This window comes from Comamonas sp. Tr-654, from assembly GCF_011752915.1.
Lineage (GTDB): Bacteria > Pseudomonadota > Gammaproteobacteria > Burkholderiales > Burkholderiaceae_C > Comamonas.
In genome coordinates this window covers 631,926-689,419 of record NZ_VWWQ01000001.1, presented here as the reverse complement: position 1 = coordinate 689,419, position 57,494 = coordinate 631,926, and the positions used below count along the sequence as shown (strand labels likewise).

The 57,494-nt window shown below is 57.9% G+C and carries 53 protein-coding genes and 1 tRNA gene (2 of these 54 cut by a window edge); 34 read left to right on the top strand and 20 right to left on the bottom strand.

From position 1 onward, the window contains the following. Positions 1-235 carry the 3' portion of a membrane-bound PQQ-dependent dehydrogenase, glucose/quinate/shikimate family gene (locus tag F3J24_RS03035; protein ID WP_167002602.1) on the top strand. It extends 2,153 nt beyond the left edge of the window, so 235 of the gene's 2,388 nt are visible here — the last part of the coding sequence; the start codon falls outside the window, past its left edge; it ends in the stop codon at positions 233-235. A 154-nt stretch (positions 236-389) separates the two neighbouring features. Here the strand turns inward: F3J24_RS03035 and F3J24_RS03030 are convergent, their stop codons facing one another. Further along, positions 390-1,160 (bottom strand): DsbA family protein, encoded by a 771-nt coding sequence (locus tag F3J24_RS03030; RefSeq protein WP_167002600.1) that lies wholly within the window; start codon positions 1,158-1,160, stop codon positions 390-392. A gap of 146 nt (positions 1,161-1,306) precedes the next feature. Here F3J24_RS03030 and F3J24_RS03025 point away from each other — a divergent pair, with 146 nt between their 5' ends. Both F3J24_RS03025 and mnmH read left to right on the top strand, forming a co-directional pair. After that, positions 1,307-1,849, top strand: a complete 543-nt coding sequence (locus tag F3J24_RS03025; protein WP_043003794.1) for a TIGR02281 family clan AA aspartic protease — start codon at positions 1,307-1,309, stop codon at positions 1,847-1,849. Between the two features lie 328 nt (positions 1,850-2,177). Continuing rightward, a complete protein-coding gene (gene mnmH / locus F3J24_RS03020; protein ID WP_167002598.1) occupies positions 2,178-3,224 on the top strand; it encodes a tRNA 2-selenouridine(34) synthase MnmH in 1,047 nt (348 codons plus the stop codon). 61 nt (positions 3,225-3,285) lie between these two features. Here the strand turns inward: mnmH and F3J24_RS03015 are convergent, their stop codons facing one another. Both F3J24_RS03015 and F3J24_RS03010 read right to left on the bottom strand, forming a co-directional pair. Continuing rightward, on the bottom strand, positions 3,286-3,795 hold the full coding sequence (locus F3J24_RS03015) for a GNAT family N-acetyltransferase (protein ID WP_167002596.1): 510 nt from the start codon (positions 3,793-3,795) through the stop codon (positions 3,286-3,288). A 9-nt stretch (positions 3,796-3,804) separates the two neighbouring features. After that, positions 3,805-4,422, bottom strand: coding sequence for a LysE family translocator (locus tag F3J24_RS03010; RefSeq protein WP_167002594.1), 618 nt, complete (start codon positions 4,420-4,422; stop codon positions 3,805-3,807). Between the two features lie 133 nt (positions 4,423-4,555). Between F3J24_RS03010 and F3J24_RS03005 the strand changes: the two genes are divergently transcribed. Together F3J24_RS03005 and F3J24_RS03000 are read left to right on the top strand one after the other, a co-directional pair. Next, positions 4,556-6,043 carry a PLP-dependent aminotransferase family protein gene (locus F3J24_RS03005; protein WP_167002592.1) on the top strand — a complete coding sequence of 496 codons (1,488 nt, stop codon included), beginning with the start codon at positions 4,556-4,558 and terminating at the stop codon, positions 6,041-6,043. 101 nt (positions 6,044-6,144) lie between these two features. Next, positions 6,145-6,936, top strand: coding sequence for a hypothetical protein (locus F3J24_RS03000; RefSeq protein WP_167002590.1), 792 nt, complete (start codon positions 6,145-6,147; stop codon positions 6,934-6,936). Between the two features lie 7 nt (positions 6,937-6,943). Here the strand turns inward: F3J24_RS03000 and F3J24_RS02995 are convergent, their stop codons facing one another. Beyond that, positions 6,944-7,279, bottom strand: a complete 336-nt coding sequence (locus tag F3J24_RS02995) for a cupin domain-containing protein (RefSeq protein ID WP_029158280.1) — start codon at positions 7,277-7,279, stop codon at positions 6,944-6,946. A 461-nt stretch (positions 7,280-7,740) separates the two neighbouring features. Here F3J24_RS02995 and F3J24_RS02990 point away from each other — a divergent pair, with 461 nt between their 5' ends. The 5 genes from F3J24_RS02990 (at position 7,741) to F3J24_RS02970 (ending at position 13,566) form a co-directional block, all read left to right on the top strand. Then, on the top strand, positions 7,741-8,727 hold the full coding sequence (locus F3J24_RS02990) for a tripartite tricarboxylate transporter substrate binding protein (RefSeq protein WP_167002586.1): 987 nt from the start codon (positions 7,741-7,743) through the stop codon (positions 8,725-8,727). 1 nt (position 8,728) lies between these two features. Continuing rightward, a complete protein-coding gene (locus tag F3J24_RS02985; RefSeq protein WP_167002584.1) occupies positions 8,729-10,015 on the top strand; it encodes a CaiB/BaiF CoA-transferase family protein in 1,287 nt (428 codons plus the stop codon). Beyond that, positions 10,000-10,392, top strand: a complete 393-nt coding sequence (locus F3J24_RS02980) for a cupin domain-containing protein (RefSeq protein WP_167002582.1) — start codon at positions 10,000-10,002, stop codon at positions 10,390-10,392. Before F3J24_RS02985 ends, F3J24_RS02980 begins: the two co-directional genes overlap by 16 nt. Before the next feature lie 82 nt (positions 10,393-10,474). Further along, entirely contained in the window at positions 10,475-11,638 is a 1,164-nt protein-coding gene (locus F3J24_RS02975) for an acyl-CoA dehydrogenase family protein (RefSeq protein ID WP_167002580.1), read from the top strand. A 1,010-nt stretch (positions 11,639-12,648) separates the two neighbouring features. Continuing rightward, positions 12,649-13,566, top strand: a complete 918-nt coding sequence (locus tag F3J24_RS02970) for a LysR substrate-binding domain-containing protein (protein WP_167002577.1) — start codon at positions 12,649-12,651, stop codon at positions 13,564-13,566. Positions 13,567-13,623: 57 nt separating this feature from the next. On the opposite strand, the gene F3J24_RS02965 is transcribed toward F3J24_RS02970, so the two are convergent. The 15 genes from F3J24_RS02965 to F3J24_RS02895 all read right to left on the bottom strand — a co-directional run bounded on the left by F3J24_RS02965 (position 13,624) and on the right by F3J24_RS02895 (position 27,684). Next, a complete protein-coding gene (locus tag F3J24_RS02965; protein ID WP_167002575.1) occupies positions 13,624-15,144 on the bottom strand; it encodes an aldehyde dehydrogenase family protein in 1,521 nt (506 codons plus the stop codon). A 34-nt stretch (positions 15,145-15,178) separates the two neighbouring features. Beyond that, positions 15,179-16,267 carry a saccharopine dehydrogenase family protein gene (locus tag F3J24_RS02960; protein WP_167002573.1) on the bottom strand — a complete coding sequence of 363 codons (1,089 nt, stop codon included), beginning with the start codon at positions 16,265-16,267 and terminating at the stop codon, positions 15,179-15,181. A gap of 270 nt (positions 16,268-16,537) precedes the next feature. Continuing rightward, a complete protein-coding gene (locus F3J24_RS02955; RefSeq protein WP_167002571.1) occupies positions 16,538-16,870 on the bottom strand; it encodes a cupin domain-containing protein in 333 nt (110 codons plus the stop codon). Positions 16,871-16,874: 4 nt separating this feature from the next. Beyond that, positions 16,875-17,771, bottom strand: coding sequence for a 3-hydroxyisobutyrate dehydrogenase (gene mmsB, locus F3J24_RS02950; RefSeq protein ID WP_167002569.1), 897 nt, complete (start codon positions 17,769-17,771; stop codon positions 16,875-16,877). A 72-nt stretch (positions 17,772-17,843) separates the two neighbouring features. After that, the gene (locus F3J24_RS02945) at positions 17,844-18,263 is read right to left on the bottom strand and encodes a DUF488 domain-containing protein (protein ID WP_167002567.1); all 420 of its coding nucleotides are present in this window, start codon (positions 18,261-18,263) and stop codon (positions 17,844-17,846) included. An 18-nt stretch (positions 18,264-18,281) separates the two neighbouring features. Next, entirely contained in the window at positions 18,282-18,797 is a 516-nt protein-coding gene (locus F3J24_RS02940) for a TfoX/Sxy family protein (RefSeq protein WP_167002565.1), read from the bottom strand. 31 nt (positions 18,798-18,828) lie between these two features. Continuing rightward, positions 18,829-19,995, bottom strand: coding sequence for an acyl-CoA dehydrogenase family protein (locus F3J24_RS02935; RefSeq protein ID WP_167002563.1), 1,167 nt, complete (start codon positions 19,993-19,995; stop codon positions 18,829-18,831). Between the two features lie 56 nt (positions 19,996-20,051). Further along, on the bottom strand, positions 20,052-20,546 hold the full coding sequence (locus F3J24_RS02930) for a lysozyme inhibitor LprI family protein (RefSeq protein WP_167002561.1): 495 nt from the start codon (positions 20,544-20,546) through the stop codon (positions 20,052-20,054). Next, complete coding sequence (locus F3J24_RS02925; RefSeq protein WP_240154223.1) at positions 20,543-21,001, bottom strand: lysozyme inhibitor LprI family protein; 459 nt, start codon at positions 20,999-21,001, stop codon at positions 20,543-20,545. Before F3J24_RS02925 ends, F3J24_RS02930 begins: the two co-directional genes overlap by 4 nt. Before the next feature lie 97 nt (positions 21,002-21,098). After that, positions 21,099-22,622: a CoA-acylating methylmalonate-semialdehyde dehydrogenase gene (locus tag F3J24_RS02920; protein WP_167002557.1), complete on the bottom strand. Its 1,524-nt coding sequence runs from the start codon at positions 22,620-22,622 to the stop codon at positions 21,099-21,101. A gap of 264 nt (positions 22,623-22,886) precedes the next feature. After that, positions 22,887-23,555, bottom strand: a complete 669-nt coding sequence (locus F3J24_RS02915; RefSeq protein WP_167002555.1) for a hypothetical protein — start codon at positions 23,553-23,555, stop codon at positions 22,887-22,889. Between the two features lie 384 nt (positions 23,556-23,939). Continuing rightward, positions 23,940-24,968: a Bug family tripartite tricarboxylate transporter substrate binding protein gene (locus F3J24_RS02910; RefSeq protein ID WP_370527707.1), complete on the bottom strand. Its 1,029-nt coding sequence runs from the start codon at positions 24,966-24,968 to the stop codon at positions 23,940-23,942. Between the two features lie 82 nt (positions 24,969-25,050). Beyond that, positions 25,051-25,695: a maleylacetoacetate isomerase gene (gene maiA, locus F3J24_RS02905; protein ID WP_167002553.1), complete on the bottom strand. Its 645-nt coding sequence runs from the start codon at positions 25,693-25,695 to the stop codon at positions 25,051-25,053. 12 nt (positions 25,696-25,707) lie between these two features. Further along, a complete protein-coding gene (locus tag F3J24_RS02900; RefSeq protein ID WP_167002551.1) occupies positions 25,708-26,415 on the bottom strand; it encodes a fumarylacetoacetate hydrolase family protein in 708 nt (235 codons plus the stop codon). A gap of 141 nt (positions 26,416-26,556) precedes the next feature. Then, positions 26,557-27,684: a cupin domain-containing protein gene (locus F3J24_RS02895; RefSeq protein ID WP_167002549.1), complete on the bottom strand. Its 1,128-nt coding sequence runs from the start codon at positions 27,682-27,684 to the stop codon at positions 26,557-26,559. Between the two features lie 271 nt (positions 27,685-27,955). Between F3J24_RS02895 and F3J24_RS02890 the strand changes: the two genes are divergently transcribed. The 5 genes from F3J24_RS02890 to F3J24_RS02870 all read left to right on the top strand — a co-directional run bounded on the left by F3J24_RS02890 (position 27,956) and on the right by F3J24_RS02870 (position 31,459). Then, positions 27,956-28,504, top strand: coding sequence for a MarR family winged helix-turn-helix transcriptional regulator (locus F3J24_RS02890; RefSeq protein ID WP_167002547.1), 549 nt, complete (start codon positions 27,956-27,958; stop codon positions 28,502-28,504). 23 nt (positions 28,505-28,527) lie between these two features. Beyond that, complete coding sequence (locus tag F3J24_RS02885) at positions 28,528-29,430, top strand: LysR family transcriptional regulator (RefSeq protein ID WP_043003771.1); 903 nt, start codon at positions 28,528-28,530, stop codon at positions 29,428-29,430. A 268-nt stretch (positions 29,431-29,698) separates the two neighbouring features. Further along, positions 29,699-30,019, top strand: coding sequence for a heavy metal-binding domain-containing protein (locus F3J24_RS02880; RefSeq protein WP_167002545.1), 321 nt, complete (start codon positions 29,699-29,701; stop codon positions 30,017-30,019). Positions 30,020-30,142: 123 nt separating this feature from the next. Further along, positions 30,143-30,219: transfer RNA gene (locus tag F3J24_RS02875), tRNA-Gln, on the top strand. A 763-nt stretch (positions 30,220-30,982) separates the two neighbouring features. After that, on the top strand, positions 30,983-31,459 hold the full coding sequence (locus tag F3J24_RS02870) for an Lrp/AsnC family transcriptional regulator (protein WP_167002543.1): 477 nt from the start codon (positions 30,983-30,985) through the stop codon (positions 31,457-31,459). A gap of 119 nt (positions 31,460-31,578) precedes the next feature. On the opposite strand, the gene selD is transcribed toward F3J24_RS02870, so the two are convergent. Beyond that, positions 31,579-32,649, bottom strand: coding sequence for a selenide, water dikinase SelD (gene selD, locus F3J24_RS02865; protein WP_167002541.1), 1,071 nt, complete (start codon positions 32,647-32,649; stop codon positions 31,579-31,581). Between the two features lie 526 nt (positions 32,650-33,175). Between selD and F3J24_RS02860 the strand changes: the two genes are divergently transcribed. From F3J24_RS02860 to F3J24_RS02770, 19 genes are all read left to right on the top strand, one after another. After that, positions 33,176-33,988: an ABC transporter permease gene (locus F3J24_RS02860; protein WP_205244579.1), complete on the top strand. Its 813-nt coding sequence runs from the start codon at positions 33,176-33,178 to the stop codon at positions 33,986-33,988. Further along, a complete protein-coding gene (locus tag F3J24_RS02855) occupies positions 33,985-34,656 on the top strand; it encodes an ABC transporter ATP-binding protein (protein ID WP_167002539.1) in 672 nt (223 codons plus the stop codon). The genes F3J24_RS02860 and F3J24_RS02855 overlap by 4 nt, the downstream gene beginning before the upstream one ends. A 239-nt stretch (positions 34,657-34,895) precedes the next feature. Then, entirely contained in the window at positions 34,896-35,783 is an 888-nt protein-coding gene (locus F3J24_RS02850; RefSeq protein ID WP_240154222.1) for a chain-length determining protein, read from the top strand. Positions 35,784-35,807: 24 nt separating this feature from the next. Beyond that, positions 35,808-37,583 (top strand): SLBB domain-containing protein, encoded by a 1,776-nt coding sequence (locus tag F3J24_RS02845; RefSeq protein WP_205244578.1) that lies wholly within the window; start codon positions 35,808-35,810, stop codon positions 37,581-37,583. Positions 37,584-37,606: 23 nt separating this feature from the next. Next, complete coding sequence (locus F3J24_RS02840) at positions 37,607-39,394, top strand: chromosome partitioning protein ParA (protein WP_167002535.1); 1,788 nt, start codon at positions 37,607-37,609, stop codon at positions 39,392-39,394. A 66-nt stretch (positions 39,395-39,460) separates the two neighbouring features. Continuing rightward, positions 39,461-41,638, top strand: a complete 2,178-nt coding sequence (locus tag F3J24_RS02835) for a hypothetical protein (RefSeq protein ID WP_167002533.1) — start codon at positions 39,461-39,463, stop codon at positions 41,636-41,638. Positions 41,639-41,650: 12 nt separating this feature from the next. Continuing rightward, positions 41,651-43,714 carry a glycosyltransferase gene (locus F3J24_RS02830; protein WP_167002531.1) on the top strand — a complete coding sequence of 688 codons (2,064 nt, stop codon included), beginning with the start codon at positions 41,651-41,653 and terminating at the stop codon, positions 43,712-43,714. Next, positions 43,715-44,596, top strand: coding sequence for a glycosyltransferase family 2 protein (locus tag F3J24_RS02825; RefSeq protein WP_167002529.1), 882 nt, complete (start codon positions 43,715-43,717; stop codon positions 44,594-44,596). It abuts the gene before it with no gap. A 16-nt stretch (positions 44,597-44,612) separates the two neighbouring features. Next, positions 44,613-45,323 (top strand): glycosyltransferase family 2 protein, encoded by a 711-nt coding sequence (locus F3J24_RS02820; RefSeq protein ID WP_167002528.1) that lies wholly within the window; start codon positions 44,613-44,615, stop codon positions 45,321-45,323. Between the two features lie 7 nt (positions 45,324-45,330). Continuing rightward, complete coding sequence (locus tag F3J24_RS02815; protein ID WP_167002526.1) at positions 45,331-45,702, top strand: HAD-IIIC family phosphatase; 372 nt, start codon at positions 45,331-45,333, stop codon at positions 45,700-45,702. Further along, entirely contained in the window at positions 45,699-47,261 is a 1,563-nt protein-coding gene (locus F3J24_RS02810; RefSeq protein WP_167002524.1) for a hypothetical protein, read from the top strand. The genes F3J24_RS02815 and F3J24_RS02810 overlap by 4 nt, the downstream gene beginning before the upstream one ends. A 4-nt stretch (positions 47,262-47,265) precedes the next feature. Then, entirely contained in the window at positions 47,266-47,994 is a 729-nt protein-coding gene (locus F3J24_RS02805; RefSeq protein ID WP_167002522.1) for a CatB-related O-acetyltransferase, read from the top strand. 178 nt (positions 47,995-48,172) lie between these two features. After that, complete coding sequence (locus F3J24_RS02800; RefSeq protein ID WP_167002519.1) at positions 48,173-49,312, top strand: DUF2264 domain-containing protein; 1,140 nt, start codon at positions 48,173-48,175, stop codon at positions 49,310-49,312. Between the two features lie 14 nt (positions 49,313-49,326). Then, positions 49,327-50,496: a nucleotide sugar dehydrogenase gene (locus tag F3J24_RS02795; protein WP_167002517.1), complete on the top strand. Its 1,170-nt coding sequence runs from the start codon at positions 49,327-49,329 to the stop codon at positions 50,494-50,496. 31 nt (positions 50,497-50,527) lie between these two features. Then, a complete protein-coding gene (galU, locus tag F3J24_RS02790) occupies positions 50,528-51,394 on the top strand; it encodes a UTP--glucose-1-phosphate uridylyltransferase GalU (RefSeq protein ID WP_167002515.1) in 867 nt (288 codons plus the stop codon). Between the two features lie 163 nt (positions 51,395-51,557). Then, positions 51,558-53,105 carry a glucose-6-phosphate isomerase gene (gene pgi / locus F3J24_RS02785; protein WP_167002513.1) on the top strand — a complete coding sequence of 516 codons (1,548 nt, stop codon included), beginning with the start codon at positions 51,558-51,560 and terminating at the stop codon, positions 53,103-53,105. Positions 53,106-53,389: 284 nt separating this feature from the next. After that, complete coding sequence (locus tag F3J24_RS02780; protein WP_240154220.1) at positions 53,390-54,607, top strand: glycosyltransferase family A protein; 1,218 nt, start codon at positions 53,390-53,392, stop codon at positions 54,605-54,607. 85 nt (positions 54,608-54,692) lie between these two features. Further along, on the top strand, positions 54,693-56,714 hold the full coding sequence (locus tag F3J24_RS02775) for a capsular polysaccharide biosynthesis protein (protein ID WP_370527706.1): 2,022 nt from the start codon (positions 54,693-54,695) through the stop codon (positions 56,712-56,714). Between the two features lie 158 nt (positions 56,715-56,872). Beyond that, positions 56,873-57,494, top strand: the beginning of a protein-coding gene (locus F3J24_RS02770) for a capsule biosynthesis protein (protein WP_240154219.1). 815 nt of this gene lie beyond the right edge of the window; 622 of the gene's 1,437 nt are visible here — the first part of the coding sequence; it begins with the start codon at positions 56,873-56,875; its stop codon lies beyond the right edge, outside the window.

The following is a 57,494-nucleotide window of genomic DNA, read 5'->3' as shown; positions in this document are numbered from 1 at the left end:
CACCAAGTCGGGGCTGGTGTTCTTCGCGGGCACGCAGGACTTCTATCTGCGTGCCTTCGATAGCGCCAACGGCAAGGAGATCTGGCGCTCGCGCCTGCCCGTGGGCAGCCAGGGCGGGCCGATGAGCTATGTTTCTCCCAGAACCGGCAGGCAGTATGTGGTGATCACAGCCGGTGGCGCACGCCAGTCGTCCAAGCGCGGTGACTATGTGATCGCCTATGCCCTGCCGCAGTAGCGACAGGGTGTGGACTCGTTGGCAGAGGGATTAAAAAGGATAGCTTTTTGCGATTGATATATAAGGAATTCAGGTTGAATAATGTCTGAAATCTTTAAATAGTAAGCGCTATAAGCTATGAATAAGAGAGTATCTGCCGCGCAGGCTACGCTGCTCAGCGCGGTGGCAGCTCGCAGCCGTCAGGGCCGCAGCTGGGGTCGCCACTGGTGTCAGTGTCGCCGGCCTGTTGCTGATTAAGCTCGGCAATCTGCTCGGCCCAGGCGGCCAGTTGTTGCTTCCAGCCATCGACATCACCCAGCCATTCGCCGATCTCGATGCGCTGCACGGCGCGCTGGCCAGCCTGCTCGGGGTGGTCGAACTCCAGCGCCAGGGTGGGGAAGCCCTGGCCCTGCACCATGCCCAGCCATTCGCGGCTTTCGGCAATATGCTTTTGCGTGGCCGCGCCGCTTTGCTCGGCGTAGGCCGCGTCATAGGCTGCGCTGTCCAGACCGATGCCGGCAGCCAGTTCGCGCAGCACGGTGGGCTCGCTGATGCGGCGGCCCTCCACGTAATGGGCTTTCTGCTCGGCGGCCAGCATCTCCAGGCCCTTGCCGGCCAGCGCTTCGGCGGCCAGCAGGGCCGTGGTCGGGGGCTCGGAGTCCAGCGGCGCGCCAATGTCATTGAGCAGGCCGTTGAGATAGGCGTCGCCAAAAGGCTGGCCCGTCATTTCGGCAATGCGCTGGTCGCTGGGCATGACTTTGTCACGCCAGTCCGCGGTGATGGTGCGCGTGTGGGCGCCGGTCAGCATGCCGCCGGCATGCCATTGCACGGCGATGCCGGGCACTTCGCGCGCGGCCTTGACCAGCGGGGCGGCGGCATAGCACCAGCCGCACAGAGGGTCAAAAATATAGTGCAGCACCAGAGCGGGCAGCTGGGATGTGTTCATGGTTGGGCGACCTGCAAGGCCGGTAGATTTTGCAAACAAGCTTCAATGTAAGCGCTGCCGGGGCAGCCGCGCCGCGATTCGGGGGGATGACCTTGGCGCCGGTCTTGGCAAAATGGCTGCATTGTCCTCAGCTTCTTTGCCTGCCCATGCGCCTGAATGTCACGCCGCCGCCCCAGTCCTCGCCAGAGTCCGAGCCTTCCCCGCAATCCGTGGCACGGCGCAGCACCATGCTGTTTCTGCTGTTCTGGCTGGTGGTCATGGCCGCGATGTATCTGGCCATGCAGCATTTCCTCAAGCCGGCCCAGGCCAAGGTCCTGGCCGATGGCACGGTGCGCATAGAGCGCGGCATGGACGGGCACTTCCGCGCCAAGGGCTATGTCAACGATCAGCCAGTCACCTTTCTGGTCGATACCGGGGCCACCTCGGTCAGCGTGACCGATGCGCTGGCCGAGCGCGCCGGGCTGGAAGGCGGCGAGAAAGTGCGTTTTCGCACGGCCAACGGCGAACGTGACGGCCGCATCGTCACGGCCGACGAGGTGCGCATTGCCAGCCTGCGTGTGCGCGATGTGCGCGTGGGCACGGGCTATACCGGCGACGACAGCGAAGACGCCTTGCTGGGCCAGAACTTTCTGCGCTTCTTCGATGTGCAGATGAGCGGCGACGAAATGCTGCTGCGCCCGCGCAAGTGAGCAGTGCCAGAGCCTGATTCGGTCTCTGCCCAGGTGCGCCGGGTTTTGCTTGCCGGCGCTGAAGCAGGCCGCCACATCTGCGAAAATGCAGTACATAGGGAATGACCGCTGCGGGCAATCTTGCCGCAGCGGTTGTGCGTATCGAGGCTCGATCCACGCCCATGCTTCGTGGCCTGCCGGCTCCATCGTTGGATGAGGCTGCAGGTTTTTCATGTTGCCGAGCCTCAAGTCGAATCGCAGCCCATCGCGATTGCCGCTTCACGCCCGAGCACACGCCATTTGCCCGGCGGCCATGCATGCCGTCAGGCGCAGCCATGGATAGTCTGCCGTGTCCCACCGCCAGCCCGTTCGCGTTCCTGAACGCCACCAGTTCGATGCCCTGATCGATGCCCGCTCGCCCGCCGAGTTCGCGCTCGACCATATTCCGGGCTCCATCAATTGCCCCGTGCTGAGCAATGCCGAGCGCGCCGAGATCGGCACCATCTACAAGCAGGTCAGCCCCTTCGAGGCCAAGCGTCTGGGCGCTGCCTATGTGTCGGCCAATCTCGCACGCCATCTGCGTGAAACCTTTGCCGACAAGCCCGCCAACTGGAAGCCCCTGGTCTATTGCTGGCGCGGCGGCCTGCGCAGCGGCTCCATGGTGACCTGGCTGCGTCTGGTCGGCTGGGATGCCCAGCAGTTGGCCGGCGGCTACAAGGCGTTTCGCGGCCATGTGATCGCGCAGCTCGAAAGCCTGGTGCCGCAGCTGCAGATGCGGGTGCTGTGCGGTGCCACCGGCTCGGCCAAGACGCGCGTGCTGCATGCGCTGGCCCAGAGCGGCGAGCAAGTGCTGGACCTGGAGGGCTATGCCAGCCACAAGGGCTCCTTGCTAGGCGGTCTGCCTGGCATCGAACAGCCCAGCCAGAAGCGTTTCGAGACCCTGATTGCCGAGCAGCTGGAGACCTTCGATCTCTCCCGCCCCGTCTATGTGGAAGGCGAGAGCGCCAAGATCGGCCGTGTCGGCTTGCCGTTGGTGTTGGTGCAGCATCTGCACAAGGCTCCGGTCATCGAAGTGCGTGCAACGGCTGCCGCACGTCTGTCCTACCTGCTGCGCGACTATGCCTACCTGGGCGACGATCCCGAAATGCTGGCCACCAAGCTGGGCTGGCTCAAGGAGCTGCAGGGCAAGGAGACCGTGGGCCGTTGGCAGCAATGGGCGCGGGGCGGGGAGCTGCCTGCGCTTTTCGAAGAGCTGATGCTGCGCCACTACGACCCGCACTACGAGCGCTCCCAGTCGAATCACTTCGAGCAATGGCCCAAACGCCAGGTGCTGGAGACCGACCAGCTCTCGGACGAGGCCATTGCCGGTCTGGCGCAGCAGATCATTGCGATGTAGGCGCGCTGAGCTGAGCTGCTTGTTCAAACCTTCCAGCTGAAATGGGCCGGTGCGCTGCGGACTAGTCCAGCCTCATCACCATCAGCACCTCGTCGAAATACTCGCCGTCCACATACAGGGCCGCAGGCTCCATCCCATATTCGCGAAAGCCTGCCTGCTCATACAAGCGTAGTGCGTTGCCGTTGCCGGCGTTGCAGCCCAGCATCAGCTGTCGCAAGTTCAGCGCTCTGCCGTGCGCAACAGCAGTCTTCAGCAGGCGGCAGGCCAGGCCCTGGCCCCGGGCCGGTGCAGCCACATACATGGCAAAGAGATGGCCTTTGTGCGCGGTCTTCTCTCCCTGATCGCGATACAGGCCCAGGCTGGCGCAGAGTCTGCCGTCTGCATCAAAGCCTCCCCACATGGCTTGGCCCAGGGCGCCGTTGAAACGGCTCAGCAGCTGCACATCGCCGAGTGCCTGCTCGGTCGCGGGCGTGGCGCCGAAGGCTGCGGGGCATTCTGTCAGAGCCTGCATGCGCAGGGCGCGATAACTGCAAAGGTCGGACTTGGTCAGCTGGCGTGTGTCATATTGCATGGGCCGAGTTTAGACATGCTCGGCAAAAATGGGCACCAGCGACAGCAGCAGCAGGCCGGCCATCACGCCGTTGAACATGCGCAGGGCTTGTGGCGTGCGAAGTGCGCGCCCTACGGTGCTGCCGAACAGTGTCCAGACGCTGATGCTGGGGTAGTTGACCAGGCCCAGCACCAGGGCCGACAACACCAGGTTGACAAAAAAGCCTTCGCGCGGCGTGTAGGTTGCCACCACACCCACGGTCATGATCCAGGCCTTGGGGTTGACCCACTGGAAGGCAGCTGCCTGCCAGAAGCCGAACGGACGGTTGCCCAACTGTCCCTGGTCCACGCCGCCGGCACGGGCGATCTTCCAGGCCAGCCAGATCAGATAGGCTGCGCCCACATACTTGAGCAGGGTGTAGATGCGCGGCTCGGCCTCGAACAGCTTGCCCAGGCCCGCGCCGATCAGCAGCACCATGATCACCACGCCCAGGCAGATGCCCAGCATATGCGGCACGCTGCGGCGGTAGCCGAAAGTGGCTCCCGAGGCCGTCAGCATCACATTGTTGGGGCCGGGCGTCACGGAGCTGACAAAGGCAAACATGGCCAGTGGCAGGATGAAGGCTGAGGATTCAGGCAGGAATGACATGGTGAACCTTGGGGCGACATAAGCGTTGTGCCTCTATGCTAAGCTCGGATATCAGTACACTATCAGTACACTTTTGCAGGCCAGTTTATGAGCTGGCCTGCTCTAATTGACCTGACACTTGAGAAAGAGCCCGATGCTGGATGCACAGATCGACGGCGGGGCAGTGGCCCCGCAAGCCTCGCCCGTGGCCGGGACGGGATCCATGGGCTGGCAACCCATGCGTTCCAGTGCGGTGGGACTGGTGGATCAGCTGGTCGAGCATTTCGGCGGCCTGATCCGCAACCATGGCCTGCGTGTGGGCGTACGCCTGCCTTCGGTGCGGGCGCTGGCGGAAAACGCTGGTGTCAGCCGCGACACGGTGGTCCAGGCCTATGACAAGCTGGCGGCCCAGGGGCTGCTGCAGTCGCGGCGCGGCAGCGGCTTTTATGTGGCGGCCCAGCGCCGCGTGATGGAGCCTGCGGCAGCCGCTGCAGCCTCGGCGCAGCCGGCGGACTTTGACACCGCCTATCTGCTGCGCGGTATTTTTCGCGACGACAGTGCGGGAACCGGAGGCGCGGGCTGCCTGCCTTCGAGCTGGATGGACCAGGGTCTGATCACCGGCGCCATGCGCGCCATCACCCGCAACAATGCGCGCGCCGAGCAGAGCTTTCTCAGCTATGGCCATCCTCAGGGCTTTTTGCCGCTGCGCCAGCAGATCGCCTCGAATCTGCAAGCCCATGAGGTGCCGGCCCATCCCGAAGCCAATCTCATGACGGTGGGCGGGGTGACCCATGGCCTGGATCTGGTCGTGCGCTGTTTTCTCAAGCCCGGCGATACGGTGCTGGTCGAAGACCCGGCCTGGTTCCTGATCTTCGGGCGGCTCAAGTACATGGGCGTGAATGTGGTCGGCGTGCCGCGCCTGCCCGGTGGGCCCGATGTGGCGGCCCTGGCATCGCTGGCCCAGAGCCACAAGCCAAAGCTCTTCATCCTCAACACGGCGGTGCACAACCCCACGGGGCTGAGCCTGTCTGCCGGTGTCGCCCACGAGGTGCTGCGCATTGCCGAGCGCCATGATTTCCTGCTCGTCGAGGATGATACCTATGCCGAGTTTTTGGGCGCCATGCCGCTGCGGCTGGCGGCCATGGACAGATTGCAGCGCGTGATTCTGGTGGGCGGCTATTCCAAGACTTTGTCGGGCGGCTTGCGCGTGGGCTATATCGCGACCAAGCCCGAGTATGTGCACCGGCTCACCGACATGAAGCTGCTGGCGGGCCTGACCTCTTCGCTGCCGGCGGAGCAGATCGTCCACCATATTCTGGCCGACGGTTCCTTTCGCAAGCATGTGGACCGGCTGCGCGAGCGGGTGGACAGGGCGCGCGGGCGCTGTCTGCGCAAGCTCGAAGCGCTGGGCTGCCATGCGGAGTACGAACCCGTGGCCGGCACCTTTGCCTGGGTGGACTGTGGCGTGGATACCGAGGTGCTGGCGCGTCAGGCGGCGCTGAGCAATCTGCTGCTGGCACCGGGCCTGCTGTTTTCGCCGCAGCAGGCAACGAGCAGCAAGCTGCGCGTGCCCGTGGCGATGGCCGACCAGACCGAGCCATGGAAGGTGCTGGAGCAGATCCTCAGGCAGCTGCGCAAATAGCGTCCTGGCCGGTGAGCGGGCCCGGGCCTTGTTCACGATTGATAACAATCGCGCGCCTTTGGCGTGACTGACCCAGCAGCATCTGCTGTTATGTTTGTAGCATGACAGCAGCACGAGCTTTGCCCCATGCCGCCATAGGCCACTGCACGCATGATCCTCTGCGCGGCGGCCCGCGCCTGGGGCGGTGGCTGCTGTCAGGGCTGGTGCTGTGCGGACTGGCCGCTTGTTCCAGTGCCCCTACGAATCATGGCGAGGTAAAGGGCGAGAACTTTCACTCGCGCGAGCTGCTGCAGTCCGACAGCAACCGCATGGCGACGCTGGCCATGAAGGAGAACCTGGAGAGCCTGTTTCTCATCATGGACAAGCTCTACCGCCGCAATCCCGCCGAATGGAAAAAGACTGCCTCCAGCCGGGAAGCGGCCATGACCTATGTGCGCATTGCCGTCATGGAGCGCCAGCCCTGGCATGAGCTGCAGGACAAACGCGACGTGGCAGCGCTGTCCCTGGCCTTGCAGCCCGAGTTCGCCGGAGACCGGGTTGCGGCCTTCGTTCATGCCGCCGCCGATATGCTGATCACCGCGCATGGCGGGCGAACCAGCTTCACGCTGATCGACGGGCTGGACCCGCAGCATGTCTTCAATGCGGCGCGCAATCTGGAGATTGCCAACTGGATTCTCAACTCGCGCAAGGCACCCGGCGGAAAGCCCTTGCTGCTATCGAACCAGATAGCAGAAGAGGGGCGCAATCTGAGCTTCGAGCGCGAGATGGGCAAGATCATCGGCCGGCTGGATCTGGTGGCGGACTACACCACCGAGCGCTACCGGCGCTCCGTCATCGGCTATGCCCAGGGCCTGCTTGCCGGCCCTTTCATGCAGTTTTTGCCTGTTCGATAGAAATTCTTCAGGCCTCACAGAGCACGATGGTGGCAATCGCAGACGAGTCTTCCATGGCACGTACGGCGTGGGGCATATTGGCTGGCAGATGCATGAGTTGCTTGGGGCCCAGTTCATGCACGGTCTGGCCGATGAGAACTTCGAGTCGACCTTCCAGGCATTGCAGGCTGACGCTGCCAGGCACGCGATGCGGCGGCAGCGACTGGCCCGAGCGCAGCACGACGCGAATGACTTCCAGATCTTCCGCCTTGAAGAGCACGCTCGAGTGAGCGGCAGGAAGCCTGGCTCCGTAAGGAGCGACATCCAGAGCTTGGTGGGTGGGCGTGGAGTGGATATGGTCCATGACAGCACCTGAGCGAAAGCGGTAATAACGCATTTTCCCCCGAGTGTGGCCCAAGTTCAATCACCGTTTTGTGACAGCGCTGTAGGGCATCAGGCCTTATCGCCTCGCTTCGTTGCTCATCAGCGCTGGTCAGTGCGTATCACTCTGGTCCGGGGGCGCTGGCTGCGATCATGCAAGCTGCCGTAGATTCTCAGCGGGCAGGGGCTCAAGCCCGCTGTAGCGAATGCTCCATCCCAGCGTTCCAGCAAGATCGAATGATGTTGGTACAGATCCGGCTCATTTGGCCTCAGAGGGTGGAGGTGAGGTGCCGTGCGCAGCGGCTGCGAATGTCTGGCTGGATTTAATGATTGGAAAATCGAATCGTTCACTCTTCTTAAACAATTGGACTTGAATGCTTGAACGCCTCAGCATGCAGTGCAGGCACCGGTTACAGGTGCCGCAGCCTGAACAAGGAGACAAGCATGAACAAGCGATTCTTATTGCACGCCTGTGCGAGCGCAGGCCTGGCAGCCACCATGGGCATTGGCCTTGCGGGGACGGCACTGGCGCAGGAGGGCTATCCAGCGGCCCCCATCACGCTGGTGGTGCCGTTTGCTGCGGGCAGTGGCACCGATGCGGTGGCCCGCGTAGTGGCCAACAAGCTGGGCGAGCGGCTCAAGCAGCCCGTGGTGGTGGACAACCGGGCCGGGGCCAATGCCCAGATTGCGGCCGCGCATGTGGTCAAGGCCAAGCCGGACGGCTATACGCTGTTCATGACCACCAACACCTCGCATTCGGCCAACCCCTGGCTGGTCAAGGGCCTCAAGTACGACCCCATCAAGGACTTCACGCCTGTGGCGCGCGTGGGCGAGCTGCCATTTGCGCTGGTGGTCCATCCCTCGGTGCCTGCAAAGACTGTGGCAGAGCTGATTGCCTATGCCAAGTCGCATCCGGACAAGCTCTCCTACGGCACGCCCAACAGCACCTCGCTGGTGGCTTCGGAAACCTTCAAATACATCACGGGTACGCAGATCACCGGCGTGCCCTACAAATCCAGCCCGCAGGCATTGACCGATGTGATGGGCAACCAGATCCAGATGTATGTGGCCGACCTGGGTTCGGCATGGGGCACGCTCAAGACCGAGCGCGTGCGCACGCTGGCCGTGACGGCGGCCAAGGGATCGCAGCTGCTGCCCACTGTGCCGGCCATCGGCAAGACGCTGCCGGGCTTCGACATCACCTCATGGAATGGCATCTTCGGCCCGGCTGGCATGCCCAAGGCCATAGCCGAGCGCATCAACGGCGAGCTGCAGCTCATCCTCAAGGACAAGGCCGTGCAGGAGCAACTGGCCCAGGTCGGCTTCGAGGTCTGGCCCACGGCCACGCCCGACGAGTTCGCGCTCTATGTGAAGGAGCAGCTCGCCAAATGGGGGCAGTTGGTCAAGCAGGCCGGCATCGAGGCGCAGTGATATGACGAGCATGCATAGCGATAGCCGCCAGGCTGTGGGTACTTCAGCCGGGCCATTGGCAGGCGTCAGGATCGTGGACATGACCTCGGTGATCATGGGACCGTTTGCCACGCAGATTCTGGCTGCCCTGGGTGCCGATGTGATCAAGGTGGAGTCACCCGAGGGTGACAACATGCGCCATGTAGGCCCCATGCGCAACCCCGGCATGGGCCCCATTTTTCTGCAGGCCAACCAGGGCAAGCGCTCCGTGGTGCTGGATCTCAAGCAGGCCGCAGCGCGCCAGGCGCTGCTGCAGCTGCTGGCCGAGGCCGATGTCTTCATCAGCAACGTGCGGCCCCAGGCCATGGCCCGGCTGGGCCTGGACTGGCAGACGCTGGAGCAGAGCCATCCGCGGCTGATCCATGTGAGCTGCTGCGGCTTCGATCAGGTCGGCCCCTATGCGGCCAAGCCGGCTTACGACGACCTGATACAGGGGGCGACCGGCGTGCCCTGGCTGGCTCAGCAGTACGGCGGGGGCGAGCCGTCCTATGCGCCCATGACGCTGGGCGACCGGGTCACGGGCCTGCATGCGGTCTATGCGGTCACCGCCGCGCTGTATGCGCGCGAGAAGAACGGCCGGGGCCAGGCGGTGGTCGTGCCCATGTTCGAGGCCATGACGCAGTTCATCCTCGGCGATCACATGGCCGGGCAGAGCTTCGAGCCGCCTCTGGGCGATGCCGGCTATGCGCGGTTGCTGACGCGCCATCGCAAGCCCTACCGCACCAGCGACGGCCATCTCTGCGTGCTGATCTACAACGACAAGCATTGGCACAGCTTCTTCAACGCCATAGGGCAGGGCGAGCGCATGCGTGAGCCCATATTCGCCACCCACGGCCAGCGCGCCGCGAATATCGATGCCGTCTATGCCGAGGTGGCAAGCCTGATGCGCGAGCGCAGCACGGCCGAGTGGCGCGCGCTGCTCGATGCGGCCGACGTGCCGAATATGCCCATGGCCTCTCCCGAGGACTTGCTGGCCGACCCTCACCATGCGGCCACGGGCTTTGTGCGCGAGATCGAGCACCCCAGCGAGGGGCGGCTGCGCACCACGGCCAATCCCACGCAGTGGAGCGCAACGCCCCCGGGCCGCGAGGCTAGCGCGGCGCCGCAGCTGGGCCAGCACACGCTGCAGGTGCTGTGCGAGGCGGGCCTTGGCGAGGCGCAGATCGCTGCACTGCAGGCCAGCGGTGGCTGCATGCAGGCTTCATCATCCAACGATAAAAGAGAGACAGACATATGCCCCGCTACCTGATCCGCGAGCAGGACGTACAGGGGTACAGCCCCGCCAACCACCATGGCACGGTGAACCGGCGCCTGGTCAGCCAGGCCAATGTCGGCGCACAGCATATGGAAGTGGTGCTTGGAACGCTGGAAAAAGGCGGCGGTGCGCTGCCGCATGCCCATCCGGGCATGGAGCAGGCCTGCTATCTGCTGGACGGCACGGCCGAGGTGGAGGTGCAAAGCCAGGGCCAGACAGAGCGCTTTGTCATGCAGGCGGGCGATACCTGCTTCTTCCCGGAGGACTGCATGCATGTGTTTCGCGTCACCAGCGACACACCCGTGCGTCTGTTGGTCATCTACAGCCCACCCTATGGCGAGAACCCGGCGCGCGTACGCCGGCCTGATTGATAAAAACAATAGCTGATAGCGCTTGCCAGACGGGCGTTTGAAGCGGATTTCATTGAAATTCAACCGATAGAGAGAAGCCGCCATGGATTTTTTATGGAGCGCCGAGCAGGAACAGATCCGGGAAGCCGTGCAGCGGGCCTGCGCGCCTTTCGGCGATGACTACTGGCTGAAGAAGGACAGGGACGGCGGCTTTCCGCACGACTTTCACCAGGCCTTGGCTGAAGCAGGCTGGCTGGGCATTGCCATGCCCGAAGAGTTCGGCGGCGCGGGTCTGGGCATCACCGAAGCGGCGCTGATGATGCACACCATTTCGGCCACGGGGGCGGGCCTGTCGGGCGCATCGGCCGTGCACATGAACATCTTCGGTCTGCACCCGGCCGTGGTCTTCGGCACGGACGAGCAAAGACAGCGCTGGCTGCCGCCGCTGATCGCGGGCCGGGACAAGGCCTGCTTCGGCGTGACCGAGCCCAATGCCGGACTCAACACCCTCAAGCTGCAGACCCGTGCCGTGCGCGAAGGCGATGTCTATGTGGTGCACGGGCAGAAGGTCTTCATCTCTACGGCCCAGGTGGCCAACAAGATATTGCTGCTGGCTCGCACCAGGCCCGTGGAGGAGTGCAAGGGTACCGAAGGCCTGTCGCTGTTCTACACCGACCTGGACCGCAGCCGCATCGCCGTGACCGAGATCGAGAAGATGGGCCGCAAATGCGTGGACACCAACCAGCTCTTCATCGACGGCCTGCGCATCCCAGTGCAGGATCGCATCGGCGAGGAGGGCAAGGGCTTTTCGTACATCCTGCACGGCCTCAACCCCGAGCGCATCCTGATCGCGGCCGAAGCCGTGGGCCTGGGCCGTGCGGCCCTGGCGCGCGCCACCCAGTATGCGAACGAACGCGTGGTCTTCGACCGGCCCATAGGCCAGAACCAGGGCGTGCAGCACCCGCTGGCCCAGGCCTGGATGGGGCTGGAGGCCGCACACCTGATGGTGCAGAAGGCCGCCTTCCTCTACGACCAGGGCCTGCCCTGCGGCGCCGAGGCCAATGCCGCCAAGTACCTGGCCGCCGAAGCCTGCGCCAAGGCCTGCGAGACCGCCATCTTCACGCACGGCGGCATGGGCTATGCCAAGGAGTTCCATGTGGAGCGCTATATGCGCGAGTCGTGGATTCCGCGCCTGGCACCCGTGAGCCCGCAGCTCATCATGTGCTTTATCGCCGAGAAGGTGCTGGGCTTGCCCAAGTCGTATTGACCTGCCGAGCGATGATGAGCGAGTTATGAGATCTGCATGATCGGCTTGGAGAAGGCTGGTCTCGGCCCGCCGGGATGCAAGTTAGGCTGCTGTCGCGTGCTTCAGTAAATGAAAAATTTGATAGCTGCTTGCGCTCACTTCAATTGGGTTAGAGGGGGATTCTGATTGGATTTCTGCTTCGGCAACATGTCGGATCTTTAGACAGAGGGCGGGTCTCGGCCCGCCAGCCGACCTACTTTCTTCCGCAAGAAAGTAGGCAAAGAGCCAGCCCCCGCTGCCCCCGCCCCTGCGGCTACGCCTGCGGGCGACTTGCGCTGTCAAACTCGTGCGGCTATGCGGCCCAACTCGCTGCGCGTGCTGCGCACGCTTCGCTCAGACAGACGGCCGCAATTCAGAGCACAAAGCGTCTGCACTCTGCGGTGCAGCCGCACGCCGCAAGAGCTTGCCGTCGCAGGCGTTGGCACAAGGGGCGAAACCAACAACCGGCTTCGTCCCAATTCTTGCAGGCCGCCCGTATCCACCCGTGTGTCTGCGCCTGCGGCACGCGGTTCGGGATGCGGGCAACGCTGCCGTGGGACAGCGTTGCATCGTGAACTGGATTGCCGCCGTCTGTTTGAGCGAAGCGGCGTGCCGCGCAACGAGTTGGGCGGCAGCGCAGCCTGAATGGCGTGTTGCAGGTTTGCCCGCAGCGAAGCGCAGGGACGCAGACGGTAGGGAGGCGCTCTTTGCTTACTTTCTGACGCGTCAGAAAGTAAGTCGTCCGCCGGGGCGAAATCCCGGCGTGGTCGGCAAGGCCTCTGTAGCTAGCGACAAAGCAATGCTGTTTTGATAGCTACTTGTGCTTTCTTTGATTGGGCTAGAGGCCTATTTTGCATGAAGTTCTTGTTGCCACGGCCTGACGGTGGAAGATAGAAGTCGAAGCAAATGAACGGCTAGGTTTACTGCCAGCCGGGTGCGAAATCCCGGCGGCTTGCCGCATCGGGTATGGTCTTGCCCAAACTTTGCGAATCATGATGAAAACCCATTTGCTGCGTTACTTTGTGGTCCTGGCCGAGGAGCTGCACTTCGGCCGGGCCGCCCAGCGCCTGTGCATCACCCAGCCGCCGCTGAGCATGGCGCTCAAGGCGCTGGAGCAGGATCTGGGCACGGTGCTCATGGAGCGCGACGCCAAGAACGTGAAGCTCACGCCGGCAGGCGAGGCTTTTTTGCATGAGGCGCGCAAGGTGCTGGCCCAGCTCCAGCATGCGGCCGAGGTGGTGCGCGGCGTGGCCCAGGGCTTGCAGGGGCGGCTGGACATCGGCATCACGGGGTCCATGGTGTATCGCCAGGTGCCGGGGTTCTGCCGGGCCTTTCGGGCTGAGCGCCCGCTGGTCGAGCTATGTTTGCATGAGATGTCCACGCGTGATCAGCTGCAGGCCATTGCCAGAGGGCAGATCGACTGCGGCTTTCTCAACATCGGCACGCCGCAGGACGATATACGCACGCTGTCCATAGGCGAGGAGCCTTTTGTCTGCTGCCTGCCCAGCGACCATGCGCTGGCCCAGCGCGGCGAAATCGATCTGCGCGAACTGGCCCAGGACACTTTTGTGATGTTTGCGCGCGAGGTGGCGCCGGCCAACTACGACAACGTCATTGCCTGTCTGCAGCAGGCCGGCATCCATCCACATACACGCCATGCCGCGCGCCAGTGGCTGACCGTCATGGCGCTGGTTTCGGCCGGGCAGGGGGTGGCCCTGGTGCCAGCCTGCATGCAGACCGTGGGCATGAACGGCGTGCGCTTTGCGGCGCTGCGCGGCAGCCGGGTGACCACTCCGGCCGTGCTGGCCTGGCGGCCACAGGGCATGCCGGCCGTGCTCGAGGCCTTTGTGGCCAGCGTGCAGAACCTGGTGGAAGCCGGGCAGCCAGGACTCTTGAATGGAATCCGTTAACTCCGGAATCCGTGTTGCATGGCCTCCCTGGCAGTCACGGGCTGCTGTACCTGTGGTTCACCCGAACTGAATGCCCTGGGCCAGCGGCAGCTCGTGCGAATAGTTGATGGTGTTGGTCGTGCGGCGCATGTACTGCTTCCAGGCGTCGGAGCCGCTCTCGCGGTCGCCACCGGTCTCCTTTTCGCCGCCAAAGGCGCCGCCGATCTCGGCACCGCTGGGCCCGATATTGACATTGGCCATGCCGCAGTCCGAGCCGGCCGCGCTCAAGAACAGCTCCACCTCGCGCAGATCGTTGGAGAAGATGCAGGAGGACAGGCCCTGAGGCACATCGTTGTTGAGCGCAATGGCCTGCTCCAGCTCGTCGTAGCTCAGCACATAGAGCAGGGGGGCAAAGGTCTCGTGGCGCACGATGCCGGTCTGGCCCGGCATGTCCACAATGGCCGGAGCCACATAGAAGCCCTGGGGAAACTGCTGTTCCAGCTGGCGCTGGCCGCCTGTGAGCAAATGGCCGCCGTCTTTTTGCGCTTGGCTCAACGAGTGCTGCAGTGCCTCGAATGATGCCTCGTTGATCAGCGGGCCGACCAGGGTATCCGGCTGCAGCGGGTTGCCGATGCGCAGGCTGCGGTAGGCCGGCAGCAGCTTGTCCAGCAGCGGCTGTTTGACATCGCGGTGCACGATCAGGCGGCGTAGCGAGGTGCAGCGCTGGCCGGCCGTGCCCACGGCGCTGAAGACAATGGCGCGCACGGCCAGATCCAGATCGGCAGCCGGCGTGACCACCATGGCGTTGTTGCCGCCCAGCTCCAGAATGCGCTTGCCAAAGCGCGCCGCCACCTTGGGGCCCACAGTGCGGCCCATGTGGCTCGATCCCGTGGCCGATACCAGAGCAATCCGGGGGCTGTCCACCAGGGCCTCGGCGACAGCTGCGCCGCCCAGCGCGATCTGCGCCAGACCTGCCGGAGCCCGGTCGCCAAACCGGGCAATGGCGCGTTCTAGCGCCTTGAAGGTGGCAAGGCCCGATAGCGGAGCCTTGTCGGAAGGCTTGAAGATCACCGGGTTGCCGCAGACCAGGGCAATCGCCGCGTTCCAGGCGAAAACGGCACTGGGAAAGTTGAAGGCCGTGATGACGGCCACCGGCCCCAGCGGGTGGTATTGCTCCATGATGCGGTGGCCGGGACGCTCGGAAACAATGGTCTTGCCATGCAGTTGGCGCGACAGGCCCAGCGCAAATTCGCAGATGTCCACGCCTTCCTGCACCTCGCCCAGGCCCTCTTGCACGATCTTGCCGACCTCGCAGGAAATCACATGGCCTATATCGGCCTTGGCGCGGCGCAGCTCTTCGCCCCAGAGCCGCACCAGCTCGCCGCGCACGGGGGCGGGCACCAGGCGCCATTGCTTGAAAGCCTGCACCGCATGGTCTATGACCGGCGGGATCTGGGCACCAGGCAGGGCGGCAAGGCTGGCCAGTTCCGTGCCGTCGATGGGCGAGTGCACGCTGATGTCCCCGCCCTCTAGGGCCTGCAGCGCGATGCCGCAGCGGCTCAGCACGGTCTGGAAGTCGGTTGCGGAGATGGCGGTCATGGCGTTCCCTCCTGATGGGTGTGAGATACAGGCCTCAGCCGAGCAGGCCTTCGAAGTAGGGGGCTACACGGGTGCTCGAGAGTGCGGCCAGCGTGCATTGCTCCTGGCGCACAAAGCCTTGCTGGGGCAGCTGGCCCGTGGCGAACAGCTCCACGGCGGCCAGCATGCCGGCCGAGGTCGTCAGCTCTATGGCCGTGCGCTGTCTGCCGCGCAGTGCAGCGCCAAAGATGCGGGCCCCGCGCGTCAGCTGCTCCAGCCGGCCCGCGCGCATGCCGCTGGCCATGGCGGCAATCACCACCATGTCTTCGCGGCTGTGGGGTATCGCGCCTTCGAGCACCTGACGCAGCAGATCGCGTCGCTCGATCAGGCGCAGTCCATGCAGCAGCAAATGCATGGCATCGCGGTGGCCGGGGTGGCGTATGGTCTTGTAGTTGAGGTTGCGCACCCGGCCCTGCAGCGTCTCGCACAGCGTGCCCAGACCGCCGGAGGTGTTGAAGGCTTCGAAGTTCTCACCGTCCAGAATCAGGGGTTCGACGCCCTCCAGTGGCGGCACCAGCATGGGCTGTCCGTTGACGATGGTGTTGCAGGGCTTGCAGTACTCGTTGATGACGCCGTCCACGCTCCAGGTGAAGTGGTAGCGCAGCGCATTCGTCGCATGGCGCGTGAGCGCGCCCACGCGCAGCTGCAGATCGAACAGCTCGTCAAACTGCTGGGCCAGATGGCCGCCCAGCATGCCGATCAGACCCGGCGCCAGTCCGCACTGCGGCATCAGCACCGAGCGTGCCTGCGCCGCCATGTCCTGTATGGCGCGCATGGCCGCCACATCCTCGGTCAGATCGAAGTAGTGCACGCCCTGCCGCGCCGCGGCCCGGGCCACGCGCTCGGCGCAGAAGAAAGGCAGGGCATTGATGACCACAGAGTGCTGCTGCAGCGCGCGGGTCAGTGCCGCATCGTCGTCGATGTCCAGCTGCAGGGGGCGGATCTGCGGGTCGCTGCCGGGCGGGGGCTGCATATCGGCCAGCGTGACGGTGGCTTCATGCAGCTCGGCAGCCATGTCGGCGATCGTTGAGCCGATCTTGCCGGCGCCGAGGATGAGAATGTTGTGTCCAGTCAGCTTCATCATGGAGAACTCCTTGAGAGCAACGCAGCGATCACTTCCTCTGGGGCCATCTTAAACACAGGGCAGCGATTTGCACCACCGTGGCAAGCGTCAGTAGGAGTCGATTTGCGTGGGCAGACAAGAGGTCTTCTGGGGTGGCTGTCTGACTTCAGAAATAATAGCTGGCAGCGCTTGCCAGATAGGCGCTGCCAGCTTGGCGCCCTCATGCCAGAGCCGGCGCAGACATCCGCCTGGGCCGGGCGGGGTTGGACGGTCGACTGCGGCAGCCGGCGACTAGTGGCTGTGCAGCACGATGGTGAGCAAGGCCGAGGAGTCGAGCTCGGCCTCGATCTCATGCATGGTTTGGGCGGGCAGAAACAGCAACTGCCCCGCGCTCAATGTCTGGCGGCTTTCGCCCTGGATGACGGCGAGCCGACCCTCCAGGCATTGAATCGTCAGCTCGCCCGGCACCTGGTGTCCAGGCAGGCGTTTGCCTGCCGTGAGCACCAGACGTATCACTTCCAGGGTGTCGGACTTGAACAGTGCCGTGGATACCTGGCTTCCTAGCGAAGTGCCGTAGGGCAGCACGTCGACCGGAACCCCGGGTTGTGCATGGGGCAGGGCCATGGCCTCAGGCCTTTTTCTGCAGCATCTTGATGATGCTGGAAAAGTCTTCACCACCATGGCCGGACAGGCTGTGCGCCGCATAGATGGAGCGCGCCATGCCGCCCAGCGGCGTGCTGGCGCGATTGGCCGTGGCATTGTCCTGCGCCAGGCCCAGATCCTTGAGCATCAGGTCCGTGCCAAAGCCGCCTGCATAGCCCTTGCTGGCCGGTGCGTTCTCGTGCACGCCGGGGAAGGGATTGTATTTCTCCAGTGCCCAGTTGCCGCCCGAGCTGCGGCGCATGATTTCGGACAGCACCTTGGGGTCCAGACCGTTGGCCACGCCCAGCGCAATCGCTTCGCTGGTGCCCACCATCAGAATGCCCAGCAGCATGTTGTTGCAGATCTTGGCCGTCTGGCCCGCACCCACAGCGCCGGCGTGGAAGATATTGGCCCCCATTTTTTCGAGCAAAGGCTGGGAGCGCGCCAGCTGCGCGTCGCTGCCGCCCACCATGAAGGTCAGCGTGCCGGCAATCGCACCGCCGGTGCCGCCAGAGACCGGGGCGTCGATAAAGTCGATGCCAGCCGCCTGTGCTGCCTGAGCCACCTTCTGGCTGGTGGCTGCGGCAATGGTGGAGCTGTCGATGACCAGCGTGCCCTTGGCGATGTGCGCGAGCAGACCGACCGCTCCCTCGCGGCCCAGGAACAGGCTCTCCACATGCTGGCTGGCGGGCAGCATGGTGATGACGGCCTCGGCGCCCTGTACGGCATCCTGGGCACTGGAGGCTTGCTGGGCACCCGCGGCCACAACCTTGGCGATGGCCTCCTGGCTCAGGTCAAAGGCCCTGACGCTGTGGCCGGCCTTGGCCAGATTGATGGCCATGGGGGCTCCCATATTGCCCAGGCCGATAAAAGCGATTTGCATCTCTGTCTCCTTGCTGTTATTGAATTGATAGCGTCTTGCGCTTTATCCATAAGCGATTGATCGATTTTTCGCTTAATCCTTGAGAGTTGCCCCTCTGTCTGCGAGCAGGCTGCGCAGAATGCTACGGTGGCAATGCGCCTCGTCGTCGCAGTAGCAGCCTAGAGAAAAGGCCGAGCTATGCGATAAGGCTGCAAGCAGGCCCAGGGTGCGATCGACGGCGGGCTCGGCCAGTTGCTTGCGAAACTGCTTTTCAAACTGCTTCCAGAGCTTGTCGGCCCGGGCCTCCTGGCCTGCCTTGCGCAGCTTGATGGCTTCCAGGGCCTGCTGCATCAGCTCCACCTCGGGCGAGAGCTCGGGGTACCAGCAGTCGTAATAGTTGCGGCTTGCGAACTCGGCCTTGGGCACGCCGCGTGGCGGTCTGCGCACCGTACCTATGCGCGGGCCCTCGTCGGAGGCGCGTTCGCTGCCTAGCTGGACTATGCGTATGGCCATGAGTTCAGTCCTTTGTGCTTATTCGCTGTCGAAAATGGGGTGCTTGCGCGGTGCGTCGGCGTCCAGCGGCTTGGGCGACGGCTTTGAGCGCTTGCGTGCGCTGCTCGTACTTGGAGCACCAGGGCTTTCTTCGGCGGCCGGCTTCCTGCTATCGGCTTTGTTAGCGGCCTTGCTGGCTGTCTTGCGTTTTGGCGTGGCCTTTGCCAGCGGGTTGAAGGCCAGGGCCTCGCCTATCCAGTACAGCCATTGATCGCGCCTGGCATAGGCCGTGGGGCCGACGAGAAAGTAGCCGTCCATCAGTCCGCGCGATGACAGCGGACGCACGCCCGGCATCTCCGCAATCTGCGCATGACTGGCGGGGGGAAGGCGCACCAGCAACTCGTCGTTTTCCACGCCCAGACACATCTTGCCGTCGACCATGAACACATGGCAGCCGAACATGGTCTTCTCTTCCACGGCTGTGCAATCGAGCAGCGCATCACGCACGGCGTCTATGAGCTGCAGGGTTTCAGGGGCGATGGGTTTGGCGGGCATGGCAGTCCTTGCTTGGTAGGAAGGCAGCAGCTTACCGAATGAGCTCTGGTGCATCGCCCTCCAGCATGCGCCTGGCAATGATGACGCGCATGATTTCGTTCGTTCCCTCCAGAATCTGGTGCACGCGCGCGTCGCGCATCAGGCGCTCCAGCGGGTATTCGCGGATATAGCCATAGCCGCCATGCAGCTGCAGGGCTTCGTTGCAGACCATGAAGCCGGCATCGGTGGCAAAGCGCTTGGCCATGGCACAGTAGGTCGATGCGTCGCGCGCACCGGCATCCAGCTTGGAGGCCGCCAGACGTACCATCTGGCGTGCCGCGACCAGCTCGGTCGCCATGTCGGCCAGCTTGAACTGCAGGGCCTGGAAGCTTGCGATGGCCTTGCCGAACTGCTTGCGCTCCTGCATGTACTGCTGGGCCTGGGTCAGCGCGCCCTGGGCAGCGCCCACCGAGCAGGTGGCGATATTGATGCGCCCGCCGTCCAGGCCCTTCATGGCGATCTTGAAGCCTTCGCCCTCGCGGCCCAGCAGGTTGTGCGCGGGAATGCGCACATTGTCGAAGCTGATGACGCGTGTGGGCTGGCTGTTCCAGCCCATCTTCTCTTCCTTTTTGCCATAGCTCACGCCGGGCGCATCGGCAGGCACGGCAAAGGCCGAGATGCCCGAAGCTCCGGAGCCTGCATCTCCGGTTCTTGCCATCAGCACCAGCACATCGGTGCTGCCCGCGCCGCTGATGAAGGCCTTGCTGCCGTTGACGATGTACTCGTTGCCGATCAGCTCGGCCCGGGTCTTGAGCGAGGCAGCGTCCGAACCCGCGCCGGGCTCGGTCAGGCAGTAGCTGGCCAGCTTGCTGCCGCTGGTGAGCGGCTCGCCCCATTCGGCGCGCACGGCATCGGTGGCCCAGGTGCCCAGCATCCAGGTCGCCATGTTGTGGATGGTGATGAAGGCCGTGGTCGATGGGTCGACGGCCGCCATTTCCTCGAAGACCAGGGACGCATCGAGTCGCGGCAGGGCCAGGCCGCCTATGCTCTCCGGAGCATAGAGACCGCAAAATCCCAGCTCGCCCGCCTTGGCAATGGCTTCGCGCGGGAAGATATGCTCGCGGTCCCACTCGGCCGCATGCGGCGCCAGCTCGGCCTGTGCAAAAGCACGGGCGGTATCGGCAAAAGCGCGTTGATCTTCGCTGAGTTCAAAGTCCATTTCATGTCTCCTTTTTTGTTCTATGCGCCTGCTGGTCTTGTCTGTGCAGCCGGCTCTCAGTCCAGTGGACCCTGGTGCAGCCAGCGCTTGAGTACCGCATCGCGGGCCGTGATCTGCTGAACCAGACAGGCGTGGTAGCGGCTGGGCCAGTCGGGCTGCGCTTCAAAGGCCTTCGTGGTCTGCTTGCAATAGGTGATGCGATGGCGGCTCCATTCGCCTTGCTCCTTGCGCAGGGCGGGGCGCTCATGGGCCGATAGCGCACGCATCACATCGCCGTAGAGAATCTGATGGTCGGTGTCGGCCTGCTGGAAATCCTTGATGGCGCAGGCATTGGTCTGGGCCGTGGTGCCGCCGGGCACGCAGTCGGCACCGGCCTGGGCCAGGGCATGCTGGCTCAAGCTGGCTGCCGTTAAAAAAAGAACTGCAAGCGATTGGCTGGCAACGGCTGCAGGCCATGTGCGCCTGCTTTGGGGAGTGCGGATCGTCATGCCCGCATCATCGCAGCCCGTGGTGGGCTGAAGGCGCTGTCGGTTTGGAATTGCCCGGTTCATGGCTGCTCGCCGCCTTGCGCGCTCTTTGCCAGCGGATGCCACTGGTTCTTGAAGGCCACGACCCGGCTCAGGGCCATGCCGATGCGGCAGGCGGCCATGTCTTCGGCCTCATGGACATAGCCATTGGGCTGGCAGCGCCGGTCGCGCTGCCGTGTCCAGTCTTCCTGCTCGGCTTGCAGAGCCTGGGCGCTGGCCTGCGGCAGCTGGCGCTGCAAAGACAGATAGAGCACCTGCATGCTGCGCTCTATGACCTGGGCCTGCTGCTGCAGGCAGGCAAGCGACAGCGGCTGGCCGGACGGGCAATCCGGCGGGTCCTGATCCCCATCCTGGGCTGCAGTTGCAGGCAGGTGGATGAGCAGCAGGCCACTGACGGCCAGTGCACAGAGTCGGGCCAGCGGCCGGGCAGCAATGCCGGCTGTGCGGGTGGCAGAGCTCGGGGTTGGGAAACGGGACAATTCTTGAACGTATATGCCTGCCATCATCGGCAAAGCCGCACAGTGCAGCCCAGGCCTTGCAAGAGGCAGGGCGGCACTGTCGGGTTTCATGGCCGGCTTACTTCAGGCTGATGGTGGTGTTCACGCCGTGGCTGGTGGTGCTGTCGTCGAACCAGCGCGCCGTGATGGTCTTGGTCTGGGTGTAGAACATCACCACCTGCTTGCCGTAGGGGCCCAGGTCGCCCAGCTTGGAGGCCCGGCTGCCCGTGAACGAGAACAGCGGCACGGGCACGGGAATGGGCACATTGATACCGACCTGGCCCACATCGATGTCTTCCTGGAACTTGCGCGCGGCCGCACCCGACTGGGTGAAGATGGCTGTGCCGTTGCCATTGGGGTTGGCATTGATGAACTCGATGGCCTGATCGATGTCGTCGGCTGCGACCAGACACAGCACGGGGCCGAAGATTTCCTGCTCGTAGATGCTCATGCCGGGCTTGACGCCGCTGAAGATGGTGGGGCCGACAAAATTGCCCTTGGCATAGCCGGCCACCTCGGGTTTGCGGCCGTCCAGTTCCAGTGTGGCGCCGTCGGCCAGGCCGCGCTCGATCAGGCCTTCGACACGCGACAGGGCCGCGCAGCTCACCAGCGGTCCGACATCGGTGCCGGGCTCGGTGCCGCCATTGACCTTGAGAGTCTTTGACTTGGCCACCAGATCGGGAATCCAGTTGCGGGCTTCTCCCACCAGCACCGCCACGGAGACCGCCATGCAGCGCTGACCGGCCGCACCGAAGGCCGCGCCCAGCAGTGCGTTGAGCGACTGCTCCTTGTTGGCGTCGGGCATGACGATGGCGTGGTTCTTGGCGCCCATCATGCATTGCACACGCTTGCCGTTGAGGCTGGCGCGGTTGTAGACATGGGTGCCGACTTTGGTCGAACCCACGAAGCTGATGGCCTTGATATCGGGGTGGTCGCAGATGGCGTTGACCACATCCTCGCCACCATGGATCACATTGAGCACGCCGGGAGGCACGCCGGCTTCCAGTGCCAGCTCGGCCAGGCGCATGGTGACGATGGGGTCCTGCTCGGAGGGCTTGAGGATGAAGGTGTTGCCCGTGGCGATGGCCATGGGGAACATCCACAGCGGAATCATGGCCGGGAAGTTGAAGGGAGTGATGCCAGCGCACACACCCAGCGGCTGGTTCAGCGTATAAGTATCGACGCCGTTGGCCACATTGTTAGCCAGCTCGCCCAGTTGCAGCGTACCGATATTGGCCGCATGCTCCACGACTTCCAGGCCGCGGAAGACATCGCCTTCGGCGTCGGGCAGGGTCTTGCCCTGTTCGGCCGTCAGCAGGGCGGCCAGCTCCTTCATGTTTTCACGGATCAGCTGCTGCAGCTTCAGAAAGATGCGCGCACGTGCGCCGATAGGGGTCTTCTTCCAGGTCTTGAACGCCTGCTTGGCATTGGCCACGGCAGCGTTGACCTCGTCGGGCGTGGCAAACGGAACACGCGCCAGCACTTCCTGGGTCGCAGGGTTGACCACATCGCGCCACTGAGTGGTTTTGGATTCGACCATCTGCCCGTTGATGAGCAGCTTGACCGTGGGCGCCAGAACCTTGGCGGAAGTCGGTGCGTTCATGAGGTGTCTCCGTTGGTGAATTTGTTCCTCATGGTATGTGTGCGGATTTGCTCTAGCAATAGCAAACACTGCACATAGGGTGTGCAAATGTGCACGAGTGGATGCTATGTCTGCCAGCGCTTTGGGGCTTGTGCTGCAGGCATGGCTGCAGGGCCTGCGGGGGCAAAATGAGAAACGGCCCGGCTCCGCCCCAGGCATTGCTGCAATGCTTGTAGGCGGGCCGGGCCGCATCAGGCTGAGCCCTTTCGCAGGGCTTGGACGCTCTTAGAGTTCGCTGAACATCTCGTCAAAGGTTTCGCGCGCGAAGTCGTTGCGCCATGCCTTGTCCTTGTCTTTGGGAACCATGCCCAGAGACAGCGTGCCTTCGTAAGTGTGGTTGGCAGGAGACGAGTAGGCAGCCTGAAGCTTCTTGAGCTCGCCCTGCACCTGATCCACGCTGAGCTTGTTGCGCGCCATGCGCTGAATGCCTTCGGCCCAGGTTTCGGGAGTCTTGACCAGCTGGCAGCTGAACTTCACCTCGGTATTGAGCACGCCATGCTTGTCAAGCTTGGGCTTGCTGGCGGAGACGGTCTTGCACTGCGATTGCTGGCGTGTCTTTTGCACTGTGCTCATCAGGCTTTCCACGGGCGCGCGCAGGGCATTGCGTTGTGCTTCGGGGAACAGGGGCAGGGCCACGTCGGCGATTTCGCGCGGGAAGTCCTTGTCAGCCTCTTTCAACTCGGCTGCATTGGCGTAGTCCGCGCTGCGGCCCGAGCGCAGGCGGTCGGGGCGCAGATAGTCATTGAGCTGGCTGATGGCCTGGTCGTCGTGATTGACCAGGGTGCGGATGTACAGATCGGCCGCAGCAATGGGCGAGGGCGGCTCGACCGCCTGCGAAGCTGCGGCCAGGGGAAGCAGCAAAAAGGCGATGGCTGTCTTGATGGAATTGTTCATCTTTTTATAACGATTTAAAGGGTCTGAATCGTGTGGCTTCACGTGAAAACAGGATTGGCGCCCGGCGCTGCGGCCTGGGCGGGAAGATGCCTTGTGAGCGGGCCTGCCGCGGATCGGCAGTAGGCTCATGGCATGCGGGCGCTCCAGAGTCTGGATGCAAGTCCGTGGGAGCGCCTCGCAACAAGTGTAACCCCGGCTTGCTAGCATTTTTGAAGGCCTGCAGGAACTGAGCTGCAACGGGCATGAGCCCTGTAGGCCCTGCGCGGCACCGGTTTCCCTGTGTCGTTGAGGCAGGCAAAAAGCCCCGTGCAGCCAATGCTGACGGGGCTTTTAAGGGCTGGGGATGTGTCCGGGCCGCGCTTTCAGGATGGCCGCAGCCGGCTCTCAATCCAGGCTGATCTGGGCTTTTTCAATGAGCAGCTTGTATTGCTCGGACTTCTTTTTGGCGAATTGCTGCATCTCGGGCACGGTGAAGCTCATGGGCTGGAAGGCGAAGGTGGAGAACTTCTCCCTGACCTGCGGGTCCTGCAGCACGGCCACTACATCGCTGCGGATCTTGTCACGCACTGCGGCGTCCACGCCCTTGGGGCTGAGCAGGGAGACAAAGGAGTTCACATCCAGCTCGGCAGGGCCGCCGGCTTCGGCGACCGTGGGCACGTCCGGCATTTGCGCGATGCGCTTGGGTGCGGCCACGGCCAGATAGCGGATCTTGCCGCTTTTGTAGATGCCCTGGCTGGAAGGCAGGCTGGCAAAGCTCCAGGTCGGGTCGCCATTGGCGACCGAGGTGAACAGCTGGCTGACCTCGCGGTAAGGCACATGGGTCATCTTGCTGCCGGTCAGATAGTCCAGCCATTCGCCGCCCAGATGGCCGGGGCTGCCCACGCCCCAGGAGCCGTAGCTGATCTTGCCGGGTTCGGCCTTGGCGGACTTGATCAGATCGCCCATGTTCTTCCAGGGCGAGTTCGTGGGTACGGCCACAAAGAAAGGAGTCAGGAACAGCGGGGCCACGGGATCGAAGTGGCTCAGCGTGTTGAAGTTCTTGTTCTTGTAGAGATAGGGCAGGGCCGAGATATGTTCGCTGTCCAGTTGCAGCAGGGTATAGCCGTCGGGCTTGGCGCGGCGCGCGTACTCGATGGCGACAAATCCGCCGCCGCCGGGGCGGTTGTCCACGGTCACGCCCTGCCTCCAGCGCTGGGCCAGCTTTTCGCCGACGATGCGCAGCACGGCATCGGGGCCGCTGCCCACGGCAAAGGCCGTGACCACGGTCACGGGGCGGTTGGGGTAGCCGGACGCATCACCCTGGGCCAGCGCCTGGCCGGCTGCGGCCAGCAGAGCGGCCGCAGAAGCTATGGTTTTGATAGCTACTTGCGTGTGTGTGGATTGGATATTTGGCTTGTTTTGCTCGTGTTTCACAGTTTGTCTCCGGTGGGTGTTTTTAGGGACTGCAAAGCGTTGCTGGGCAGCCGCGTCTGGGCGCGGCTGTGAGGGGGAAGGTCTATTGCGGAGCGTCGGGCTGAGCCAGAGGTGCTGCCTGGGCAAAGGCGGGCAGGGCGCTGCATGCCGCATCGACGGCGCTGATCAGCGGCCAGCGAGCGAGATCCACACCAAAGCGGCGTGCGCTCTCGACCTGCGGAATCAGATAGATATCGGCAAGGCTCGGTGCATGGCCAAAGCAGAAGTGCCCGCGTGTGCCGTCCTGTGCCAGCAAGGCCTCGATGGCGTCAAAGCCGGCCGTGATCCAGGTGGCGCACCAGGCGTTGATGGCGGCCTCGTCGGCACCGAACTGCTGGCGCAGGGTCTGCAGGATGCGGCGGTTGTTGATGGGGTGCACATCACAGCCCACGATGGCCGCCAGGGCGCGCACATGGGCGCGGGCTTCGGGGTCGGCAGGCAGCAGCGCGGGCGTGGGGTAACGCTCTTCCAGCCATTCGATGATGGCGGGCGACTGGATCAGCGTCTCTCCGCTGTCCAGCGTCAGTGCCGGCACCAGGCCTTGCGGGTTGATGCGCTTGAATGGCGCTTCGGTCTGCTCGTCCACGCGCAGATCGACAGGGAGGTAGTCGGGCGTGAGGCCCTTGAGCTTGAGGGCGATGCGTAGACGGTGCGAGGTGCCGCTGCGAAAGAAACTGTAGAGCTTCATGGTCTGCGCGCCTTACTCGGGCTGGCCTACGCTCAGGGCAATCTCACCCACGCCTTCCACGCGGCCTGTGATCTGGTCGCCGGGCACTACCGCCCCCACGCCCTCGGGCGTACCCGTGTAGATCAGGTCGCCGGGTTGCAGGTGATAGAACAGGGACAGGTCGGCAATGATTTCGCGGATATTCCAGATCAGCTTGTTCACATCGGACTGCTGTTTGACCTGACCGTTGACGCTCAGCTCGATCAGGCCAGACTCGATCACCTTGCCGGGCATTGGCACGATTTCGCTGGCGACGGAGGACTGCTCTACATCCTTGCCCAGATCCCAGGGGCGGCCCTTGTCGCGTGCCACCAGTTGCAGATCGCGGCGCGTCATGTCGAGGCCGCAGGCATAGCCGTAGATGTGTTCATGGGCTTGGTCGGCAGGAATGCGAAAGCCCGGTTTGCCGATGGCTACGACCAGCTCCATCTCGAAGTGGTAGTTGGTGGTTTCGGGGGGATAGGTCACGCAGGCACCCGATTCGGTCAGCGTCTGCGGGGCCTTGGTGAAATAGAAGGGACGCTCGACGCTTTTGTCCACGGGGCGGCCCATCTCCACCGCATGGGCGTGATAGTTGCGGCCCACGAAGAACAGGCGGTTGACGGGCAGGCGCTGCTCGCTGCCCCGCACGGGCAGGGATTGCACAGGGGACGGTGCCCAGAGATAGTTGGCTTGGGTCATGTGTGATTCCTGATGGGTATTGGTGACTAGGTGCTTGAAAAAGATGCGCTCTATGTGCGAGGCAGCCAGCAAGGGCCTGGGCGGCCCCGCAGCCCCGCAGCAAAGGTTGTCGTCCCCTTGAAGGGGAAGACGCGAAGCGGCTCAGGGGGTCTCCACCCTGTATGCATGGACGGCCTCAAAAATCGGCGTATCGGCAAAGCGGAACAGGTCCAGCTGCGGCTGATCGGCATCGCATTGCGCGCTGAACAACTGCCAGGAAGGCACGACGAACATGTCGCCACGCCGCACCTGCCATTGGCGCTCGCCCACGGTCACCGTCCCCTGGCCATCAAAGACCTGGAAGACGGCAGAGCCCACTTCGCGCTTGGCACGGGTGCTGGCGCCGCGGATCACGCGGTGCATTTCGCAGCGTATGGTGGGCAGCACATCGCGGCCATTGCAGGGGTTGGTGTAGCGCACGGCTGCATGGCCAGGGCTGACCGTGGCTGGGTAGCTTTCGGCTTCGAGCGCCAGTTGTTCGGTCAGCGCGCGGTCGGTATCCACCCAGCGATAGGCCAGCAAAGGCGTGCTCGGGCTGTCCTGCAGGTGAGCTACAGGGCGCAGCCCGGGGTGAGCCCAGAGGCGCTCGGAGCGCGAGAACTCCGGCGTGACGCGTTCGTGCGGCTCCAGATGCAGGCGGCCATGCTCGAAGAACTGGGATTCGGTGTAGTAGGCATACGGAATATCCAGCCCGTCTATCCAGGCCACGGGCTGGCTGGCCGCATTGTGGTGGGCGTGCCAGTTCCAGCCGCCCTGGGGCAGAAAGTCGCCACGCGACATACGGATCGAGTCGCCGTTGACCACGGTCCACACGCCTTCACCTTCGACCACAAAGCGGAAGGCATGCTGGGTGTGACGGTGCTCGGGCGCATCTTCGCCGGGCATCAGGTACTGGATGGCAGCCCACAGCGTGGGCGTGGCAAACGGGCGGCCGCCCAGCGCTGGATTCGCCAGCGCAATCGCGCGGCGTTCGCCGCCCCGGCCCACGGGGACGATACGGCCGGCTTCATCTGCCAGCTTGAGCAGATTGTCCCAGCGCCATAAATGCGCGGCGGCCTGGCTCTTGGGGTGGGCGGGCATAAGGCCGCCGATTTCCGTCCACAGCGGCACCAGCATTTCCTGCTCGAACCCTCGGTACAGCTGCTCCAGCGCAGCGGTGGGTTCGGGTTGGCCGGGAGTGTTGCTGGCCGTGAGCTTGACCGGTGAAGGCTGGGCTTGCGCAAGGCTCATGTTTTGTCTCTTTCTTTGGTATCTGCCGGGCAGTGCGTTGCTGCCTTGCTTCTGGTTCTGACGGCCTTGAGTTGGGCTAGGAAAGGCTGCGAATCAAATAAACAGCACACTGATGATTAGCATAATGTTGATCTGTATCAGCGCTGATTGGGTGAAACCCGGTGGCGGGCTTAGCGCGAATCGGGGCGGCAGTCGTGCGAATATCGGGGTCTTTCAGTCATGGCCCTTCAACTGCCGCGCGGCAGGGCGGGCCCGGCGCCGGCCTCAAGACATGCAATACCAACCCGCAGAACTAGAAAACTATCCCGGCTATCACATCCGCAGGCTGCAGCAGATCGCGGTGGCCGTGTTTATGGAAGAAACCGAGGAGTTCGGCGTGACGCCCGTGCAGTACGCCGCCCTGTCGGCCGTGCTGCGTCAGCCGGGTATTGACCAGCGCACGCTGGCACGCAATATCGGCTTCGACACCTCCACCATAGGCAGCGTGATCGATCGCCTGGAAGCACGCGGCCTGATGGCGCGCAACGCGAGCCCTGCCGACCGACGCGTGCGTTTGCTGAGCCTGACCGAAGAGGGGGGCGATCTGCTGGTCGCTGCCGAGCCTTCGGTGCTGCGCGCCCAGCGCCGCATGCTGGAGCCTCTACCTGACGACAAACGGGCACAGTTCATGGAAATGCTGTCGCTGCTGATTCACGAGAACGACGAGTTCGCGCGCGCCCCGAGTGCGGTGGCCCAGCGCAGTGCCGAGCGCAAGCGCAGTGCGGCTGTCAAGGCGGTCAAGGGCCTCGCGGGCAAGGCGCAGGACAGCGTTAACGACTGAACCACGGACGGCAAGGAAAGACATTGGACTGGGACCATCTGCGTTTTTTTGGCGAACTGGCCCGCAGCGGCAGCATGGCTGCGGCTGCGCGGCGCATGGGAGTCGAGCACACCACGGTGTCGCGGCGCATCCAGGCGCTGGAAAAGCAGCTCGGTGCCGTGCTGTTTGCGCGCGAAGGCGGGCAGTGGCGCCTGACCGAGGCCGGGCGCCAGTTGCAGGAAGTGACCAACACCATGCAAAGCGCGGTGGACGGCCTGGAGCGAGGCCCGCTGGCGCATGCCGCGACCGCCGAAGGGCCGGCCGGGCTGGTGCGGGTGGGGGCCACCGAAGGCTTTGGCACGCAGATGCTGGCCTCCGAACTTGCTAGGCTCACGCTGCGCTATCCGCTGCTCAGCGTCGATCTGCTGGCACTGCCGCGCATGCTGCATCTGTCCAGCCGCGAGGCTGACATCGTCATCTCGCTGGAGCGGCCCAAGCGCGGCTCGGTCGTGGTGACCAAGCTGACCGACTACCGGCTGTATCTGTACGGTCAGCGTGAATATCTGGCGCGCAAGCCATTGGTGGCCAGAACCGAGGATCTGCGCCACCACAGCTTTGTTCACTATGTGGACGATCTGCTGTTCACGCGCGAGTTGCAACTGCTGGATACCTTGCACCGGCCCGAACGTTTTGCGCTGCGCAGCACCAGCATCACCGCGCAATACGAAGCCGTGCGTGCCGGCGCCGGTCTGGCCGTGCTGCCCGCATTCGTGGCCGACAAGGACCCGATACTGAGCCGTGTACTGCCAGAGCAGGCATGTTTTACGCGCACCTTCTGGATGAGCATGCCCGTGGAGTCGCGCCAGATTCCACGCATAGCCACGACTTGGAGCTTTCTGCGCGACGCCGTGCAAGGCATGCAGAAGCTGCTGCTGCCGGACTCGTGAATATTTGATAGCGGCTTTCGCTTGATGGTATTGCGGCTGAGGGGTATTGGTTGCTGAATCTCCACGCGAGATGGATGCAGTTCGGCATTGCTGCATTGGCGCTTTGCAGGCCTGAATTATGGCCACCCATGATGCACGGTCCGCATACATATACTGGGCCTGGCGGATTGCACCGGTTCTGCCTTTATCGCAGCATGCGGAGCGTGGAGCCATGCTGGGCAGTACGTCCGGGTGTCTCTTCCGGTGTGCTGTTTTTTGAAGGTTCAACATGATTGTCACAACCACTCCCTCCATCGAAGGCAAGCGCATCACCCGTTATTGCGGCGTGGTCGCGGGCGAGGCCATTCTGGGCGCCAACGTGTTCAAGGACTTCTTTGCCGGCATCCGCGACATCGTGGGTGGGCGTTCGGGCACCTACGAGCGTGAACTGCAGAGAGCGCGCGAAATTGCCCTCAAGGAACTGGAGCAGCGTGCTACCGAGGCAGGAGCCAATGCGGTGGTCGGCGTGGACCTTGATTTCGAGGTGCTGGGCCAGGGCAACGGCATGCTCATGGTCTCGGCCAGCGGCACGGCTGTCGTGGTGGAATAGGCGGTCCGCGCCCGAGCTGGCTTGATTCAAGGACGGCTGCAAACCTATTCCATGTGCAATTGCACATTTTTGGACTACTTCGAAATTTGTAGCGAAAACTCGTTGTAGAATTCGTTCCATCGTAGGGGAGTCGCCAAGCTGGTTAAGGCACTGGATTTTGATTCCAGCATGCGAAGGTTCGAATCCTTCTTCCCCTGCCAAAATTCAAAACCCTGCTCATCACCATGAGCGGGGTTTTTTGTTTCCGGACCAGGCGATGCGTAGCGTGCGTTGGTAGCGAGCCCCGAGCTTTCTGGCGCCTGCCTTGGGCATGCTGGTGCGTCTTCTGATGGTCGGCCGCACTGCCGGGTACAGGGCGGCAATGATTCAGGACAGCCATGTTGTCTGGCGGGGTCGGGCATGAGAGAAACGACGCGTAGGTTCAACGAATTGCCTAGGGTAAGTACTTACCATTTGCAGATATTTGTGCCAAACCAGCCAAACTTACCGAGCGATTTCGCCGTATCGTCGGTGGTTTGAATGGGCGCGGGAAAACAGCCGGTAGACTCTTCGCTCTTTTGTGTCGCTGTTATTCAATGAGCGTTCCCGGGCCTTTGTGAACGAGCTGAAATGCTCGCTGCCAAAGCCTGACTTTGGCAGGATTCCGGCCGAAGGTATCGCAGCGCGCTCTTGCCCTGGCCACAAGCACAGGCAAGTGCAGATAGGTTGAATATCCTGCCTGGGTGAAACAAATGTATACAGATTTGCTATCTGAAAAGACAGCTCGCTAGCAAACTGGGTTAGCTGACACAATCACTGGCAGTTGGGCGCAACTGGTGCTCGCGCCAGGCGTTTGGCCGATAGCAAACAGGAATACAAGCCGCTGGCAAATGAATGACTGCAGTTGCTGGCTGAGAGTTCTCGGGGATAGATATCTGGCACAGCGTTTGCGTAAGAGCACGGCAAGATTTGGATAGACAAGGTATGGAATATCGACTGGATGAAACGGACCGCCAGCTGCTGCGCCTGCTGCAGACCAATGCGCGCGCCTCGACCGCGCACTTGGCCCGGCAGATGAATCTGGCACGCACCACGGTGGTCGCTCGCATCGCCAAGCTGGAGCAGGAAGGCGTGATCGCCGGGTATGGTGTTCGCCTTGGCTCGCGTATGGAACAGTCTGCCGTGCGCGCCTACTGCGGCATCCGTGTCCAGCCCAAGACTGCCACTTCGGTGATGCAGGCACTCAACCGCTTCACCGAGGTGGAAGAGGTGTCTGCCGTCAGCGGACAGTACGACTACATGGTGTTTGTGCGCTGCGAGAGCAATGAAAAACTGGATGCGCTGCTTGACCGCATCGGCCTGATCGACGGCATTCAGCAGACCTATACCTCGGTGGTGCTGAGCCGCAAGATCGACCGCCGCACCACGGCCGAGGTTGTCGGCGAAACTTCAGCGTCCTGATTTCATCAGGCGCCTTCATGCAAAACGCCCGGTCTGTGCCGGGCGTTTTGCATTCAGCGGGAAGCTGGGAGCAAGGGGCTCTTGCCCCTTCGTCCCACTTTTCCAGCTTCCGGTCGTGCTCAGTCAACAAGGACCTTGGGTGCACCTGCTTCCATGCGTCCAATCACTGCGGCATCGGCAAACCCGCTGTCGGCAAAGACTTTGAGGACTTGCGGCACGGTCTCTGCAGTACAGGAAACCAGCAGGCCACCCGAAGTTTGAGGATCGGTCAGCAGTGCTTTTTGTGCGTCTGTCACGGACGACGCCAGCTGAATGTGGTCGCCGTAGGATGCCCAGTTGCGTCCAGAAGCGCCCGTGAAAATGCCTTGTTCTGCAAGCGCTCGAACACCTGGGAGCACAGGCAGCTTGGCGCTATCAATGCGCGCGCTGAGCTGGGCACCTCGGGCCAGTTCCAGGCCGTGGCCCAGCAGGCCAAAGCCCGTGACATCGGTGAGCGCATGCACGCCGTCAAGCTTGGCAAGTTCGGTACCGGGGCGGTTGAGCTTGGTGGTGGCATCCACCATGGCTCGGTAGCCCGCGTCGTCGAGCAGATTCTTCTTAAGCGCCGCCGAAAGAATGCCCACGCCCAGTGGCTTGCCCAGAATCAGCACATCGCCATCCTTGGCATCGGCATTGCGCTTCATCTGCTTGGGGTTGACGATGCCGATGCCGACCAGGCCGTAGATGGGTTCGACCGAATCAATCGAGTGGCCGCCCGCCAGCGGAATGCCAGCATCGCGGCAGACCGATTCGCCACCTTCCAGAATCTTGGCGATGACATCGTGGGGCAGAACATTGATGGGCATGCCCACAATGGCCAGCGCCATCAGCGGCGTGCCGCCCATGGCGTAGATGTCGGACAGTGCGTTGGTGGCGGCAATTCGGCCAAAGTCATAGGGGTCGTCGACGATGGGCATGAAAAAGTCCGTCGTCGCCACAATGGCCTGCTCGTCATTGATCCTGTAGACCGCCGCGTCGTCTGCGGTTTCCGTGCCTACCAGCAGATCAGGGAAAAACTGCTTGGGCAGATTGCTTTTGGCCAGCAACTCCGACAGCACGCCGGGCGCAATCTTGCAGCCACAGCCGCCGCCGTGAGACAGAGAGGTCAGGCGCGGGGTCGTGGGGGAAGCGGTTTCTTGAGTGGTGTTCATATCAATCCAGACGGCAAGCAGTACCGTTGTTGTAGCCATGTTTGTGCTTGGTCAGAAGCTCATTCTGAATGCACGGTAGGCTCTCATTATTGACTGCCTGCGGCGTGGATCTGCAGGCTTATTGTCGATTTCCTTAGAGATCTGTTTAGGTGGGGTATGAAGATAGTGCAGCAGTGTATCTGGGTGGGCTACATATATTCTTGAAATATTTAATAGATAGAGAATTAAATAATTGCGGAAATTTTATTATTTAATGGGCTTATCGAGAAATATAGGGAGTTATTTTAATAGTGATGTGATAAGGTTTTTTTTTTGATTGAGAATTTCTAATCAATCTCTCCTTGGATTGAGTTTATCTAATAGTTAAAATAAATCGATATCAATAATTCAATAGTGTACTTGCAATGTAATTGAATGTGAAGTAGGAGGTGGTGACTGCCTGTAATAAGGTTTTGCTTATGTTTTCATTTACAATCAACCGATTGGATTTCAGTGCGTCTTGAGTCCAAAAGAACGAGGATTTATCTTGGACTCAGCCCCGTCTTCTGGTGCGATCTCTGCACCACGTAGTTCACTTTCCGTTACCTTTGCGGTATGGAACGCACTTTTCCTGCGCGAAGCCGTTGCGCGCCTGAGTGCCACGCGCGGTGCCTGGGTGCTCATCGTGCTGGAGCCGGTGTTGCATGCAGGCTTCATGCTGCTGCTGTACACCGTTGTGCGTGCACGCTCCGTGGCTGGAGCCGATGTGGCCGTCTGGCTGGTTCTGGGCCTGACTGGCTACTTCACGGTACAGAACGTCTTCCAGCGGGCGATGGGTGCGGTCGATGCCAATAGGGCCTTGTTTGCCTATCGTCAGGTTCGCCCTATTGATACTGTGATTGTTCGTGCGGGACTTGAAGCAGTATTGGGCCTTTTGATACTGGTTGTGCTCCTTGGTATTTTGGCCTTTTTGGGGCGCTCTGTTATCCCAGATTCACCCATGGAGGCTATGCTCGCCTTTATTGGGTTGATTCTTTGTGCGCTGGGGATTGGTTTTGTCCTTTCCGTTCTAAGTGATCTGGTTCCCGAGGCTGGTAATCTGATGATGTTCCTGTTTCGGCCTTTGTATTTTCTGTCGGGCGCTATATTTCCGCTGTCGGCAATACCAGTTCAATATAGAGAGTGGGCTTTTTATAACCCGTTTGCACATGGACTTGAATTGCTGAGGTCCAGTTTTTTTCCAGTCTATCATGCGGCTCCAGAAGCTAATTTTAATTATCTTTTCTGGTTTGCCGCAGTTTCTATTTTCTTCGGCCTAGCTTTACAGGTTCGGTTTGCACGGAATTTGAGAGCGCAATGATTATTGTCACCGACGTACACAAGCGCTACCAGACGCCGCACGGTGCGGGGCGATGGATTCTCAAAGGAGTTAATCTATCTATCCCAGCTAAAGTTAGTGTTGGGCTGGTCGGCCGTAATGGCGCAGGTAAATCAACCTTGCTCAACCTGATTGGCGGGGTGGACATGCCCACACGCGGGACAGTAGAGCGGCGAAGCCGCGTCTCCTGGCCCATGGGCTATGGGGGCGGCCTGCAAGGTTCCCTGAGCGGTCGCCAGAACGCTAAATTTGTTGCGCGCCTGCATGGATTTGATTCGTCGCATGCCATAGCTGAAAAGATTGCCTATATACAAGATTTTTCCGAATTGGGCTCATCCTTTGATGAGCCCGTTCGCACTTATTCTGCAGGCATGAAATCACGCCTGCAGTTCGGGCTTTCCCTTGCTTTTGACTTTGATGTGTATATATCGGATGAGGCAACATCTGCTGGCGATGCTTCGTTTAGGAAAAAAGCATCTGATGCATTCAAGCGTATTGCGGATCGCTCCGGGCTTATTATGGTGTCGCATAGTGACGGCACTTTACGCGAGTTTTGTCAAGCCGGTATCTGGCTGCATGAAGGTCAGGCTCATTGGTTTGACAGCATCGAAGATGCTTTAAAGAATTACAAAGATAGTATTTCCACATGACCGATTTCTTTAACAAAGAATGCCTCAAAGGCTATTGCCAAGCCATATGGCGGATGAAGGCTCTTGCCATTGCATTGTGCGTATCCATATTGGCGATTATCTATTGGGGATTTATTGCTTCTGATAGATATGTTTCTGAAGCCCGTGTGCTGATACAGCGCACTGATATGGCGGCCTCGCAGGCAATGGATTTCAGCTCTTTGCTGGCTGGGGGGGATGGCATATCGCGAGCCGATCAGATGCTGCTGCGCGATCGGTTGCTGTCTGTCGATATGTTGCAGCAGCTGGATAAAGAGTTGAATCTACGCGAGCACTACAGCAGCCACGATCACGACATTCTTTCGCGCATGTTTTTCCATGATGCTTCTCTGGAGTTTTTTCACCGGCACTTTCTATCGCGTATCAGTGTGGAATATGACGAATACGCCGGTGTGCTGGTCATCCAGGCCCAGGCCTATGACGCAGAGATGGCCCGCAAGATCACCAGCGCACTGGTTCATGAGGGCGAGCGCTATATGAACTCGCTGGGCCATCAACTGGCACAGGAGCAGGTGAATTTTCTGGAAAAGCAGGTCAAGGAGCGCGGTGAGCATGCGCTGAACGCGCGCCAGCGTGTGCTGGCCTTCCAGAATGCCAAGGGCCTGATTTCACCGCAGTCCGCAGCCGAAAACCTGGCCGGCGTGGTCAACAAGCTGGATGAACAGTTGACTGAACTTAGCGCGCGCAAGACTGCATTGCTTGGCTATCTGGCCCCTACAGCGCCCGCTGTCGTGGAGGTCGATCTGCAGATACAGGCCGTGGAAAAACAGATCAAGACAGAGAAAGCACGTTTGACTAGCGCCAAAGGGCAGTCGCTGAACAAGACCGTTGAGGAGTACCAGCGCCTGGAGCTGGAGGCCCAGTTTCAGCAGGATGCCTACAAGAGCGCCTTGGTTGCGCTTGAAAAAGGCAGGGTGGAAGCAACGCGTACTTTAAAAAAGGTGCTGGTGCTGCAAAGCCCATCGATGCCTGAATATCCTCTGCGTCCCCGCCGCCTCTACAACATTGCCACCTTTATCCTCGGTGCCTTGCTGCTGGCTGGGCTGGTGCAATTGCTGGTATCCATCGTGCGCGATCACCGCGACTGATTTTTGAATTTTTCGAGTTTTATCATGCAACGTTTTATCGCGCGTACCTGTATCGGCTCGGCAGTTGCGGTGCTGCTGACCGGTTTGGCTCCGGCTCAGGCCCAGATCTCACAAGCTGGTTCCGGCCAGGATACATCGGCATCCAGTATTGACCCTTTCCAGATCAATCAGGCGCTAGGGCTGGTTCCTTCTGGTGGGACTTCCAGCGATGCTTCGGCAAGCCGCTCCGGTGCTGTCGTCCCCATGCAGTCTCCTATGTTGCCGCAAGCGCCCCAGACGGCCGATTACACCGCCAACCTCAAAAGCGATGTCTTTGGGGCGAACCTGTTTACCGGCAACTTTGCACGTGCAGGGGCAACCCAGTTCAACCCCGATTATCTGGTCGCGGTAGGTGACCGCATTCATCTACGCCTGTGGGGCGGTTTTGCCTTTGACAGCGTGGCCGCTGTCGACCCGCAAGGCAATATCTTCCTGCCCCAGGTCGGGCCTATCAAGGTGCTGGGCATTGCCAACAAAAATCTCCAGCAGCAGGTAGAGGCTGCGGTGCGCCGTGTGTTCCGCGCCAATGTCTACAGCTATGCCAGCCTGGCGGCAGCGCAACCGGTGCGCATCTTTGTGGGCGGTAATGTCATGCGTCCTGGCCTGTACAACGGCACCAGCATGGACAGCCTGCTCAACTACCTGGATCAGGCGGGCGGCATCGACCCCGAGCGGGGCAGCTTTCTGACCGTTCAGGTCAAGCGCGGCAGTTCAGTACGAGCCACTTTTAACCTTTACGACTTTCTGCTCAAGGGCCAGCTACCGCTGCTGCAGCTCAATGATGGAGATGTGATTTTTGTTCCCCCTATTGCCAACCGGGTCCGCGTATCGGGTCTTGTAAACAACGCCAAGCGCTTCGAGTTTGCTCAGGGTTCTGAAACCGTCGCCCAGTTGATGCAATTGGCCAAGCCACAAGCCCAGGCCACCCATGTGCGTATTGCACGCAATACCGGAACCGTGAAGAACACCGAGTACTACCCGTTGCAGGAAGCCAATGCCTTGGTACTGCAAAACGGCGACGAACTGGAATTCACGGCGGACAAGAAGCCCGGCACCATTACTGTGCGTGTCGAAGGCGAGCATATGAATTCGCAGGAGTATGTGCTGCCCTATGGCACACGCCTGGGTGCTCTGATGCAGAGCATTCAGACCTCGGCAGATGCCGAGCCTGAAAGCATTCAGCTCTTCCGCCAGAGCGTCAAGGATCGCCAGAAGGAGATGCTGGCTACCAGCTTGCGCAGCCTGGAAACGGCACTGCTCACGGCTCGCAGTGGCAGCAGCGAAGAGGCCCGGCTGCGCAAGGATGAGGCCGATCTGACCCTGCAATGGGTGGAGCGTGCCAAGAAGGTGGAACCCACTGGTCAGGTGCAGATTGCACAGGCCGCGCAACGCGACAACATGTTGCTGGAAAACGGCGACGTCATTCGCATCCCGCGAAAGGATGGCCTCGTGCTGGTCAGTGGTGAAGTTCTCTTCCCCAATGCAGTGGCATTCGACGGCTCTTTGAGCCTCAAGGACTATATCGATCGTGCAGGCGGCTTTACCCAGACAGCGGACGCGGCTCGCGTCGTTGTTGCACACCGGGATGGGGCATTCGAGCAGGTAGATACCGGCAAGCTTTTTGAAAATACCCGGCTGAAGGCCGGCGACCAGGTGCTGGTGTTGCCCAAGGTGGATGAGAAAAAGCGCCAGTTCTGGAAGGACATCACTCAGATCATGTACCAGATCGCGATTGGCGCGAAGGTCGTGTTCGGTCTTTGATTTTTCTGATTTTTTGAAGAGCTATGAACAAAATTATTGTGGTGGGACACCCTCAGTCAGGCTTTGATGGGGTGGAGGAGTTGCTTCTGGATAGTGGTATGGCCGAGGCCAATCCATCCAGACGTGAAGGGTTCATGCCGGCGCAGATCAGTGAAACCCTGGTCAAGGTGCATGGCTCGGTACCGGTGCAGCAGGTATGCGTTGCCGACCAGCTTGCGCAGATCGAAGTGGCACCGGTCTGGCAGGGCTTGGCGCTGGATTTGATGCTGGCGAATATGGAGCAGCCTTTGTGGGGCTGGGCTGATGCACAAGCGGTCTATCTGCTGGATTACTGGAAGTCGCAAGACCCGCAGACGGTGTTCGTCCTGGTATTTGACGAGCCGCAAAGCGTATTCACGCGCCAAGCCTTGGAGCACGCTGATGCCAGCCCGCAAGAGCAGGAGGCCCGAATCAATGGCTGGATTGCCTACAACTCAGCCTTGCTGCATTTTCATCTGCGACATCCTGAGCGCAGTTTGCTTGTTCACGCACAGCAGGTGCAAACATCGGCGCAGAGCTATTTGCAGCAACTTAGCTTGCATGTGGACGCTCAGCTTTGCTTGCCCAGCGAAGCAGTGCAGTCAGAGGTTGAAGGCCAGAATCAGGAATTGAGCAACGACAAAATTCAGATCAGAACTGGCGCGGTGGGCAAGCCAAAGCAAGCGCTGGATGGCAATGCATTGGCTCAATGGCTTGCGCAGCAACTGTTGGAGGACTATCCGCAGGCTATCGAGCTTTATGAGCAGTTGCAGGCTGCCGCATCGATGCCCCAACGCAGTCAGGGTCAGGCAGGCAGGCAAATGCTCGCATCGACCGCACAGGCCAATCGCAGATATCAGGCTTGGTCGGCCTTTGTCGCTCAACAAAGCGCCATGCAGGCCCAGGCAAAACATCTGTTGCAACTGGACAAAGAGCTGGATGGGCAGGCTCTGCAGGTGCAGCAACGTGAGAGGCAGATCGAGCAGTTGAATCAGGCGGGTGCCAGAGCAGAGCAGTATGCGCAGGAGCAAGAGCGCAAGCTGGTTGCCAAGCGCACGGAACTGCAGTCCAGTGAGCAGGAAAATCAACTGTTGTTGAAGCAACTGCACAAAGTGCAGGAAGAGCTTGAAAGTCGATACCACCAAGCCGTGCAGCAGGAAAAGGCTTTGACAGAGCTGAACAAAGTCAAGGCTGATCTGAAAGCTGCGCGGGAAAAGGCCTTGGCCGAATTGAAAGTCGCGCAAGATAAAGCGGTGCAACTGCAGCAAAGCGAAGCACGACTCAAAACACAGTTGCAAGGCCAATTTGCGAGAGGTTCTACCGTCGATGATCTGAAAAAAGAAAACGAGCTGCTGCTGAACCAATTGCACAAGGTGCAGGAAGAGTTGGAGCGCCACTTCCTGGAAAACAGCAAGCTCAAAGCCGCGCAGAAGCCGCAGCCCGCGGCGATTTACGGCGCAGCGGATCGTGTGAAGCAGCAACTCTCTTATCGGCTGGGTGCCGCCATGATCAGGCAATCGCGTAGTTTGGGCGGCTGGTTGAACATGCCATTTGCCTTGAGTGCCGAGACCAAGCGTTTCCGGCAGGACCAGGCAGCACGCAAAGACCTGAAGCTGCCACCGATTGCCCAATATCGTGATGCGTACGAGGCAGAGGTTATCAAGCGGCATCTTTCCTACCGCTTGGGCGCGCGCTTTCTGACCAATACCAAAACGCTGGGCGGCCGGATTTCTCTGCCTTGGAGCCTGTATGCGGAAGTGAAGGCATTCAGAAAAGATCGCCAGTCGCACTGAGGCTTTGCATGCACACATCGGAGCCACTGAGTGTGGCTGAAATGGCAGAATTTTATGAGTAGCCCAATGAACACCATCATCCACTGGCTGGAGCATTTGAATGTACTGATGCCCTCTGGACATATTGCCCTGGTGGGGGCAGGCAACGGCAAAGGCGTCTGGGCCCAATGGCTTGTACACCAAGCTGGCAAGTCGAGAGTGACATTGATCGAGGCGGAGCCCACGCAATATTCGACCTTGCAGCGCACATTGAAATCGTTGGGTGAACATGCTCGACACTGCGAAATACGCAATGCCTTGGTTGGAGCACAACCAGGTCCGGCTTCCTTTTTTGTCACCAGCAGCCAGCAGGAAAGTGGCCTGTTGGATCCCCAGTCGCTCTTGAATCTTTGGCCGAATCTTCAAACCGAAGAGATTAGAGAGCTGAGCGCCATTACCCTGGACACGGTGTATGGTGATCCAAGTGGAGACGCCGAGCTGCCATTGGATGAACGACATTGGGTGATTATTGACTGCCTGCCATCAGGGGAGCTGCTGCGCGCGTCTTGCAAGCTGGAGCTGGTGGATGTAGTCATTGCAAGAGTCTTGCTGGGCGAGCGGCATGCAGTGCCTGATGGCGCAAGTCTTGAAGAAGTGGCAGAACTTCTTCAGCAAAATGGCATGTTGCAGATAGCCGTCGAAGCCACTCGTCATCCTGGCATCGGGTATGCATTGTTTGTGCGCGACGTCAGGTTGGCTTTGCATGCCCAGGTGCAAAAGCATCACAGCGAGAGCCAAGAGCTACGTCTCAACAGCGAAGAGCAGGCGAAATTGTTGGTGGAGTTTCGGGCAAAGACAGAACAATTGATGCAGTCCAAGCTGGTTGTGGAGCAGCAATCGCAGGAGCGCGCTCAGCAACTGGAGCAGTTGGGCAAGGCGCGTGATGAACAGACCAAGCTAGCGCAGGATCGTTTGGCTCAGATTGAGCGGCTGACCCAGGCCAAGGCTGCAGTTGAAAAGCAGTCGCAGGAGCGTCTGGTGCAGACCGAGCAACTGACCCAGGCCAAGACTGCAGCTGAAAAGCAGTTGCAGGAGCGAGCGCAACAACTGGAGCAGCTCACCAAGGCACGTGACGAGCAAGTCAAGTTGGCGCAGGAGCGTCTGGTGCAGACTGAGCAACTGACCCAGGCCAAGGCGGCTGCCGAAAAGCAGTCACAGGAACGAGGGCAGCAGCTGGAGCAGCTCGGCAAGGCACGTGACGAGCAAGCCAGGCTGGCGCAGGAGCGCCAGGTGCAGATCGAGCAACTGAAAGTCGTTTCGACAGCACTTCAAAAAAATGAAGTTCAGGAGAAGCAGTTCAAAGAATTTCAGCAGCAGCTGGAAAGCTCTCTTGGAGAGCGGATCGGCAAAGTCCTGGCGGGCCAGATCGATGCCGGTGTCAAGGCTCAGACAGAAGCTTTCTTGAAGTTACTTCAAAGCAATCTGTCTGAAACCAAAGAGGGCTTGCAAGGGGTAGTCAATGCCTCGGAAACAAAAGTCAAGAATGAGTTAGGAAAAGGCTTGGCCAATTCAGTCAAGCAGCTGGAATCATTTATGAATATCCAGAGCTTCTTTTCCAGCGGAGATTTTTTCTCGGATTTTCACGGTTGGCCTATAAGCCCGGATATTGGGGTTTTCTTATTGGAAAAAATGAGGTCACAGAATTACGACCTCATCATTGAGTTTGGAAGTGGAACTTCCACGGCACTTTTTGCAAAAGCGGCTGAAGCGATGAGTGGAAAAACGCAAAAATCGGCAGTGCCAAAAACACTGAAGACCGAGATTGTGACATTCGAGCACAACCAGCTCTACCATGAAAAAACTCAAAAAATGCTGCGGGCAAGAAAGCTCGATTGGTATGTCAATCTGATACATGCACCTTTAATTGACTGGAAGGATGAACGCCAGGATTATTTGTATTATGACTGCCAATCTGTCTTGGAAGATTTGGCTGAGAAGTACAAGTCTCAGAAAATAAAGATCCTGGTATTGGTTGATGGTCCTCCAGGGTCTACATGTAAAAATGCCCGGTATCCAGCGGTGCCTATTATATTTAATGCGTTTGCCAAGCAATCGATCGATATCGTGCTGGATGATGCAAGCAGGCCTGAGGAAAAAGCTACGATAGATTTGTGGCGGGAATTCTATAAAAAACGCTCTATTGCAATAGAGGAATCTTCAATCCCTAGTGAAAAAGGGATTCATATTTCTAGTCAAATAATTTAATTTTTGAATTTTATGAAAATACTTAGTGAAGCAATAGGTTTTTATCAGAAAAAGGAATACCCAAAAGCTCTTGAACTATTCAAGAAGGCTGCAGGTATTTATGGAGATTCGCTGGTTGAGGTGAATATTGCTTTATGTCAAAGGAATATTGCTGGAGGCTACCCTTCAAAAAAAGAAGCGGAACCAAGAGCCAAATCATCCACTTCCACTGAACTTGACCCCGCTACAAAATTCATGCTCGCCTCCATGGGTGAATTGGATTTGACGGAAACGGAAAAGCAGGAGTGCCTGAAAAAATATCAAGCTCTGACAAGCCGTAAGTCTGAAGACGCCGAGACAAAGACTGTTAATCCGATCCCGGCTGACTGGCCAAAAGATCTGGTTTTGGCAAAACTGCCTGATAGCACTAACGACTTTCTCTGGAGTAGTGCAAGAAAAAAAGATCAAGAAATTGTCCCAGCAGATAATCCGGCGGGTCTGAGCATTGTTGTTCCGACGTTTAACCGTACGAATATTCTTGATATAACGCTCGCTTGTCTTGTCAATCAGGAAACGAAATATGCATTTGAGGTAATCGTTGCAGACGATGGAAGCAAAGAGGATATCAGCGAGGTTGTTCGGAGGTATGAATCACTTCTAGATATCAAGTATGTCCGACAGAAGGATTACGGCTATCAACTGTGTGCTGTACGTAATTTAGGACTGAGAACTGGAAAATACGATTTCGTGGCAATTCTCGATTGCGACATGGCTCCCAATATTAAATGGGTCGAGTCGTATATGAGTCTGCTGGTTGACAATGATGATGTCGCTCTAATAGGGCCTCGTAAATATGTGGATACGAGTCATCTATCTGCGGAAGACATCAGAGGCAACAAGTCGCTTATAGAGCGTCTACCGGAAGTCAGGACCAATAACAGCGTGGCTGGTAAGACACAAGCTGACATGTCAGTTGACTGGCGACTGGAGCACTTCCGTGCAACGGAGGATCTGAGGCTATGTGATACCCCATTTCGCTTCTTCAGTGGCGGTAATGTGGCATTTGCAAGGAAGTGGCTTGAACGTGCCGGTTGGTTCGATGAGGAATTCACTCATTGGGGTGGAGAAGACAATGAGTTCGGTTACCGCTTGTATAGGGAAGGCTGCTTCTTTAGAGCGGTATGGGGTGGTATGGCCTATCATCAGGAACCGCCTGGAAAAGAGAATGAAACGGATCGGGCAGAGGGGAAAAAGATCACTATTAATATAGTGAAAGAAAAGGTGCCTTATTTTTATAGAAAGCCTGCACCGTTAAATGGTTCTTCCATTCATAAGCGACCATTGGTTTCTATCTATATTCCGGCACACAACTGTGCTGATCATATTGTGCGATGCGTGGACAGTGCACTCAATCAGACCATCGTTGATCTGGAAGTCTGTATTTGCAACGATGGGTCGACAGATAACACGTTGGAGATATTGGAGAAGAATTACGGTTCTAATCCGAGAGTAAGATATGTCACGAAGAAAAATGGGGGCATTGGCGCTGCATCTAATTCTGCGGTGAAAATGGCACGTGGATATTACATTGGTCAGCTTGATTCTGATGATTATCTTGAGCCGGATGCGGTGGAGATATGTCTTAAAGAGTTTTTTGCCGATCGACGCTTGGCCTGCGTTTATACAACAAATCGTAATGTAAAACCTGACGGAACATTGATTGCCAAGGGGTATAACTGGCCGGTATTTTCTCGTGAAAAATTAACAACAGCCATGATTGCTCATCACTTCCGGATGTTTACCGCAAGAGTCTGGAATCTGACTTCTGGATTTGATCAATCGATCACAAATGCTGTTGACTATGATATGTATCTAAAACTCAGCGAGGTCGGACCATTCAAGCATGTCAATAAAATTAGTTATAATCGAGTTCTACATGGAGAAAATACTTCGATTAAAAAGTTAGATCAGCAAAAAATAAATCACTTTCTGGTGGTGAATAGCTCATTACGGAGACAGCAGAACGCTGGTTACAATTATTCTCCTGCCGAAGGTGATGATGTTGCATCTAGAAAGTATCTCTTTAAGAGGGTGTAAATGAAAATTAGTGCTATTGTAAATTGTTTTAATGAAGAAGACTTTATATATTATTCTCTAGGATCTATATATAAAAATGTCGATGAAATAGTTGTTGTGGATAATAAATCCGATGATAAAACTCCTGAAATAATTGAGAATTTCATCGCAAAAAATGATAATGAAAGAAAGGTTAAGTTTTTTCCCTTGCAGTCGAGAATGCAGTTGGCTGCAGTTAGGAATTTTGCTTTAAGTAAATCATCTAATGAATGGACCATCAAGTGGGATGGCGATTTTTGTGCTTTCGATAGTAATGATGAACTTGCGCAAAAATGTGCGGCATTTTCGAACCTGATTGATATAGTCAAGCAAAAGTCAGATATCTGCGATTTTTTTCTTCTCTATAGTTTGAATGTTTGTGGTGACATTTATCACTATGACTCAACAAGGAAGTATTTAGGCTTAAGTGGTGACTCTTTCATTGGTAAGAAAAGCTGTATTAAATATGATGTAAACGAAAAATATGGAGACGTGGGTATTCTTAGGAGGCCTGATGGCACTAGTCCAAGAATGATGTATTTAAATAATCCAGATGTAAATGACATGTACTTCTTACACTTCTATGGTGTGAAGGATGATCGTTACCTTCTGTACAGACGATTCTTGTCTGAATACCAAGTATGGATTGCAAATAATGAAATGATTGACTTTTGGGAGTGGATGTCTGTAGTGAAAAACTATGACTCATCCTCTGGAGTTTCTTATGTGCGAAAGAAAATGTTGGAGAACATGATAAAGCACAACATAAGTCTTCCAAAAATTATTAATCCTATTATTGAAAATCCAAGGTATCTTATAAAATACGAAAATGAGATCGTATCCGATAGAATTTCTTTCTTTTAGCTCTAGAGGGTAATTTATGTTTCTTATCACAATGGCTGGACTAAGTAGTCGCTTTAAAAAAGCAGGCTATTCTCTGCCTAAATATGCTTTGGAATACAAGGGTGTTACCATCTTTGAATGGGCGGTTAGGTCATTTGAAAAATACTTTGAGGATGAGTTATTTGTTTTTGTTCTGCGTCCAGATGATTTTGCCGCTGCATTTGTAGAAGATTTAGTAAGAAAACTTGGCGTAAAAAAATATAAAATAATAAAATTAGATCGAGACACCAGGGGGCAGGCGGAGACTGCCTATCTCGCATTGAAAGAATTCAATGAAGACTTCCCTGTGACGATTTTTAATATAGATACCATTCGCTATGGATATATAAAGCCTGGATTCCTGTCAAATTGCGATGGTTATCTGGAGGTGTTTCTCGGTGAAGGCGATCACTGGTCTTTTGTTGAGCCTGGACCTGATTTTACAGTAACGCGAACCACAGAGAAAGAGAGAATATCTGATTTGTGCAGTGATGGACTTTATTATTTCAAGAGTCATATTGAATTTTGCGGAATTTTCGAAGATGCACTGAATGCGGGTGAGAAAAATAAGGGTGAGTTTTATATTGCTCCTTTATATAATAAAATGATTAAAAAAGGGTTGAAAATCAACTATGATATTATTGATGCCGATCAGATTGATTTTTGTGGCACTCCTGAAGAATACGAGATTCTTCTGAGAGAGGAGTGATTTTAATATGAAAAGAATAATCATGGATCTGGATGACACCATTTGTAGTACATTAAATGGTGATTATGGAAATTCTTTACCAAAACAAGATGTAATTGATCGAATGAAAGATTTTAGGGCCATGGGCTTTGAAATCGTTATATGTACCAGTAGAAATATGAGAACATATTCTGGCAACATAGGCAAGATTAATGCAAATACTTTGCCAGTAATTATAGATTGGTTAAATAGGCATGAAGTTCCTTATGATGAAATATACACCGGAAAACCGTGGTGTGGAACAGAAGGCTTTTATGTTGATGATAGGTCTGTCAGACCGAATGAGTTTGCGAGCATGTCTATAGTCGATATCAAGAATATGCTGGGAATTAAAGAGTGATTGTTATCAATTCTGCTGCTTATGTGATCCCTGAGTTCAGGAATGAGTTGGGCTTGATTCCGCCATGTTTACTCCCTTTGGGAAATAAAAAGCTGCTGGAACATCAGGTCCAAGAGCTACGTCGTTTCAAAGACGAGAAAATTATTGTCTCGTTGCCTGCGAACTACGAATTGACACTAGATGAGCAGCAGCTGATGCAATCCTTGAGAGTCGAGGTGATTGCTGTTCCTGAAGATTTCTCACTTGCAGAAGCGTTAACATATGTTTTGAATGTGGCATCTGTCGAAGGCAAAACGTTGAGATTGCTACATGGTGATACTTTAATATTAGATTTGCCAACCGGTTTAGATGAGGTTGCTGTTGGCCAATCTGCCGGGGATTATGATTGGGAGATCGAGTCTCTCGCTGAGAATAGCATTGAGGCTACGTTGGTGTGGTCTGGATTTTTCTCATTTTCTGATCAACGTGAATTTTTGCGTGCATTGGCATCAAGTCGTAGAAACTTCGTGCATGCAGTAAGAGAATACGGGAATAAAAATAAATTGAAAGCCATTGCTTGTGAGAAATGGTTCGATCTTGGGCATGTGAATACGTATTTCTCATCGCGCTCTAGAATAACAACTCAACGTTCATTTAATTCTTTGAAGATTGTGGATGGCGTTCTATATAAAACAGGCGAGCCGGTAAAAAAAATAGAAGCAGAAGAGAATTGGTTTAAAAATGTCCCGTTGAACATAAAAAAATATACTCCTCATCTTTTAAGCTCCGGTATTTTAGAGAGCGGTGCAAGATTTTACGCGTTAGAGTATTTGCCCTATCTTCCCTTGAATGAATTATTTGTTCATGGAAGAAATTCAGTAGATTTCTGGATAAAAAAATTTAGATTGCTAAAGAAATTTTTTGAAGATGCTAGAGAGGGTGATTTTGATTATTTTGATGTTTTAAAGAAAGAGGCTCTTGCTCTGTACCAGAGTAAAACAATTAAGCGCTTAAGATTGTTTGAGCATGAAACGGGATTTTCTAGTAATACTGTTCTATCTTTGCATAATGGTAGACCTTTAACTGCTTCTGGAATTGCTGAAGATTGTATCCATCTGACGCTTCAAAGGTCTTTGGTACCTGCAATATTGCATGGGGATTTGTGCTTTAGCAATATTTTGTTTGATTCTCGTTCAAGTAGTTTAAAGGTCATAGATCCTCGTGGGTTGAGCTTTGATGGTGATTTAACTATTTTCGGTGATCAGAAATATGATCTGGCAAAATTGACCCATTCAATAATAGGTTTGTATGATTTTATAATTGCCGGTCGGTACCAGATTGATGTTGACTCAGATGGGTTTGATTGCATTAAATTTGATATTGATAATCGAGTTAAATTAATCCAGGATAAGTTTTTCGATTTTTCTTTTATAGAAGGAGAATCAGTGATTGATATTTTACCTTTGGTGGTGCTATTGTTTATTTCAATGCTTCCTTTGCATGCTGATAATCCTGGTCGTCAGAAGGCTATGCTACTTAACGCTGTTAGATTATATAAAGAGTTTTTACTAAATAAATAATGATATGATTGTTCTTAAATTTGAAGAGGTAAAAGAAATATTTGCTGATTACAATATATTTCTTACAAATTCCGGTGCGGGGAGAATTAATGATAAGAAGGAAGTTTTCTTTCCAGATGTTTTTCGTATAGAAGAGGGGTGTGCTTTTCTTTCGGGGGATAGATTCGCGTCGCTGGGATTTATGAGTTATTCTTGGTCAAGTTTGGTTGATTATGTAACTGTTGGACGTTATTGCTCAATCGCTGGAGGGCTTAAGTTTTCAGGAGTTCGACATCCGATCGAAGCTGTAACCACATCTCCATTTGTTTACGACAAAAATTTTTCCATGGTCGCTAGTGGAATTGAAAAATTTGACTGTTCATTTCCTGCTATTTTTAATAAGCAACCAAGAAGAGAGATTGTTATTAATAACGATGTTTGGATCGGCAGCAATGTATGGTTAGCTCGTGGAATTAATATTGGGACTGGCGCAGTTATTGCTGCAGAGTCCGTTGTTACTAAGGATGTCGAACCCTATGCAATTTATGGGGGTAACCCTGCTAGATTAATAAGATATCGGTTCGATGCAGAAGTTATAGAGGGGTTGTTAGAATCAAAATGGTGGGATATGCATCCGTCTATTATTTCGGCATTGAATATGCGTGATCCTATTGCCTTTATAGAAGATTTGAAATGTGTTAATTCTGAGAAAATATTTACACCTCGTTCTTTTGGAAATCAAAATATAGTCTGATTTCAAGAGGACGCTAGATTGATGTTTGGTTTTTTACTGTATGGGTAGATGCTTCTTGCATTAAATATTTTGTATTTTTATCGGTCTACATAACTTAGGATTTATCTATTCTGTAAGAAATTAAAATCATTTTGTTATTATTTTATTGTAAATAATATTGAAGTTTTCATAAAATTACATGTCTTCACTAAGGTCAAATTTTAGCAGCGCCCTTATTCGTTTGGGAGAACCGCTACGAGCTTCTCTGAAGTTAGATTCATTTAAAGATGCAATACCCCGAGTAGGGATGGCTGTCGGCAATAATCAAGAGAGCAGTCATATTGAAGCTTTAGTAAGGTGGATGGTTGGCTTGGCTCCTGCGTTGGAACTAAACCTAAAGAATACTCACGATGGGCGAATTTCTGAATGGGCCGAAGACATTATTTTTCTAATAGATGAAATAACTAATCCTGAATCACCAAGTAGGTTTAATTTCCATAGTGGGACGCAACCTTTGGTTGAGGCTGCTTTCCTTGCCCAAGCATTTCTTCGGGCGCCTAAAGCTTTGTGGTATGGGCTCAGTGAAGAGGTCAAGGAAAACGTATTAAACTGTCTTTTAAGCTCGCGTCAGATTCGTCCGCATTTCAACAATTGGTTGCTTTTTTCAGCAATGATCGAGGCATTCCTATGCTCAATTGGAAAGCCATGGGATCGCATGCGGGTGGATTACGCGCTGCGTCAGCACCAGCAATGGTATGTCGGAGATGGTACATATGGCGACGGGGCAGAGTTTCATTGGGATTATTACAATAGCTTTGTAATATTGCCCATGTTGCTGGATATTCTGGATGCGGTGCAGGGACAGCACTCAGAGTGGGATCGGATGCGGCCTTTGGTTTTGCTGCGCGCTCAACGCCAAGCAGTGGTTCTTGAGAGAATGATTGGACCCGATGGCTCCTATCCCTTGATAGGGCGCTCTTTGGCTTATCGCTGTGGATTTTTGCATGTGCTGGCCCAATTGGCTTGGCAGCAACGTTTGCCGGCAAGCTTGGACGCTGGTGCTGTGAGAGCTGCAATGTGGGCGGTGATAGAGAAGACTCTCGGCCGAGCCGAGAACTATGATGAAAATGGCTGGCTGCAGATTGGAATCAATGGTCACCAGCCAGGAGTTGGTGAAAACTATATTTCTACGGGGAGCCTCTATCTGTGCAGTGTTGCCTTTCTTCCGCTGGGTCTAGAAGAAAGTGCTCCATTCTGGAGTTTGCCGGAGAAACCGTGGACACAAAGAGCTTGCTTTTGGCTTGGGCAGGATATATCGCTTGATAAAGCGCTGAAATAATCGGGAACTTGAAAATGAAGATAGCAATTGCGGGTACAGGATACGTCGGCCTCTCCAATGCCATGTTGTTGGCACAGCATCATGAGGTGGTGGCGCTTGATATTGACGAGCGTAAAGTAGCTCTGCTCAATGACAGAAAGTCTCCCATTGTGGATGCCGAGATTCAGAGTTTTCTGGCGGAAAAGAAGCTGAACTTCCGTGCCACGCTGAATAAGCAGGATGCCTATGCCGGCGCAGACTTTGTCATCATCGCCACGCCCACGGATTACGATCCGCAAACGCAGTACTTCAATACCAAGTCGGTGGAGTCGGTGGCACGTGAGGTGATGGCCATCAATCCGAATGCGGTGATGGTGATCAAGTCAACGGTGCCTGTGGGCTTTACCAAGCGCCTGAAAGAACAACTGGGTAGTGAGAACATTGTTTTCTCGCCAGAGTTTCTGCGTGAAGGCAAGGCCCTGTATGACAACCTGCATCCTAGCCGCATCGTGGTTGGGGAACGCTCCGAGCGCGGTCAGCAGTTTGCCGACCTGCTGTGCGAAGGCGCCATCAAAAAAGATGTGCAGGTATTGCTGACGGACAGCACCGAGGCCGAGGCCATCAAGCTGTTTGCCAATACCTATCTGGCCATGCGCGTCGCGTATTTCAATGAACTGGATACCTATGCGGCCGTGCATGGGCTGGATACGCGCCAGATCATTGAAGGGGTCAGTCTCGACTCACGCATTGGCGGGCACTACAACAATCCTTCGTTTGGTTACGGCGGCTATTGTCTGCCCAAGGACACCAAGCAGTTGCTGGCCAACTATGCCGATGTTCCGCAGAGCCTGATGCATGCGATTGTGGAGTCGAACCGCACACGCAAGGATTTTGTAGCAGACGATATCTTGAAGCGTAATCCCAAGGTGGTGGGTATCTACCGTCTGGTGATGAAGGCTGGCTCGGACAATTTCCGTGCTTCTTCCGTCCAGGGGGTGATGAAGCGTCTCAAGGCCAAGGGCGTCGAAGTGGTCGTGTATGAGCCTGTGCTCGATGCTCCTGATTTCTTCCATTCCCGGGTCGTCAAGGACTTGTCGGAGTTCAAGCAGATGGCTGATGTGATTGTGGCTAACCGCGTGGTGGACGAGTTGGTCGACGTGCCGCACAAGGTCTATACACGTGATTTGTTTGGTGGCGATGCGTGAGCCGTCATTTGTTCATTAAAGGTTCGCAACGATGAAGGTCACAAAAGCAGTTTTCCCGGTTGCGGGGATGGGCACCCGATTTCTGCCTGCCACCAAGGCAAGTCCCAAGGAGATGCTGCCAGTGGTTGATAAGCCGCTGATTCAGTATGCGGTGGAAGAGGCCCTGGCTGCGGGCATTAAGGAAATGGTGTTCGTGACTGGCAGAAGCAAGCGCAGCATCGAAGACCATTTCGACAAGGCCTACGAGCTGGAAAATGAGCTCGAGCGTCGCGGCAAGACCGAGATGCTTGACTATGTGCGAAGCCTGATGCCTTCCGACATGAAGTGTGTCTTCATTCGCCAGGCTGAGGCCCTGGGTCTCGGTCATGCCGTGCTGTGTGCACAGCCTGTAGTGGGCAATGAGCCGTTTGCCGTGTTGCTGGCGGATGACTTGCTGGATGGCGAGCCGGCGGTGATGCGCCAGATGGTGGACGTGTACGACTACTACAAATGCTCGGTGCTGGGCGTGCAGCAGGTGCCGCGTGAAGACACGCGCAGCTATGGCATTGTGGACAGCAAGCCGCTCAAGGAAGACCTGGAGGCCGTGCATGCGATTGTGGAAAAGCCCAAGCCGGAGGAGGCACCTTCCACGCTGGCCGTGGTGGGGCGCTATGTGCTCACGCCGCGTATCTTCCATCATCTGGCCCGCTTGGGTAAGGGCGCAGGCGGAGAGATCCAGCTCACTGACGGAATTGCAGCGTTGATGAAGGAAGAGCAGGTGCTGGCCTACCGCTATCAGGGCAAACGCTATGACTGCGGCTCCAAGATTGGCTATCTGGAAGCTACCTTGGCCATGGCGCGCAAGCACCCTGAGGTGGGGGAGCAGTTCGAGGCGTTGCTTCAGTCGCTGCGCAACTAGAATACGCCAGCCCAATAGCATAGCTACTGGCGTATTCATATATTGGGTTTCAGGTAATAAATAACCTGAAACCACAGTATATCTTGCGCTAAAAGCTTCTTTTTCAGGAGCGAATGCAGGCAAGGCCTGCAGAGTGTGATTTGACAAGGATGATGTTTTGAGTGTGGATACACCCATTTGGCAGGCGCTGAGATCCAGGGCTGCCGTTTGCGAGCAAACGCTGAATCTGCAGCAGGCACTGAGCAGCCAGGAACGGTTTCAGCGGTTGAGCTTGCAGGCACCTCATGTCTTGCTGGACTGCTCCAAATCCTTGTGGAATGAGTCTGTGCTGGAGGCCTTGTTGCAATTGGCTGAGGAGGCTGGTTTGGTGCAGCGACGCGATGCCTTGTATGCCGGTGCCGTGGTGAACGAAACCGAGCAACGCCCGGCCTTGCATGTGCGCTTGCGGGCTCCTTTGGCGCCGCAGGGCTGCTCCATGCCAGAGGACGAATGTCACGCCGGCTTGCGGGCCATGCTGACCTTGGCGCGACAGTTGCGTGAAACGGCCCGTTTTACGGATGTGGTGCATATCGGCATTGGTGGTTCGGGCCTTGGGCCTGAGTTGCTGCTGCAGGCACTGCAGCCGTGGTGCGAAGGTGGGCCGCGCGTGCATGTGGTGTCCAATATGGATGGCCATGACCTGCACCAGGCGCTTCAAGGTCTGCAGCCCGAGCGGACATTGTTCATCGTTGCTTCCAAGTCATGGTCTACGGCCGAGACGCAGCGCAATATGGAGTCGGCCAAAGCCTGGGTATGTGCGGCTGGCGATCTGCATTGGCCCGATCATTTTGTGGCCGTGTCTTCGCGTGAGGACTTGGCTTGCCAAAGCGGCTTCATTCAAACACTGCATATCCCGGAGGGGATTGGCGGGCGCTTTTCCATCTGGTCTGCCGTGGGGTTGTCGGTGGCTCTGGCCGTCGGGCCCGAGGTTTTCGGGCGTCTGCTCGCTGGTGCAGCGGAAATGGATGCGCATTTCGCCCAGGCGCCGCTGGAGCGCAATGCGCCGGTATGGCTGGGTTTGCTGGATGTGTGGTACGCCAGCTTTTTGCGTATGCCGGGGCGCTGTGTTGCGCCATATCACCATGGCTTGCGCCGACTGCCGGCCTATCTGCAGCAGCTGGAGATGGAAAGCAATGGCAAGCAGGTGCGTGCAGATGGCGCGCCTGTGGGCTATCCAACGACCGGCATGGTGTGGGGTGAACCTGGCAGCAATGGTCAGCATGCATTCTTTCAGTGGCTGCATCAGGGAACCCAGCGTATCCCAGTGGAGTTCATTGCCGCCCGCACGGCGGCCCATGGCTTGCCGGAGCACCAGGAGGCCCTGCTGGCCAATGCCCTGGCCCAGGCGCAGGCGCTGATGCAGGGTAGCAAGGCCGGGCAGGGACAGTTGCCCGGACATCAGGACTTTCCGGGCAATCGGCCCAGCACCTTCATGCTGCTGGATGCATTGACTCCCGATTCATTAGGAGCCCTGCTGGCACTGCATGAGCACCGGGTGTTCGTGGCAGGCACGGTATGGGGCATCAACAGCTTTGATCAATGGGGGGTGGAGCTGGGTAAGACGCTCGCCAGGGACCTGCGCGTGCGTATGGACTCCGGCGATCTATCAGGGCTTGATGTGTCCACGGCGGGATTGCTGGCGTATTGCCGTTCGGAAACGGAGCGAGTCTGATGAAAGCCTTGCGTAGTTTGCTGCATCTGCTGCGCGGCGATGTAGCCCGTGCCCTGGCCGAGGCGGACACCAGTTCTTTGGGGGCTCTCAATAGCTGGGTGCCCAGGGCGTACTATCGCCTGGGTATGTATGCCACGGTGGCGGCACTGCCGCTGAAGCCGGGCCGCAGGCGCTATGTCATGCCTGCCGTGGTTTCTCTGGCCGCATGCGGCCAGCATGACCGGGCGCGCAATATGCTGGCTGCGGTACGGTGGCCGGGGACTCCGGCGCGCTTGCGTGTCGCATTGGCCGATGCTCTGGCGCCATTCATGCCAGCAGAGGCCTTGCAGGTGCTGGAGTCTGTGCCTGAGGGCGTACCTCCGGCTCTGCACGCCGCACTTTTATTGCGCACAAACCAGGCTCAGCGCGCGCGTGAGTTGCTGGCAGATGCTTTGAACGGTGGTCAGGCGGCACGCTACCCAGAGCTGTATCTCTACCAGACCATGGCGGAGCCCGATCGGCCCGAGCAGCAGCTGGAGCGACTCAATTGTTTTTTTGCAGCGCACGGGCTACCGCCGGTGGCGCTGCGCGATCCGCAGCAGATGCCCGGCCCCTGCAATGTGAAATTGCCCGACTTGCCCGCAGTGACGGATGGCCCACTGGTTTCTGTCTTGATGACGACTTTTCAGACCGGCGCGAGAGCATCGGTGGCGATCGAGTCGCTTTTGAATCAGACCTATCGCAATCTTGAAATCATCGTGGTGGATGATGCCAGCGCTGACGACACCCCCGAGCTGGTGGAGAGTTGGGCGCGAAAGGATGCACGCGTAAGACTGCTGCGATTGCAGACGAATGGCGGTACTTATCTGGCCAAGAGCATGGGACTGCAGCTTGCCCGTGGAGAGTTTGTGACTTGCCACGATTCTGACGACTGGTCACACCCGTTGAAGATCGAAATGCAGGTGCGCCCCTTGTTGGAAGATGCTTCACTGGTGGCGACCACTTCGCATTGGGTGCGTATGCAGGATGACGGCATTTTCTATGCCCGTCCCGTGCACACCTTGATGCGCCTGAATCCCTCTTCACCCCTGTTCCGGCGTGAGCTGGTATTGCAGCGCATGGGCGCTTGGGACTGTGTGCGAACGGGAGCCGACAGCGAATTTCATGTGCGGCTGCGGCTGGTGTTTGGAAAAGATGCCGTCAAACGCATCACCAAGCCGCTTGCATTGGGTTCGCACCGTATAGGCTCGCTGATGACGGCAGAGGGCACAGGCTACTCGGATGCCGGTGTTTCGCCACAACGGCTGGCGTATTGGGAGGCCTGGGCAGGCTGGCATCTGGATTGTTTGCGCCATGGCAAAGTACCGTGTCTGCCACTCGATCTGGAGGCATTGTCTGCAGGCCGCGTCTTCGCGGCACCGGAGGAGATCTGTGTCACGCCAGAGCAGGTCAGAGCCGCGCAGAATCAAGTCCGTCAACAGAGGCTGCTTGCCGATGCTAGCAGTGACCCCGTTTTTATTTGAGAGTCTGGTGTCGCAAAGAATTGGCATTTTTTCGAGAGGAATCCTCCGCATTCCTTTTCTTGCGGTGTTGCTACAGGTCACACCGGTGCGCTTGCGAGCTTGGTGCGCCTCCCCAGTTGAATGTATTGCGGGCTGGGGCCTGCGTCCAACCACTCGTCAGGCACTGGCCTATGCAGACACGCATGGCCTGCCTTATGTCGCACTGGAGGATGGCTTTCTGCGCTCCTTCGGCACCGGCGAGCATTTTCCGCCGCTGTCGCTGGTGGTCGATGACACAGGCATCTACTACGACTGCACGAGGCCCAGCGCGCTGGAGCGCCTGCTTTGCAGCGATGCCGATCTGCTGGGCGCGGATGCCGCGCTGGTGCGGCAGGCTCGCGAGCAGCTGCTATCGGCAGGCTTGAGCAAATACAACCATGCTGCTGAGTTGCCAGACGGCATGCTGCGCAGCGACGATGCTCAACGGGTGCTGGTGGTAGATCAGACGGCTGGGGATATGAGTGTGGCAAAGGGCGGGGCGGATGCCGCTACTTTTGAAGCCATGCTGGCAGCGGCCCTGGCCGAGAATCCCCAGGCCACGGTCTATGTCAAGACCCATCCCGAGGTGACTTCGGGTCGCAAGGGCGGCTATCTGACGGGCGTGCAGCCCGATGCCCGTACGGTGCTGCTGCGTGATGCAGTAAACCCGATGAGCCTGATTGCGCAGATGGACCAGGTCTATGTGGTCAGCTCGACCATGGGCTTTGAAGCCTTGCTTGCCGACAAGCCGGTGGTCTGTTTTGGCGTGCCCTGGTATGCGGGCTGGGGCGTGACGGATGATCGCCAGACCCAATATGCTGCCATGCTGCGTCGTGCTGGTCGCCGACGCTCGGTGGACGAGTTGTTCGCAGCGGGGTATGTGCATTACAGCCATTATCTGAATCCGGAGACACGCCAACGCGGCAATGTGCTGGATGTGATTGACTGGCTGCAGCGTCAACGCCAGGTGGCCCTGCGCTTTGGTGGGCGCATGATTGTGGTGGGCTTTCGGCGCTGGAAGGCAGCGAACGTGAAGGCCATGTTGTCCCTGCATCCGGGCAAGGTGGTCTTTGTCAAGAATGCTGCTGCCGCCAGGGCTTTGCAGCCTGCTGGAGATGATTGCCTGGTCTGCTGGGGCCGGGTGCCGCCGGCAGGTGTACAGGAGTTGGCTGATGCAGCGGGCGTGCGTCTGCTTCGCATGGAGGATGGCTTTGTCCGCTCCGTAGGCCTGGGCTCCGATCTGATTCCGCCGCAGTCCTTTGTGCTGGATGCCAAGGGCATCTATTTCGACCCGGGTCAGCCTTCGGAGCTGGAGGATTTGCTCAATACTCGAGCGTTCACGGCGCAAGACCTGCAGCGTGCGCGCAATGTGCGTGCCTTTATCGTCGAGCACGGCATCACCAAGTACAACCTGGAGCCCAATCGCCCGGTGGATTGGTTCAGCACGGATCTTCCGCAGGCCGGGCGGCAGGTGGTGCTGGTGCCGGGTCAGGTGGAAGACGATGCCTCCATTCGCTTTGGCTGCGATGCCGATGGCGTCTGCACGAACCTGGGTCTGATCCAGGCAGCGCGCGCCGCATTTCCTCATGCATTCATTGTCTTCAAGCCGCACCCCGATGTGAGCAGTGGCAATCGCAAAGGCCATGTCGAACCGGCACAGGCCTTGCAGCACGCCGACCATATCGAACAGGCGGCGTCGGTGGTCAGCTGTATCGATGCCTGTGATGTGGTGGTGACCATGACCTCGTTGACAGGCTTTGATGCCTTGCTGCGCAACAAGCAGGTGGTTGTGCATGGACGCCCGTTCTACGCAGGCTGGGGGCTGACGCAGGATCGCTTGCCCGTGCCGCGCCGAAGCCGCGCGCTGTCTCTGGATGAACTGGTTGCGGGGGCGCTGCTGCTCTACCCCTTGTATTGGGACCCAGTGCTCAGGGGCTACACCAGCTGCGAAGCGGTGCTCAGACGCTTGCTGGAGCAACGCACGGCGCTGGAGCAGTCTGGCGGCTTGCAGGGCTTGAAGTCCGGATGGCTGCGGCGGCAATGGCGCAAAACCAGGGTGCTGCTGCGGTCGATTTTGTCGGACTGGTGACACTTACCTTTTTTTGCAATTATTTTTCATCGATTTGTTGTCATCGTGCAGTGATATGCGAGGGCCTTGTTCGGTGAAACCCCTAAAATACAGGGGTCATGCTTCATGACGCCTCCATAGAAATACCAAGCGGCCTGACAGCCCGCAGTCCCGTACGCATGAAGAACAAGAGTGGATTTGCGTCTAAACGTGTTTTGTTGCTGCAAGGCCCGGTAGGGCCTTTTTTCTGGAACCTGGCCAAGGACTTGCGCTCGGTGGGGGCGACTGTCTTCAAATTCAACTTCAATGCGGGAGACTGGCTGTTCTATCCACGCAAGGCGCATTCGTTTCGTGGAGAGCTGACGCAGTGGCCTGAGGTGCTGGAGGCCTTCATCATCAAGCACCGGATCGATGCGGTGCTGCTGTTCGGCGATTGCCGGCCGGTCCATGCCTGCGTGCGCTCCATGACCGAGCGCCTGGGCTGTGCCTTCGGGGTGTTTGAAGAAGGCTATCTGCGGCCCGATCACATTACGTTCGAGCCCATGGGCGTCAACGGGCATTCTCATTTCGAAAAGAGACTGGCCATATGGCTGGAGCAAAGAGCTCGGCAGGAAGGCGTCTCACCGCGTCCCCATTCGAACGGGCCGGCCACGGAGTCGTGGAAGAAGGTCGGGAACTCGTTCTGGCATTCGGCCATGTGGGGCATGCTGTATTTCTTTGCGGCCTGGCTGGGGCAGTGGTTCTGGAATAACGCCCTGCATCACCGAAGCATGACCGTGCGCGATGCTCCCTGGTGGTGGC

Coding starts and splice junctions, on each gene's coding strand:
- F3J24_RS02870 (WP_167002543.1), top strand. CDS start 30,983: ATGGAATATCGACTGGATGAAACGGACCGCCAGCTGCTGCGCCTGCTG.
- F3J24_RS02850 (WP_240154222.1), top strand. CDS start 34,896: ATGCTGCTGCGCGATCGGTTGCTGTCTGTCGATATGTTGCAGCAGCTG.
- F3J24_RS02825 (WP_167002529.1), top strand. CDS start 43,715: ATGAAAATTAGTGCTATTGTAAATTGTTTTAATGAAGAAGACTTTATA.
- F3J24_RS02980 (WP_167002582.1), top strand. CDS start 10,000: ATGCCCCGCTACCTGATCCGCGAGCAGGACGTACAGGGGTACAGCCCC.
- galU (WP_167002515.1), top strand. CDS start 50,528: ATGAAGGTCACAAAAGCAGTTTTCCCGGTTGCGGGGATGGGCACCCGA.
- F3J24_RS03030 (WP_167002600.1), bottom strand. CDS start 1,160: ATGAACACATCCCAGCTGCCCGCTCTGGTGCTGCACTATATTTTTGAC.
- F3J24_RS02970 (WP_167002577.1), top strand. CDS start 12,649: ATGATGAAAACCCATTTGCTGCGTTACTTTGTGGTCCTGGCCGAGGAG.
- selD (WP_167002541.1), bottom strand. CDS start 32,649: ATGAACACCACTCAAGAAACCGCTTCCCCCACGACCCCGCGCCTGACC.
- F3J24_RS02900 (WP_167002551.1), bottom strand. CDS start 26,415: ATGACCCAAGCCAACTATCTCTGGGCACCGTCCCCTGTGCAATCCCTG.
- F3J24_RS02945 (WP_167002567.1), bottom strand. CDS start 18,263: ATGGCCATACGCATAGTCCAGCTAGGCAGCGAACGCGCCTCCGACGAG.
- F3J24_RS02995 (WP_029158280.1), bottom strand. CDS start 7,279: ATGGACCATATCCACTCCACGCCCACCCACCAAGCTCTGGATGTCGCT.
- F3J24_RS03000 (WP_167002590.1), top strand. CDS start 6,145: ATGACAGCAGCACGAGCTTTGCCCCATGCCGCCATAGGCCACTGCACG.
- F3J24_RS02805 (WP_167002522.1), top strand. CDS start 47,266: ATGATTGTTCTTAAATTTGAAGAGGTAAAAGAAATATTTGCTGATTAC.
- F3J24_RS02845 (WP_205244578.1), top strand. CDS start 35,808: ATGCAACGTTTTATCGCGCGTACCTGTATCGGCTCGGCAGTTGCGGTG.
- F3J24_RS02835 (WP_167002533.1), top strand. CDS start 39,461: ATGAACACCATCATCCACTGGCTGGAGCATTTGAATGTACTGATGCCC.
- F3J24_RS02800 (WP_167002519.1), top strand. CDS start 48,173: ATGTCTTCACTAAGGTCAAATTTTAGCAGCGCCCTTATTCGTTTGGGA.
- F3J24_RS02915 (WP_167002555.1), bottom strand. CDS start 23,555: ATGAACAATTCCATCAAGACAGCCATCGCCTTTTTGCTGCTTCCCCTG.
- F3J24_RS03010 (WP_167002594.1), bottom strand. CDS start 4,422: ATGTCATTCCTGCCTGAATCCTCAGCCTTCATCCTGCCACTGGCCATG.
- F3J24_RS02880 (WP_167002545.1), top strand. CDS start 29,699: ATGATTGTCACAACCACTCCCTCCATCGAAGGCAAGCGCATCACCCGT.
- F3J24_RS02890 (WP_167002547.1), top strand. CDS start 27,956: ATGCAATACCAACCCGCAGAACTAGAAAACTATCCCGGCTATCACATC.
- F3J24_RS03005 (WP_167002592.1), top strand. CDS start 4,556: ATGCTGGATGCACAGATCGACGGCGGGGCAGTGGCCCCGCAAGCCTCG.
- F3J24_RS02820 (WP_167002528.1), top strand. CDS start 44,613: ATGTTTCTTATCACAATGGCTGGACTAAGTAGTCGCTTTAAAAAAGCA.
- maiA (WP_167002553.1), bottom strand. CDS start 25,695: ATGAAGCTCTACAGTTTCTTTCGCAGCGGCACCTCGCACCGTCTACGC.
- F3J24_RS02960 (WP_167002573.1), bottom strand. CDS start 16,267: ATGATGAAGCTGACTGGACACAACATTCTCATCCTCGGCGCCGGCAAG.
- F3J24_RS03015 (WP_167002596.1), bottom strand. CDS start 3,795: ATGCAATATGACACACGCCAGCTGACCAAGTCCGACCTTTGCAGTTAT.
- F3J24_RS02840 (WP_167002535.1), top strand. CDS start 37,607: ATGAACAAAATTATTGTGGTGGGACACCCTCAGTCAGGCTTTGATGGG.
- F3J24_RS02855 (WP_167002539.1), top strand. CDS start 33,985: ATGATTATTGTCACCGACGTACACAAGCGCTACCAGACGCCGCACGGT.
- F3J24_RS02795 (WP_167002517.1), top strand. CDS start 49,327: ATGAAGATAGCAATTGCGGGTACAGGATACGTCGGCCTCTCCAATGCC.
- F3J24_RS02985 (WP_167002584.1), top strand. CDS start 8,729: ATGACGAGCATGCATAGCGATAGCCGCCAGGCTGTGGGTACTTCAGCC.
- F3J24_RS02990 (WP_167002586.1), top strand. CDS start 7,741: ATGAACAAGCGATTCTTATTGCACGCCTGTGCGAGCGCAGGCCTGGCA.
- F3J24_RS02965 (WP_167002575.1), bottom strand. CDS start 15,144: ATGACCGCCATCTCCGCAACCGACTTCCAGACCGTGCTGAGCCGCTGC.
- mmsB (WP_167002569.1), bottom strand. CDS start 17,771: ATGCAAATCGCTTTTATCGGCCTGGGCAATATGGGAGCCCCCATGGCC.
- F3J24_RS02920 (WP_167002557.1), bottom strand. CDS start 22,622: ATGAACGCACCGACTTCCGCCAAGGTTCTGGCGCCCACGGTCAAGCTG.
- F3J24_RS02830 (WP_167002531.1), top strand. CDS start 41,651: ATGAAAATACTTAGTGAAGCAATAGGTTTTTATCAGAAAAAGGAATAC.
- F3J24_RS02940 (WP_167002565.1), bottom strand. CDS start 18,797: ATGCCCGCCAAACCCATCGCCCCTGAAACCCTGCAGCTCATAGACGCC.
- F3J24_RS02930 (WP_167002561.1), bottom strand. CDS start 20,546: ATGAACCGGGCAATTCCAAACCGACAGCGCCTTCAGCCCACCACGGGC.
- F3J24_RS02815 (WP_167002526.1), top strand. CDS start 45,331: ATGAAAAGAATAATCATGGATCTGGATGACACCATTTGTAGTACATTA.
- F3J24_RS02975 (WP_167002580.1), top strand. CDS start 10,475: ATGGATTTTTTATGGAGCGCCGAGCAGGAACAGATCCGGGAAGCCGTG.
- F3J24_RS03025 (WP_043003794.1), top strand. CDS start 1,307: ATGCGCCTGAATGTCACGCCGCCGCCCCAGTCCTCGCCAGAGTCCGAG.
- F3J24_RS02935 (WP_167002563.1), bottom strand. CDS start 19,995: ATGGACTTTGAACTCAGCGAAGATCAACGCGCTTTTGCCGATACCGCC.
- F3J24_RS02955 (WP_167002571.1), bottom strand. CDS start 16,870: ATGGCCCTGCCCCATGCACAACCCGGGGTTCCGGTCGACGTGCTGCCC.
- F3J24_RS02895 (WP_167002549.1), bottom strand. CDS start 27,684: ATGAGCCTTGCGCAAGCCCAGCCTTCACCGGTCAAGCTCACGGCCAGC.